General features: G+C 66.6%; 57 protein-coding genes and 1 tRNA gene (1 of these 58 only partly in view). 19 read left to right on the top strand and 39 right to left on the bottom strand.

Going from position 1 to position 54,280, the window contains the following annotated elements; all coding sequences use genetic code 11:
• The 4 genes in view from GUI70_RS05515 to ccsA are tightly spaced (at most 18 nt apart) and all read right to left on the bottom strand, a layout consistent with a single transcriptional unit that may run on beyond the window.
• Positions 1 to 468, bottom strand: the beginning of a protein-coding gene (locus GUI70_RS05515) for a heme lyase CcmF/NrfE family subunit (protein ID WP_161881290.1). It extends 1,506 nt beyond the left edge of the window; only the first 468 of its 1,974 coding nucleotides appear in the window; the start codon lies at positions 466 to 468; its stop codon lies beyond the left edge, outside the window.
• A gap of 18 nt (positions 469 to 486) precedes the next feature.
• The gene (gene ccmE, locus GUI70_RS05520; RefSeq protein WP_161881291.1) at positions 487 to 972 is read right to left on the bottom strand and encodes a cytochrome c maturation protein CcmE; all 486 of its coding nucleotides are present in this window, start codon (positions 970 to 972) and stop codon (positions 487 to 489) included.
• Positions 969 to 1,082 carry a heme exporter protein CcmD gene (gene ccmD / locus GUI70_RS05525; protein ID WP_161881292.1) on the bottom strand — a complete coding sequence of 38 codons (114 nt, stop codon included), beginning with the start codon at positions 1,080 to 1,082 and terminating at the stop codon, positions 969 to 971. Before ccmD ends, ccmE begins: the two co-directional genes overlap by 4 nt.
• Positions 1,075 to 1,809 carry a cytochrome c biogenesis protein CcsA gene (gene ccsA / locus GUI70_RS05530; RefSeq protein ID WP_161881293.1) on the bottom strand — a complete coding sequence of 245 codons (735 nt, stop codon included), beginning with the start codon at positions 1,807 to 1,809 and terminating at the stop codon, positions 1,075 to 1,077. The genes ccmD and ccsA overlap by 8 nt, the downstream gene beginning before the upstream one ends.
• Before the next feature lie 436 nt (positions 1,810 to 2,245).
• On the opposite strand from ccsA, the gene GUI70_RS05535 reads away from it, so the two are divergent.
• Complete coding sequence (locus GUI70_RS05535) at positions 2,246 to 2,953, top strand: hypothetical protein (protein ID WP_161881294.1); 708 nt, start codon at positions 2,246 to 2,248, stop codon at positions 2,951 to 2,953.
• A 41-nt stretch (positions 2,954 to 2,994) separates the two neighbouring features.
• Here the strand turns inward: GUI70_RS05535 and GUI70_RS05540 are convergent, their stop codons facing one another.
• From GUI70_RS05540 to GUI70_RS05555, 4 genes are all read right to left on the bottom strand, one after another.
• On the bottom strand, positions 2,995 to 3,681 hold the full coding sequence (locus tag GUI70_RS05540; protein ID WP_161881295.1) for a heme exporter protein CcmB: 687 nt from the start codon (positions 3,679 to 3,681) through the stop codon (positions 2,995 to 2,997).
• A complete protein-coding gene (locus GUI70_RS05545) occupies positions 3,678 to 4,319 on the bottom strand; it encodes an ABC transporter ATP-binding protein (protein ID WP_161881296.1) in 642 nt (213 codons plus the stop codon). Before GUI70_RS05545 ends, GUI70_RS05540 begins: the two co-directional genes overlap by 4 nt.
• 2 nt (positions 4,320 to 4,321) lie before the next feature.
• Complete coding sequence (locus GUI70_RS05550; RefSeq protein WP_161881297.1) at positions 4,322 to 4,996, bottom strand: cytochrome c biogenesis CcdA family protein; 675 nt, start codon at positions 4,994 to 4,996, stop codon at positions 4,322 to 4,324.
• A 65-nt stretch (positions 4,997 to 5,061) separates the two neighbouring features.
• Complete coding sequence (locus tag GUI70_RS05555) at positions 5,062 to 5,871, bottom strand: HpcH/HpaI aldolase/citrate lyase family protein (RefSeq protein WP_161881298.1); 810 nt, start codon at positions 5,869 to 5,871, stop codon at positions 5,062 to 5,064.
• Between the two features lie 267 nt (positions 5,872 to 6,138).
• Here GUI70_RS05555 and GUI70_RS05560 point away from each other — a divergent pair, with 267 nt between their 5' ends.
• The gene (locus tag GUI70_RS05560) at positions 6,139 to 7,026 is read left to right on the top strand and encodes an aldo/keto reductase (protein ID WP_161881299.1); all 888 of its coding nucleotides are present in this window, start codon (positions 6,139 to 6,141) and stop codon (positions 7,024 to 7,026) included.
• Positions 7,027 to 7,108: 82 nt separating this feature from the next.
• On the opposite strand, the gene GUI70_RS05565 is transcribed toward GUI70_RS05560, so the two are convergent.
• Entirely contained in the window at positions 7,109 to 7,474 is a 366-nt protein-coding gene (locus GUI70_RS05565) for a DoxX family protein (RefSeq protein ID WP_161881300.1), read from the bottom strand.
• Positions 7,475 to 7,604: 130 nt separating this feature from the next.
• Here GUI70_RS05565 and GUI70_RS05570 point away from each other — a divergent pair, with 130 nt between their 5' ends.
• The 3 genes from GUI70_RS05570 to GUI70_RS05580 all read left to right on the top strand — a co-directional run bounded on the left by GUI70_RS05570 (position 7,605) and on the right by GUI70_RS05580 (position 10,076).
• A complete protein-coding gene (locus tag GUI70_RS05570; RefSeq protein WP_161881301.1) occupies positions 7,605 to 8,594 on the top strand; it encodes an ABC transporter substrate-binding protein in 990 nt (329 codons plus the stop codon).
• A 261-nt stretch (positions 8,595 to 8,855) separates the two neighbouring features.
• Positions 8,856 to 9,749 (top strand): RIO1 family regulatory kinase/ATPase domain-containing protein, encoded by an 894-nt coding sequence (locus GUI70_RS05575; RefSeq protein ID WP_237724716.1) that lies wholly within the window; start codon positions 8,856 to 8,858, stop codon positions 9,747 to 9,749.
• Positions 9,750 to 9,824: 75 nt separating this feature from the next.
• A complete protein-coding gene (locus GUI70_RS05580; RefSeq protein ID WP_161881302.1) occupies positions 9,825 to 10,076 on the top strand; it encodes a hypothetical protein in 252 nt (83 codons plus the stop codon).
• A 301-nt stretch (positions 10,077 to 10,377) separates the two neighbouring features.
• Here GUI70_RS05580 and GUI70_RS05585 read toward each other — a convergent pair whose 3' ends face one another.
• The 12 genes from GUI70_RS05585 to GUI70_RS05640 all read right to left on the bottom strand — a co-directional run bounded on the left by GUI70_RS05585 (position 10,378) and on the right by GUI70_RS05640 (position 25,715).
• Positions 10,378 to 11,622, bottom strand: coding sequence for an MFS transporter (locus GUI70_RS05585; protein ID WP_237724717.1), 1,245 nt, complete (start codon positions 11,620 to 11,622; stop codon positions 10,378 to 10,380).
• Positions 11,623 to 11,666: 44 nt separating this feature from the next.
• Positions 11,667 to 12,683 carry a glycoside hydrolase family 5 protein gene (locus GUI70_RS05590; RefSeq protein WP_161881303.1) on the bottom strand — a complete coding sequence of 339 codons (1,017 nt, stop codon included), beginning with the start codon at positions 12,681 to 12,683 and terminating at the stop codon, positions 11,667 to 11,669.
• Between the two features lie 10 nt (positions 12,684 to 12,693).
• Positions 12,694 to 13,563, bottom strand: coding sequence for a glycoside hydrolase family 43 protein (locus GUI70_RS05595; RefSeq protein ID WP_161881304.1), 870 nt, complete (start codon positions 13,561 to 13,563; stop codon positions 12,694 to 12,696).
• The gene (locus GUI70_RS05600) at positions 13,560 to 16,241 is read right to left on the bottom strand and encodes a glycoside hydrolase family 38 N-terminal domain-containing protein (protein ID WP_161881305.1); all 2,682 of its coding nucleotides are present in this window, start codon (positions 16,239 to 16,241) and stop codon (positions 13,560 to 13,562) included. The genes GUI70_RS05595 and GUI70_RS05600 overlap by 4 nt, the downstream gene beginning before the upstream one ends.
• Entirely contained in the window at positions 16,234 to 17,583 is a 1,350-nt protein-coding gene (locus tag GUI70_RS05605) for a glycoside hydrolase family 28 protein (protein ID WP_161881306.1), read from the bottom strand. Before GUI70_RS05605 ends, GUI70_RS05600 begins: the two co-directional genes overlap by 8 nt.
• Positions 17,584 to 17,678: 95 nt before the next feature.
• A complete protein-coding gene (locus GUI70_RS05610; RefSeq protein ID WP_161881307.1) occupies positions 17,679 to 19,460 on the bottom strand; it encodes a DUF5060 domain-containing protein in 1,782 nt (593 codons plus the stop codon).
• The gene (locus GUI70_RS24935) at positions 19,457 to 19,894 is read right to left on the bottom strand and encodes a family 4 glycosyl hydrolase (RefSeq protein ID WP_161881308.1); all 438 of its coding nucleotides are present in this window, start codon (positions 19,892 to 19,894) and stop codon (positions 19,457 to 19,459) included. The genes GUI70_RS05610 and GUI70_RS24935 overlap by 4 nt, the downstream gene beginning before the upstream one ends.
• Positions 19,852 to 20,748: a family 4 glycosyl hydrolase gene (locus GUI70_RS05620; protein WP_161881309.1), complete on the bottom strand. Its 897-nt coding sequence runs from the start codon at positions 20,746 to 20,748 to the stop codon at positions 19,852 to 19,854. The genes GUI70_RS24935 and GUI70_RS05620 overlap by 43 nt, the downstream gene beginning before the upstream one ends.
• Positions 20,748 to 22,385, bottom strand: a complete 1,638-nt coding sequence (locus tag GUI70_RS05625; protein ID WP_161881310.1) for a glycoside hydrolase 5 family protein — start codon at positions 22,383 to 22,385, stop codon at positions 20,748 to 20,750. Before GUI70_RS05625 ends, GUI70_RS05620 begins: the two co-directional genes overlap by 1 nt.
• A 5-nt stretch (positions 22,386 to 22,390) precedes the next feature.
• On the bottom strand, positions 22,391 to 23,281 hold the full coding sequence (locus tag GUI70_RS05630; protein ID WP_161881311.1) for a carbohydrate ABC transporter permease: 891 nt from the start codon (positions 23,279 to 23,281) through the stop codon (positions 22,391 to 22,393).
• A gap of 54 nt (positions 23,282 to 23,335) precedes the next feature.
• Positions 23,336 to 24,310, bottom strand: coding sequence for a carbohydrate ABC transporter permease (locus tag GUI70_RS05635; RefSeq protein WP_161881312.1), 975 nt, complete (start codon positions 24,308 to 24,310; stop codon positions 23,336 to 23,338).
• A 145-nt stretch (positions 24,311 to 24,455) separates the two neighbouring features.
• A complete protein-coding gene (locus tag GUI70_RS05640) occupies positions 24,456 to 25,715 on the bottom strand; it encodes an extracellular solute-binding protein (protein WP_161881313.1) in 1,260 nt (419 codons plus the stop codon).
• Between the two features lie 284 nt (positions 25,716 to 25,999).
• Between GUI70_RS05640 and GUI70_RS05645 the strand changes: the two genes are divergently transcribed.
• The gene (locus tag GUI70_RS05645; protein WP_161881314.1) at positions 26,000 to 27,247 is read left to right on the top strand and encodes a substrate-binding domain-containing protein; all 1,248 of its coding nucleotides are present in this window, start codon (positions 26,000 to 26,002) and stop codon (positions 27,245 to 27,247) included.
• A 150-nt stretch (positions 27,248 to 27,397) separates the two neighbouring features.
• Here GUI70_RS05645 and GUI70_RS05650 read toward each other — a convergent pair whose 3' ends face one another.
• The gene (locus GUI70_RS05650; protein ID WP_161881315.1) at positions 27,398 to 28,402 is read right to left on the bottom strand and encodes a LacI family DNA-binding transcriptional regulator; all 1,005 of its coding nucleotides are present in this window, start codon (positions 28,400 to 28,402) and stop codon (positions 27,398 to 27,400) included.
• 172 nt (positions 28,403 to 28,574) lie between these two features.
• Between GUI70_RS05650 and GUI70_RS05655 the strand changes: the two genes are divergently transcribed.
• The 3 genes from GUI70_RS05655 (at position 28,575) to GUI70_RS05665 (ending at position 33,050) form a co-directional block, all read left to right on the top strand.
• Positions 28,575 to 29,486, top strand: a complete 912-nt coding sequence (locus tag GUI70_RS05655) for a sugar phosphate isomerase/epimerase family protein (protein WP_161881316.1) — start codon at positions 28,575 to 28,577, stop codon at positions 29,484 to 29,486.
• Positions 29,483 to 30,520, top strand: coding sequence for a Gfo/Idh/MocA family protein (locus GUI70_RS05660; protein WP_161881317.1), 1,038 nt, complete (start codon positions 29,483 to 29,485; stop codon positions 30,518 to 30,520). The genes GUI70_RS05655 and GUI70_RS05660 overlap by 4 nt, the downstream gene beginning before the upstream one ends.
• Positions 30,521 to 30,581: 61 nt before the next feature.
• Positions 30,582 to 33,050, top strand: a complete 2,469-nt coding sequence (locus GUI70_RS05665; RefSeq protein WP_161881318.1) for a beta-mannosidase — start codon at positions 30,582 to 30,584, stop codon at positions 33,048 to 33,050.
• Between the two features lie 92 nt (positions 33,051 to 33,142).
• On the opposite strand, the gene GUI70_RS24940 is transcribed toward GUI70_RS05665, so the two are convergent.
• The 8 genes from GUI70_RS24940 to GUI70_RS05705 all read right to left on the bottom strand — a co-directional run bounded on the left by GUI70_RS24940 (position 33,143) and on the right by GUI70_RS05705 (position 39,415).
• On the bottom strand, positions 33,143 to 33,766 hold the full coding sequence (locus tag GUI70_RS24940; protein WP_161881319.1) for a YbfB/YjiJ family MFS transporter: 624 nt from the start codon (positions 33,764 to 33,766) through the stop codon (positions 33,143 to 33,145).
• Positions 33,682 to 34,350, bottom strand: a complete 669-nt coding sequence (locus tag GUI70_RS24945) for a YbfB/YjiJ family MFS transporter (protein WP_161881320.1) — start codon at positions 34,348 to 34,350, stop codon at positions 33,682 to 33,684. Before GUI70_RS24945 ends, GUI70_RS24940 begins: the two co-directional genes overlap by 85 nt.
• Positions 34,351 to 34,482: 132 nt before the next feature.
• A tRNA-Ile gene (locus tag GUI70_RS05680) sits at positions 34,483 to 34,559 on the bottom strand.
• Between the two features lie 92 nt (positions 34,560 to 34,651).
• The gene (gene argJ / locus GUI70_RS05685) at positions 34,652 to 35,806 is read right to left on the bottom strand and encodes a bifunctional glutamate N-acetyltransferase/amino-acid acetyltransferase ArgJ (protein ID WP_161881321.1); all 1,155 of its coding nucleotides are present in this window, start codon (positions 35,804 to 35,806) and stop codon (positions 34,652 to 34,654) included.
• 38 nt (positions 35,807 to 35,844) lie between these two features.
• Positions 35,845 to 36,327: a hypothetical protein gene (locus GUI70_RS05690; RefSeq protein ID WP_161881322.1), complete on the bottom strand. Its 483-nt coding sequence runs from the start codon at positions 36,325 to 36,327 to the stop codon at positions 35,845 to 35,847.
• Positions 36,328 to 36,479: 152 nt separating this feature from the next.
• Positions 36,480 to 37,259, bottom strand: a complete 780-nt coding sequence (gene surE, locus GUI70_RS05695; RefSeq protein ID WP_161881323.1) for a 5'/3'-nucleotidase SurE — start codon at positions 37,257 to 37,259, stop codon at positions 36,480 to 36,482.
• 10 nt (positions 37,260 to 37,269) lie between these two features.
• A complete protein-coding gene (locus GUI70_RS05700; protein WP_161881324.1) occupies positions 37,270 to 38,436 on the bottom strand; it encodes an acyltransferase family protein in 1,167 nt (388 codons plus the stop codon).
• Between the two features lie 43 nt (positions 38,437 to 38,479).
• Positions 38,480 to 39,415: an ROK family protein gene (locus GUI70_RS05705; RefSeq protein ID WP_161881325.1), complete on the bottom strand. Its 936-nt coding sequence runs from the start codon at positions 39,413 to 39,415 to the stop codon at positions 38,480 to 38,482.
• 108 nt (positions 39,416 to 39,523) lie between these two features.
• On the opposite strand from GUI70_RS05705, the gene GUI70_RS05710 reads away from it, so the two are divergent.
• The 5 genes from GUI70_RS05710 to GUI70_RS05730 all read left to right on the top strand — a co-directional run bounded on the left by GUI70_RS05710 (position 39,524) and on the right by GUI70_RS05730 (position 42,726).
• On the top strand, positions 39,524 to 40,219 hold the full coding sequence (locus GUI70_RS05710; protein ID WP_161881326.1) for an amino acid ABC transporter permease: 696 nt from the start codon (positions 39,524 to 39,526) through the stop codon (positions 40,217 to 40,219).
• 121 nt (positions 40,220 to 40,340) lie between these two features.
• Positions 40,341 to 40,817: a DinB family protein gene (locus GUI70_RS05715; protein ID WP_161881327.1), complete on the top strand. Its 477-nt coding sequence runs from the start codon at positions 40,341 to 40,343 to the stop codon at positions 40,815 to 40,817.
• 55 nt (positions 40,818 to 40,872) lie between these two features.
• Positions 40,873 to 41,733, top strand: a complete 861-nt coding sequence (locus GUI70_RS05720; protein ID WP_161881328.1) for a helix-turn-helix domain-containing protein — start codon at positions 40,873 to 40,875, stop codon at positions 41,731 to 41,733.
• 4 nt (positions 41,734 to 41,737) lie between these two features.
• The gene (locus GUI70_RS05725) at positions 41,738 to 42,424 is read left to right on the top strand and encodes an AzlC family ABC transporter permease (RefSeq protein ID WP_237724718.1); all 687 of its coding nucleotides are present in this window, start codon (positions 41,738 to 41,740) and stop codon (positions 42,422 to 42,424) included.
• Positions 42,421 to 42,726 (top strand): AzlD domain-containing protein, encoded by a 306-nt coding sequence (locus GUI70_RS05730; protein ID WP_272952833.1) that lies wholly within the window; start codon positions 42,421 to 42,423, stop codon positions 42,724 to 42,726. Before GUI70_RS05725 ends, GUI70_RS05730 begins: the two co-directional genes overlap by 4 nt.
• A 1-nt stretch (position 42,727) precedes the next feature.
• Here GUI70_RS05730 and GUI70_RS05735 read toward each other — a convergent pair whose 3' ends face one another.
• From GUI70_RS05735 to GUI70_RS05750, 4 genes are all read right to left on the bottom strand, one after another.
• Positions 42,728 to 43,195, bottom strand: a complete 468-nt coding sequence (locus GUI70_RS05735) for a DinB family protein (RefSeq protein WP_161881329.1) — start codon at positions 43,193 to 43,195, stop codon at positions 42,728 to 42,730.
• A gap of 34 nt (positions 43,196 to 43,229) precedes the next feature.
• Positions 43,230 to 43,643 carry a large conductance mechanosensitive channel protein MscL gene (gene mscL, locus GUI70_RS05740; RefSeq protein ID WP_161881330.1) on the bottom strand — a complete coding sequence of 138 codons (414 nt, stop codon included), beginning with the start codon at positions 43,641 to 43,643 and terminating at the stop codon, positions 43,230 to 43,232.
• Between the two features lie 94 nt (positions 43,644 to 43,737).
• Positions 43,738 to 45,210 carry a DUF512 domain-containing protein gene (locus GUI70_RS05745; RefSeq protein WP_237724719.1) on the bottom strand — a complete coding sequence of 491 codons (1,473 nt, stop codon included), beginning with the start codon at positions 45,208 to 45,210 and terminating at the stop codon, positions 43,738 to 43,740.
• Positions 45,211 to 45,351: 141 nt separating this feature from the next.
• On the bottom strand, positions 45,352 to 45,879 hold the full coding sequence (locus GUI70_RS05750; RefSeq protein WP_161881331.1) for a DinB family protein: 528 nt from the start codon (positions 45,877 to 45,879) through the stop codon (positions 45,352 to 45,354).
• Between the two features lie 207 nt (positions 45,880 to 46,086).
• On the opposite strand from GUI70_RS05750, the gene der reads away from it, so the two are divergent.
• Both der and GUI70_RS05760 read left to right on the top strand, forming a co-directional pair.
• Complete coding sequence (der, locus tag GUI70_RS05755; protein WP_161881332.1) at positions 46,087 to 47,451, top strand: ribosome biogenesis GTPase Der; 1,365 nt, start codon at positions 46,087 to 46,089, stop codon at positions 47,449 to 47,451.
• A gap of 52 nt (positions 47,452 to 47,503) precedes the next feature.
• Positions 47,504 to 47,995: a hypothetical protein gene (locus tag GUI70_RS05760; RefSeq protein ID WP_161881333.1), complete on the top strand. Its 492-nt coding sequence runs from the start codon at positions 47,504 to 47,506 to the stop codon at positions 47,993 to 47,995.
• 107 nt (positions 47,996 to 48,102) lie between these two features.
• On the opposite strand, the gene GUI70_RS05765 is transcribed toward GUI70_RS05760, so the two are convergent.
• From GUI70_RS05765 to fabZ, 4 genes are read right to left on the bottom strand one after another with little or no spacing between them, the layout of a single operon-like run.
• A complete protein-coding gene (locus tag GUI70_RS05765) occupies positions 48,103 to 49,422 on the bottom strand; it encodes a polysaccharide deacetylase family protein (RefSeq protein ID WP_237724720.1) in 1,320 nt (439 codons plus the stop codon).
• Entirely contained in the window at positions 49,419 to 50,564 is a 1,146-nt protein-coding gene (locus GUI70_RS05770; RefSeq protein WP_237724721.1) for an MGDG synthase family glycosyltransferase, read from the bottom strand. Before GUI70_RS05770 ends, GUI70_RS05765 begins: the two co-directional genes overlap by 4 nt.
• Positions 50,543 to 51,685, bottom strand: a complete 1,143-nt coding sequence (locus GUI70_RS05775; protein WP_161881334.1) for an LptF/LptG family permease — start codon at positions 51,683 to 51,685, stop codon at positions 50,543 to 50,545. The genes GUI70_RS05770 and GUI70_RS05775 overlap by 22 nt, the downstream gene beginning before the upstream one ends.
• 5 nt (positions 51,686 to 51,690) lie before the next feature.
• Complete coding sequence (gene fabZ, locus GUI70_RS05780; RefSeq protein WP_161881335.1) at positions 51,691 to 52,212, bottom strand: 3-hydroxyacyl-ACP dehydratase FabZ; 522 nt, start codon at positions 52,210 to 52,212, stop codon at positions 51,691 to 51,693.
• A gap of 83 nt (positions 52,213 to 52,295) precedes the next feature.
• Here fabZ and GUI70_RS05785 point away from each other — a divergent pair, with 83 nt between their 5' ends.
• Both GUI70_RS05785 and GUI70_RS05790 read left to right on the top strand, forming a co-directional pair.
• A complete protein-coding gene (locus GUI70_RS05785) occupies positions 52,296 to 52,436 on the top strand; it encodes a hypothetical protein (protein ID WP_161881336.1) in 141 nt (46 codons plus the stop codon).
• An 11-nt stretch (positions 52,437 to 52,447) separates the two neighbouring features.
• Positions 52,448 to 52,933 (top strand): FKBP-type peptidyl-prolyl cis-trans isomerase, encoded by a 486-nt coding sequence (locus GUI70_RS05790; RefSeq protein WP_161881337.1) that lies wholly within the window; start codon positions 52,448 to 52,450, stop codon positions 52,931 to 52,933.
• 61 nt (positions 52,934 to 52,994) lie between these two features.
• On the opposite strand, the gene GUI70_RS05795 is transcribed toward GUI70_RS05790, so the two are convergent.
• Entirely contained in the window at positions 52,995 to 53,390 is a 396-nt protein-coding gene (locus GUI70_RS05795) for an FUN14 domain-containing protein (protein WP_161881338.1), read from the bottom strand.
• An 87-nt stretch (positions 53,391 to 53,477) separates the two neighbouring features.
• Between GUI70_RS05795 and GUI70_RS05800 the strand changes: the two genes are divergently transcribed.
• Positions 53,478 to 54,053: an RNA polymerase sigma factor gene (locus GUI70_RS05800; RefSeq protein ID WP_161881339.1), complete on the top strand. Its 576-nt coding sequence runs from the start codon at positions 53,478 to 53,480 to the stop codon at positions 54,051 to 54,053.
• Positions 54,054 to 54,280: the final 227 nt, after the last annotated feature.

The following is a 54,280-nucleotide window of genomic DNA, read 5'->3' on the forward strand; positions in this document are numbered from 1 at the left end:
CGTGAACGGCGAGGCCACCCCCGCCACCACGCCCACGAAAAACAGCAGCGAGACGAACATGGCCCCCAGCGCCCAGGGCCGCAGGGCGTCGCGCCGCAGCGTCAGGCTGAGAATGAAGGCGTAGGCCGAGAGCAGCCAGGTCCACAGCAGAATCGAGCCTTCCAACGCCCCCCACAGCGAGGTCACCTTGACCCAGGTGGGCGAGGTGGTCATCGAGTGCTCGGCCACGTAGCGCACCGAGAAGTCGTCGCGCAGCAGGGCCGAGAGCAGCGCCGCAGTCGCCAGGCTGACGAAGGCGAACACCGCCCAGACGCTGCGGCGGGCCGCCTCGGTGGGGCGTGGGTCGCCCCTCAGGCCGCCCAGCACCGCCAGCCACAGCCCGGCCAGCGTAAAGGCCAACGCCAGCAGCATCCCGATCTGCCCCAGCGCGGCCAGCGGACTGGAGGAAAAGGAAATCAGATTGAGCACTGTTCAGTCACCCGTCCTTTACTGCCCCTCGGCATTGGCGTCTTTGGCGTTCTTGAGCATGTCTTTCAGTTCGCCCTGGCTGCGTGGCACCCGGTACTCCTCACTGTGCTTGACGATCAGTTCGTTGGCCTGAAAGACGTTGCGGGCATTGAAGACGCCCCGCACCACCACGCCCTGATTTTCCTTGAACAGGTCCGACACCGCGCCCTGGTACACCACCGGAAAGGTCGCCCCACCGTCGGTGACGTTGAAGTGCAGGTCGAGCGTGGCGCGGTCGTAGCTCACGGCCTTGACCAGTCCGCCGATGCGCACGGTGCGGCCCTGCAAGCTGGCTTTCTCAGCCTGGTACTCGGTGGGCGTCACGAAATATTCGATGCTCTGGGCCAGATTGCCGAAGATGATGTAGGCCAGGAGTCCGGCCAGCACCGCGCCGGCCAGCAGGTACGGCAGCGGGTTCTTCTTGCGCCGCCGCGCCTGCGGAAGCTGGGAGGCGGGCGTGGTCATGACTCTTTGTCTTCCTGGCGCAGCCGCAGCCACACCCAGGCCAGGTAGCCGATCAGGATGACAAAGGTGACGGCGTAGGTGACGATAACGTAGCCGGAATACTTATCCACGGCGCACCCCGGCGCCGCTCAGGGGCGTGCCCTGCGGCTCGGGCAGCTCGAACTCGCGTTCCTCGCGCCGCTCCTGGCGGACAGCCAGAATGCCGCGCACCCGCAGCAGGTACAGATACAGCACGGTGAAGGCCACCGTCATGACGGTGAGCGCGATGCCGTAGACCGGGGCCGCGCCCCAGTTCATGCCGCCGAGCAGCTTGAGGGTCTGGGTCTGGTGCACGCCGCGCCACCACTCCACCGCCATGTAATTGACCGGAATGTAGAGGGTGCCAACGACGCCAATCACAGCAGACACGCGGGCGCGGCGCTCGGGGTCGTCGATCAGGCCGCGCACCAGCAGATACGCGCCGTAGACGACCAGCGACAGGGCGGTGGTCGTCAGCCGGGCGTCCCACACCCAGTAGGTGCCCCAGGTGGGCTTGGCCCACAGCATGCCGCCCACGATGGTCGCCACCGTGAACAGCACCCCGATCTCGCCGCTGCTCATGGCCAGCCGGTCGTACCGACGCTGGCGGGTGATCAGGTACAGCAGCCCGAAGAGGCCGGTGCCGCCGTAGGCCAGATAACTCAGCCAGGCGGTGGGCACGTGCACGAACATCAGTCGCACCAGTAGGCCCTGGTTGACGTCGGCGGGCGCGGTGAGGCTCAGCCACAGCCCGGCCAGCAGCAAAACCAGGGTGAGAGCGCCGAGGGCTGGGGTGAGGCGGTCTTTCAGGATGGGCATGGGGCCTCCAGAGTGCGGAAAGGCGGCGAGGGGTACGGCTGGGCAAAAGACGTTGGGCAGCGCTGGAAAGCGCGGAAAGGCACACATCGGGTCCAGCCGAGAACGTGCCCTCAGCATGGCGTTTTCCGCGCTCCCCGGCAAGTGCGAGTGTCCCCATTGCGGCATGGTGCAAAAGCGCCAGAGCGGACGCCCCGGCCGGATCTGAAAATCAATTCAGATTGGGCCAGGCGTTCGCTACCGGCTCTTTCACGTTTCGCCACCCCCCGGCATGGCAAGATGAGAGCCTCAGAAACGGCCTGCCGGTGTTTGCCCTGGCAAGCGTGCGGATGCCAGTCGCTCCTGGCCCGCTGCGGGAGAGTACGGACAAGCCCGAGCCAGTCCTGCCCGCCTCCCCTTCAGCACAATCCACCCGGAACAGCTCTCGTGGAGGTTTCATTTGATTCGTCGTTTATGGCCCGTCGTCTGCCTGGGCGCTGCGTTGCTCAGCACCTCAGCCCTGCCGCCCACCCGAGCGGCCAATCTCGCTCCGATCAGCGGCGAGGTGGTCACTGCCAGTACCGACGCGATGAACACCTCTTACGGCGCGATCGGCAAGTGGATGATCGACCCCGACGGTCAGCCCGCCCGCTGGCTGGGCTACCAGCTCGACGACCACGCCCTGCGCGAGCCGATCAACCTGATGCTGCTCGACCCGCTGGCCCGCACCCCCCAGGAAGCGGCCGCCCGGCTGAGCGCCGCCATGAGCGCAGCAGGCTACAAGGCCAGAAGCGGCCACAGCACCGGCTACAAAGGCTTGATCGGCACGCAGCTCTACGGCCAGCAACCGGCGGGCAGCGGCGAGGCGTTCAGCGACGGCGCGTGGTGGCGCTCCAACAACCACGGGCGCGTCTTCGGCCCGGCGGTGGTGGAGGGCGGCTACCTGTGGACCGGGGCCTTCAGCCGCGAGGACTTCGAGGTGATCTCGTCAATGCACCATCCCTACGACTCGTTCAAGGTGGCCCGCGACGATGTGAGCGCCAAACTGACGGCGGCAGGCACCTTCAAGCGCATCGGCACCCTGGACCTGGAAAACGCCCTGAGCACCCCGACCCTCACCACCGACGACCACGACGGGCGGGCCGTGGTGCTGGTGGCGCAGAAGTAGCAGTCAGGGCGCGGCGACAAGTCAGCGGCGGACGCGGGCGCTCACTCCACCGCGAACGGAAACAGCAGCGTGCAGACAATTAGGGTGCCCACGTCGAACACTGCCAGAAAACTCAACCAGGCGGCCACCTCGCTGCTCCAGCCGCCGCCGATCAGCAAGCTGGTGGCCTTGACGGTGGACAGCACCACCGGCACCAGCAGCGGAAAGGCCAAGGCGGGCAAGAGCGCCTCACGGGCACGCAAATTGACGGTGATGGCGGCGTAAAAGGTGCTGCTGGCCGACAACCCGGTGACGCCCAGCAGCGCCACCAGCCCCAGCGCGGGCCAGGGCAGGACCTGACCGCCGCCCGCCGCGCCGAACAGCAACAGTCCCAGCGGCAGCACCAGCAGCGCCAAAACAAGCAGTTGCAGCCAGCTGCCCAGCCATTTGCCCAGGTACAGCGCGCCGTGCGGCCCCGGATAGAGGGTGAGCTGCTCCAGCGCGCCCGCTTCCTGCTCCTGGGCGAAGGCGCGGCCCGAAGCGATGGCTGACGAGAGTGCCAGTGCGGCCCACACCGCTCCGGCGGCGGCGGGCTTCAGGCGGGCGTCGTCGGGCCCCAGCGCCAGCCCGAGCACGAGCAACACCAGCGCGGCGTAGAAAGCGGTGGCCAGCAGGGTGTCGCGGGTGCGGCCCGCCAGCCGAGCGTCCTTGCGGGCAATCGTCAGGATCTGCTGCCATCCCTGGTTCACCGCGGCTCCGTCAGGGTTCCGGCGCGCAGGTGCAGGGCGCGGCCCGTGACCTGCGCGGCCAGCTCGGGTTCGTGGGCCGCCAGGATCAGGGTGCGGCCCTGACCCGTCACTTCCGAGAGCAGTTCCAATGCCAGTTGCCGCCCCGCCGCGTCAAGGTTGGCGAACGGCTCGTCCACCAGCGTCAGCGGGCGGGCCAGCAGCGACAGCCGGGCCAGATTGAGGCGCTTGCGCATCCCCGCCGACAGAAAACGCACCCGGCGCTCGGCGACCCCTTCCAGCCCCACCCGCCGCAGGGCCGCCCCGGTGTCGCCCGTCAGGCGGTGCATCTGGAGGGCGAAATTCAGGTTCTCGGCAGCAGTCAAATCGGGGTACGCGCCGCCCTCCACCGGCATCAGGTGGACGTACTCGCGCACCGAGCGGCCATCTCGCACATCGAAGCCGTGAATGCGGCCCTCACCGCGTGTTAGGCGCAGGCTGGACGACAAGAGCCGCAGCAGGGTGGTCTTGCCCGCGCCGTTCTCGCCGAGCAGGGTCACGCCCGCGCCTGCCGCGATGTCCAGATCGACGCCGCGCAGAATAATCTCGCGGCCCAGCCGCAGCCAGGCGCGGCGCAGTTGCACGGCGTACTGTTCAGCCATCCTTACAGCCGCAGCCAGCTCGGCATCACCGAGAAGGCCCAGCTCGCCAGCAACGTAAAGCGCCCGGTGACCATCAAGAGGCCCAGCGCCACCAGAATCACCCCGCCGATCTTCTCGAACACCCCGGCGTATCTGTTGAGGCGGCGCAGGTTGAAACGCTCCCACAGCAGCGCCGAGAGCACGAACGGCAGCGCCAGGCCCAGCGTGTAGACCAGCAGCAATCCCACCCCCTGACCCAGACTGCGGGTGCTGGCGGCCAGGCCCAGAATGCTGCCCAGCACCGGCCCCAGGCAGGGACTCCAGCCGAAGGCGAAGGCCGCGCCCAGCGCCACCGGTCCGTACTGGTCCGCGGCCGACAGTTCGCGGGTGTCGCGCATCATGAACGGCAACCGGATGGCCCCCAGCATCACCAGCCCGAAAAAGATGATCAGCACTCCGGCCAGCCGAGACAGGGTGAAGCGGTAGGCGTCCAGCAGCGAGCCGAGGCCGCTGGCGGTGGCCCCCAGCGCCACGAACACCAGTCCGAAGCCCAGCACGAAACCCAGCGCCCGCGTGATGGGGGCCTTGCCACCGATGACGCCCAGGTAACTGGGAACGAGCGGCAGCACGCACGGCGACAGAAACGAGATCAGTCCGGCGAGAAAGGCGATGGTGAGGCTCGGAGCGCTGGAACCCATGCCGGAAGTCTAGCGCTGGGGGCCGGGGCGGGCGTCCTGACAGGACGGTTCCGGTGCGGCCCCCTTCAGGCTCCGGCTTCCAGCAGCACCGCCCGCGCCTCCTCGACGTGCATGGCCTCCACCATCTGTCCGTGCAGCGTGATCAGGCTCTTCCCCTCGGCGCGGCCCGCTTCCCAGGCGCTCAGCAGTTCGCGGGCCGCTTGCACCTGTGCCTCACTAACGCCGTAAGCGCGCTGGGCCACTGCCACCTGCGACGGGTGAATCACGGTCTTGCCGTCGAAGCCCAGATCGCGGCCCTGGAGGCACTCGCGCTCGAAGCCCTCGGCGTCATGGATGTCGTTGTAGACCGCATCAAGCACGAATTTGCCGTGGGCGCGGGCGGCCAGCACCACCGCGCTGAGGGCGTGCAGCAGCGGCGTGCGGTCTGCGCTGGGGCGGGCCCTAAGGGCGTGGGCCAGGTCGTTGGCTCCCACGATCAGGCCCGCCACCCCCTGCTCGGCGGCCAGATCAGGCGCGGCCAGCACCCCGCGCGGCGTCTCGATCATCAGCCACAGTGGCAGCCCCAGCGTCATGCTGCGCGGCACGCCTGCCTCCTCGACCTTGGGCAAGACCAGGCCGTCAGGCTTCTCGCACAGCACCGCTTCCTGATCGTCCTGCTCCCAGACAGTGCCGGAGCTGTTGAGCCGCACCAGCACTGGGCACTCAAACCCCTCCCGCAGCGCCGCGCAGATATTCTCGCGCGCCCGCGCCTTGTGCTCGGGAGCCACGCCGTCTTCAAGGTCGAGAATGAGCATATCCGCGCCCAGGGTACGCGCCTTGGCGATGGCACGCAGGTTGTCGCCCGGCACGTACAGGGCGCTGCGGGGGCGCTTCATGCCGCGGGCCGGACACGCGAGCGGGCCGCGCTGGAAGCGAGCAAAAACGGCAGCGACACCAGCAGGGAGCGCCAGAACCGCCGACGCACAGAATGTGGGAAGCGCATATCAGACAGCCTAGCGGCTGAAGCTGAGGAACGGTACACCCCGGCGGCAGGCCGACCTTCAGGATTGGGGACGGTTGAGCAGGACACCTCATTTGGCCGTCCCTTCATCCTGCAAGCACCGCACCATTGCCTTGTCGGCCCAGGCGTTACAACCCCGGGTATGACCAACACCACAGCGAATGCACAGGCCAGCGGACAGTTCAAGATCGGCGGCGACCTTCAGGTCAACCGCCTCGGCTTCGGGGCCATGCGAATTACCGGCAAGGGCATCTGGGGCGAGCCGGACGACCGGGACGAGGCCCTGCGGGTACTCCGGCGGCTGCCCGAACTCGGCATCGACTTCATTGACACCGCCGACAGCTACGGCCCCTTCGTTTCCGAAGACCTGATCGCCGAGGCGCTCTCGCCCTACGGCGACACCGTGATCGCCACCAAGGGCGGCCTGACCCGTCACGGCCCCGACGTCTGGCCGCCGGTGGGCCGCCCCGAGTACCTGCGCCAGTGCGTGCTGATGAGCCTGCGCCGCCTCAAACTCGATCAGATTCCGCTGTGGCAACTGCACCGCATCGACAAAAAGGTGCCGCGTGACGAGCAGTTCGGCGTGATGAAGCAGATGCAGGACGAGGGCCTGATTCGCCACCTGGGTCTGTCAGAAGTCAGTGTGGACGAGATCAAGGCCGCCCAGCAGGTGTTCGAGGTGACCACCGTGCAGAACATGTACAACCTGGTGACCCGCCAGAGCGAGGATGTGCTCGATTATTGCGAACAGGAAAATATCGGCTTCATTCCCTGGTTTCCGCTGGCGTCGGGCAGTCTCGCCAAGGAAGGCAGCCTGCTCGACAGCGTCGCCAAGCAGCAGGGCGTCAGCCCCAGCGGCGTGGCCCTGGCCTGGGTTCTCCAGCGCAGCCCGGTGATGCTGCCGATTCCCGGCACCAGCAAGGTCAAGCACCTGGAAGAAAACGTAGCGGCGGCGGGCCTGAAACTCAGCGACGAGGACTTCAAGGCCCTCGACGAGCAGGGCAAGGCCGAGGCCAGCAAGCAGAAGTAACCTTCAGCGTCAACCGAAACCAGCCGCGCCCGAAATTGACTGGGCGCGGCTGGTTTTGATCTGAACCTTGAACGGCTCTCCCCTACCGGCCCCGGTCGGCGACGACCAGCAGCAGACCACCCATCATGGCGACGTTCTTGGAAAAGTGCAGCATCTGGCCCTGGCGCTCGGCTCCCTCCAATTGCCAGAAGGGGTGGCCCACCACCGTCGTCGGCACCATTGAGGCCAGCAGTGTCAGCGCCGAGGTGCGCGGCATGATGCCCAGGGCCATCAACACGCCCGACGCGGCCATGATGCCGCCGTTGAGCTGGGTCAGGCGCTCCGGCTCGGGCAGGCCCGCGCGCTCGACCAGCTTGGCGCGCTGCTGAGGATGTTGCAGCGCGCTGAGGCCGCCCTGAATGAAAATGGACGCCAGTGCGGCCCGGCCCACAAAGTTGAGGATGCTCATGCCCGCATCCTGCCAGAAAAAGCGGGGGGCCTGCTACTCCCCGGCCACTTCCCTTTCTTTAGACCGCCCGCTGAGACAGCGCTCGGCGCTCCCACAATCAGGGCCTGAGCGCCAGGCTTACACTGACGGCATGTCAAGGTTTCTGTCCGCCGCCCTCACGCTCAGCCTGCTGGCCGCTTCAGCCGGAGCGACTGCTGCCGCACAGACGACGGCCGTGCCGCCGCTGACCACCGTTCGCATCGGGCTGGGGTACATCCCCAACGTGCAGTTCACGCCGTTTTATGTCGCCAACCGGCTGGGCTACTTCAAGGCTGAGGGGTTGAACGTCGAGTACCAGCACGGCTACGTGTCCGATCTGATGCCGCTGCTGCTCCAGGGCAAGCTCGACTTCGTGGTGGGCGACCCGGAAGACGCCGTCTTCACGCGGGTAGCGGGCCAGCCGGTCAAGTACATCATGGCGCTCTACCAGAAAGTCCCGGCGACGGTCTTCAGCCTGGCGTCCAAGAATATTCGCAGCGCCGCCGATCTCAAGGGCAAGACCATCGGCATTCCCGGTCCCTTCGGGCAGACGTATTTTGCGCTGGGGGCGCTGCTCGACGCGGCGAACCTCAAGGAAAGCGACGTGAAGCTCGCCTCCATCGGCTTTACCCAGCTCGAAGCCGTGCGCGGCGGGCGGGTGGACGCAGCAGTGGGGTTCGTCAACAACGAGGTCGTGAACCTCAAGGCGGCGGGCGTGCCGGTCAATACCCTCGACGTGACGGCGGCCTACCCGATGGTGGGCGTGGGCATCATGACCACCGAGAAGAACCTGGGTGGTGATCTGGCCAAGAAAGTCGTGCGCGCCTCGCAGCGGGCCATGCGGTTTACCATCGGCGACCCGGCCCGCGCCTACAAGATCGGCCTGAACGACTTCAAGAGCGGCGGCGGCAGCTTGGCGGTCTTGCAGGCCAGCGTCCCGCTGATGCAGAGCCCTTTGACCCGCGCCAATGGCCTGGGTTACAGCGATCCCGCCGCCTGGACCAAGGCCATCGGCTACCTGCAAAAGCAGGGCAAGGTCCCTGCCAGCGCCAAAGCCAGCGACTTTTACAGCAACGCGGCCATCAGCAAGACCCTCAAGTGAAGCTGTGGCGGCGCGGCACTAGGCATCCTGGCCTAGTCGCCGTGCCGCGTGCGCCTCATGGTCCGCTCACCTGCTAAGCTGGAGCCAACACCGATAAGGAGGTGCAGCAAAATGACCGACAACTTTGATTTTGTTTCCGAGGCCGAGCAGGGTCCCGCCCCCGTCTTCCCCGCCATCATTGATCCACGGAGCATGCATGCTGCACTTCCCAGCGACTTCCTTACGAACCCTTTCCCGAGTAGTTAACGTTCAGAGGCCCACTTGAAGGGCCAGATCGCCGACCGGTACGAACGCGGCGAGGACGCCGATCAGGGCCTGAAGATCAGCCGCAAGCGCCGCAAGCCCCAGGGCAAACGCAAGCTGGCCGCGCTGAGTGTGGGTACCGACGCCAAAGACCCGGTGCTGACGCAGCTCGAAGACCTGGGCCTCATCGGCGACGTGCTTTCCGAGATCAAGAGCGGCAAGGAAGCCACCGTTTACCTGGCCGAGGGCGACCCCGATCAGGGCGTAGCGGGGTTGATCGCCCTCAAAATCTACCGCGACGTGGCGGCCCGCAGTTTCAAGAATACCGGCGAGTACGGCACAGGGCTGGCCCGCAGCAGCGACGCGGTGGCCAAGGCGATTGCCAAGCGCGGCTCGAAAGGCGCGGCGGCGCTGCAAGACCTGTGGGTCGCCAGCGAATACCTGGTGCTGTGGCAGCTCTGGCAAGCCGGGCTGAACGTGCCCGAGCCGCTGGTCGGCCCCGATCCCTACGATTATGTGCAGACCAGTCCCGCCGTGCTGATGCGCTTTGTCGGTGACGAGGACGCCCCCGCGCCGAGGCTGAGTGACATTCGCCTGTCGCCGGAAGATGCCCGGACGGCCTGGCAGCAGGCCCTGGAAGGCATGGCGCGGCTCCTCAAACTGGACCTGGTTCACGGCGACTACAGCACCTATAACCTCCTGTGGTGGGAGGGGAGCGTGATGATGATTGATTTTCCGCAGGTCAGTGACCGGACCAATCCCAATTTTCAGTCGCTGCTCAAACGCGACGCCGAGAGCCTGGCGCAGAGTTTCCGGCGGCTGGGCATCCGCGAGGACGCCGAGAGCACCCTGCGCGAGGTGCAGCGCCTCGCCCGCACCCTCGCCGACAAACCCCGCCTGACCCTGCCGTGAGCCAGGCAGGGAAAAGCCGCCCCCATCCTCGGGGGCGGCTTTTTTTGATGGCGTGATTTTTGAAAAGGAGGGAAAGTGGAAGCGTTCGAACAGTGGATAGAGGAACTTGAACAAGCGATAGACGACGATCTGGTCCAGGCCACGCTGGACTCGGCACGGCGTCTTGAACATAGCCTCGCGCTTGAGTTCGCCTTCGTCGGTGTGGATGAGCGAGATCAGCCGGGCAACGAGCGCTGGCAAGTGACGCTCACGGGCGTCGCCGGGCATCGCCTGGCATTTGAATGGGTGCTGCCCCGCCTCAGCACCCGCCGACGCCGGGCCGGTTGAGCACGATCTGCGCGCGGCGCACTACGACTGGGCTTAAGGCCCCTTCGACGCCACCTACCACCTTCGGCGTCGGTCAGCTCGCGCACGGCCCGCTGAGTCTGCTGGAGCGGTAGGCCCTCGTGCTGGAGGTTCACGGGATGCGCCCCAGTCTGCTTGCGTCGGGGCGGCGCACTCCTCAGCTTCCAGCGCCCACTCGTATCTTGCGACTGGTCGGAAGGCAGGGTCGCCAGAAACTTCGTCAGCGCCCACAATTTCCGCGCCCAACGTCTGCTTGAGACTTCATCAAGCGGCCGACCAACCTTCACGGCAGCGCCGGGTCCATCCGGGTGCGCCGTGCCCGGTGCAGGTTCACGGCCAGCAGCAGCAGGACCACGTTCAGTCCGGCGATGACCATAAAGAGGGTGCGCGGGTGGGCGCTGAAGATGGCCCCGGCCAGCCCCGCCGCCGGAACCGACACCAGCAGCGTCAGGGTCTGCACCGCCGAGTAGAGGTCCGCCGTGCCCTGCTGGGGCAGGTGGCTGAACAGCACCGCGTCCCGGTAGGTCTGGGTGAGGAAGGTGGCCCCGGCCAGCAAACTGACCACCAACAGCAGCGCGCCCAGGTTTCCGGCGGGAATCAGCAGCAGGGCCGCTGCTCCGAGCAGGCCCAGCGCCCGCGTGAACACCAGCGTCAACTCGGCGCTCACTGCCGACAGCCGCCGCAGTACCAGGCTGTACATCAGAATGGTCGTGATGGCCGTCGCCACCGGCACCAGCGACACCGCCTGCGCCCCGAAGCCCAGCGTGGCGCTGAAAAACAGAATCTGAAAGAGATTCATCTGCTCGGCGAACACTGTCAGCACGTAAAAGGCCACCACGCCCTTGAGCCCCGGCCTGCGTCCCAGGGTCCGCACCAGTTGCGGGGTGCGGGCCAGGCTCTGCCAGGGATTGAGGTCGCGGTGCTCCTGCATGGCCGCCTCACCGCGCTGGGTTTCCTGGGTCAGGGCGTTGCGCCACACGAACATCACCGTCATGCCCACCGCGCCGAGCAGATAGTAGACCCGCAAGGTCGCCACCACCCCCCGGCTGGCAATTACCAAGCCGATCAGCGGCGTCAGCAGCCCGGCGAAGGCGTTGATCAGATTGATGATCCCGAACACCCTGGCCTGCTGGCGCTCCTCCACGTCCTCGATGAGGAGCAGGCTCCACGACACCGCCACGATTCGCCCGCTGGCGCTCAGGAAGGCGGCCAGCGCGAAGGACGCGAAGCTGTGCGCGAAGGCCCAGACGATCATCGGCAGACTCCACGAAATCAAATCCCAGATCAGGGTGGTGCGGCGGCGGCCCAGCCGGTTGGTGATCGGCGCGGCCAGCAGCTGAAAACCGAACGAGCAGGCCAGCGTGAACGATCCCAGCAACCCGATTTGGGTGCTGCTCAGGCCCACGCCGCTCATGTACAGCGGCGCGTAATACATCACGACCACGCCGAACACCCCCCACAGCGGCTCCATCCGGATGGCGTTGCGGGCGTTGCGCGGCAGGTCGGTGAGCGAGGGCAGCAGTCTCAAGAGGAAGAACCGGTCAGCACGGGGCGGGCGAAAGGCATAGGGGCTTAGCCTACTCCGGTCTCCTCCCCGGTGCGGCTTTCCAGCATCAGGTCCAGCAACGCCCGGTCCACCAGATAGCCGTCAATTTCCTCGTAGACCACGCCGGGCCGCCCGTGACTGACGATGCCGAACACGCCCTCGAACTCCCACAGCGCGTAGCCCCAGCCGTACTCCTTGAACAGACTGAAGAGATCCTTGAACCAGCGCAGGGCCACATGTTGAGGCGTGTAGACGTAGCAGCCAAACTCTCCGATATGGACGGGTGCGCCCGCTGCCTGCACCTCGCGCCAGGGCTGGTAGAAGTCGTGCAGCGCCTCACGGTTCCAGACGCGTCCCTCGTAGACGGTGCCGGGGTATTCGGGGGCCGCGCCGGGCGTGTTCCAGCCGTTCCACCACGGCGCGCCCCAGTGGCTGACCGGGTAGGGCTGATAGGCCCGCCCGCTGTGGGTCACATTCAGGTGGGCCAGTTCCGGCATGGCGATGTTGCCGCCGCCGAGACCGTCGATGACGACGGGGCGGGTGGGATCAACCGCGCGGATGGCAGCCACCGTTCGGGTGATCAGCGCGGCGTGAATGTCACGCGTCAGGCCCCGCGTGCCGATGTCCGGCGGCTCGTTGACCAGATCGAAACTGAGGTCAGCCGCGCTGACGCCCTCGTAGCGCCGCGTGAAGGTTTCCCACAAAAAGACGAAGCCGTCCTGAGCCACAACGTCGGTCCAGAGGTTGTCGCGCTCCAGGTCCTGACCGTTGATACAGTAGCCGGGAGCGCGGTGCAGGTTGAGGCTGAGGTGAATGCCGCGCGACTGGCAGGCCGCGAGATAACGGTCGAGGTATTCGAACACCGCCTCGTCAGGGTGCAGGTAATCGAAATCCCGGGTCCAGAACTGGTAATTGGTGGGAATCCGCACGAAGTTGAAGCCGTAGCGGGCCATGAAATCCAGCGCCTGCCCGTCGGGTTCCTGGGGTTGTGTTCCCGCTTGCCAGTGATACATCCACTGAAAATTGAAGCCGTAGTAGGTCATGTGTCTCCCTTCAGGTCATCACGACAGGGTTGATGGTGTCTTGCTCAAACTCAAGGTTGTCGATACACAGCATCCGCGCTCCCGGATCGGTGTTGCCGATGACGCGGCGGTGGTAGACGATGAGCCATTCGTCGGTTTCGGGCAAATGCAGATACCCGTGGTGGCCGGGGCCCTCCGCGACTGGGGGCCGACTTTTCAGCACGACGCCGCGAGGCCCGAAGGGGCCGAAGGGGTTGTCGCTGACGCCGTAGGCCACGCTGTAGGTCCCGTCCACCCAGTCACCCTGTGACCACATCAGGAAATACTGGCCGTTGCGCTTGATCATGCAGGGCGCTTCAACGTAGCCGTCCGGCGTAACACCGCGCAGACTGCCGGGCACGATCCCGGTCATCTCGTCGTTCATCACCGCGACGTTGCAGTGCTTCCAGCCACCGTAATACAGATACACCGTGCCGTCGTCGTCCTTGAAGAGGTGGGCGTCGATCGGTTGCGCTCCGCCGATGAAGCGGTCGAGCATGGGCTTTCCCAGCAGGCCGCGAAACGGTCCGGCGGGCGAGTCGGAGACGGCGATTTCCAGCCCGCCGACCTGTCCGTCGTTCAGGATGTCGTTGCTGGCGAACATCAGGAAGTAGCGCCCGCCTTTTTCAAGGATGGTCGGTGCCCAGACGGCCCGCCAGATCCAGGGAAAGTCGGCCATTTCAATGACGCCCGCGTGCTTGTCCCAGTGAATCAGGTCGGCGGAGCTGAAGGCGTCGATGTTGAGCTGCTGAGTGTAGTCGGTGGCCGAACGGGTGGCGTAGATCCAGGATCTGCCCGCATAGAATCGGGCCTCGGGATCGGCGTAGAAGCCGGGAACGATGGGATTGGCGGGGAGGTTCAAGATTGGTTCTCCTGAGCTGAGGGGGTAAGTTCCAGATGCAAGGTGACGCTGCGGCGCGGGAGCAACTCCAGGGTGACGCCCCCATCCGGTACGGCCAGTGCTTTCTCTTTGATGCCGAACAGATCGCAATGCCACGCCCGCCCAATCTTCAACAACGCCGAAGCGACACGCACGGTCTGTATATCTTCGCTGGCATTCAGCAGTGAGAGCAGAGCGCCGCCGTCCGCCGCTTTGAAGTGCGTCACCAGAACCGGCGCGTCCGGCAGATTGAGCAGCGTTCCGCTGGCGGGCAAGCGCGGCGGCGTCACGCCCGGCTCCCCGAAGTGCTGGGTCAGCGGCGCGGCGTGCTCGGTCTCCAGCCCGAAGCGCTGGGCGCGCGCCTCGTCGAACGGCCCGGCATACGGCAGCAGGCGGTAGCGGGCCGTGACCAGCCCCGGTTGCACCGGCTGGAAATTGGTTTCCCAGTAGTTGTTGGTGATCCAACCCAGCAGCATGGACCGCTCCAGCACAAATGCCGATTGGGCCTGCCCGAAGTGAAAGTCACCCAGTTGCACCATCGGATTTTCCGGCAGGGCGACGGTCACACCAAAGTCGCCGTTGTTGAAATCGGCCCAGCCCTGCACCGTGAAATAGTCGCGGCAGACGCCCGGCAACTGGTCTCGCCCCGGTATCACCGGCTGCCCGGCCATGTTCAGCCGGACTGCCGCGCCGGGCAGACTGAAGGGAAACAGCAGGTAGGTGGCCTGCGGATGCGGGTCCTGGTTCATCTCCCACTCGGCCTCGCACTCGATCCAGTCGGCATGTAAGGGTAAAAAGACGCGCTGGGCCAGCTGGCCCACTTGGGGGTGCTCCAGCAGTTGCTCCACGGCCACGCCCAGCGGCGTGCGGTAGACATGGTACGCGGTGACACGGCTGGGGCCGGTGCGGTTGGCAATCCAGCCGGGTTGCCAGCCGCTCACATCGGCGGCGGTGGGTGTCCAGTCCAACTTGTTGAGCAGGCGGCGCGGCCAGTCGTGGGTGCGGCTCGCCACCTCCTCGTGGACGAAGCCGTGCAGCGGATGTCCGGCGTCAGCGTCCACCCACTCGCGCCTGAGCTGCTTGTCGTAGAGGGAAACGACGCCGCCAAGTTCGGTGTCAAAGATGAGGCGGTAACGCGCCGTCTCCACCTCCGCTTCCTGGCTCACCGCCGCCGTGTTCACGTTCAGCACGCTTGCCTTGGGAACGGTTGCGTAGCCGAACGCCGGAACCTCGGTGGGCGGCAGCACCCAGCCCAGATTGCCGCCGTGATGGACCGCGTTGCGCCCCGTCCAGATGGATGTGGGCGGCGTGTCATGGCCCTGAAAATGGCGGCTGGCAGTGGTGTCGGCGGGGTCGCCGCGCGGCGTCAGGGTGTTGGCCGGAACCTGCCCGCTGACGGTACGCGGCCAGGGCAGCGGATTGAAGACCAGCAGTTCATCCGCGCCGCCATCCACGAACTGCGCGAAGTCGGCCAGGGCGTCACGCGCCAGCAGCAGGCTGAGGCTGCGGGCGGTGTAGGCCAGATTCAGCTTGTGGCTCTTTTGTGAAAGCGAATCGTCGGTGCCCGGCGTGCCCACTGCGCTGTCGGCCCCCCAGGTGTGTTCGCTCCACAGGTTCAGGGCGCGCCACGCCTCGTCGCGGTAGAGCCGGAAGGAACGCCCGGCCCACTGCGTTCTCAGTCCGGGTTGAGGCGCTGCGGCCAGACCCTGCAAGGCGGCGTGAATGGCGTCGGCGTCAGTCAGGCGCACCCGGTTGGCCCAATCAATCGCCGTCTCACGGGCGGTGCTGATACAGCCGAAATTCCAGAAATCGGTCCAGTCGCCGCGCCAGACCTCAAGCGGCTGCGCATGTTCTCTGAGCGCCGCCCAGAACATCCTCGGCGTCGCCATCACGATTCTCGGCCCGCGCCCGGAGGCGTTCCACTGGCGGGCGAACGTCGCATACTGCGGATAGACGCTGCCGTTGTCGCCGTAGGGGTGATCGCCCTGAAGCATCACGAAGGGCAGCGGGAACTCCACGTGTTTCAGATGGGCTTCAAGGCGCGGCACCCAGGCCGCGAACGCCGCGTCACTCGTCTCCCCGATGCCGAATTCGCGGGCGCGGGGATAGGCCCAGCCGTTGAAGGTGGGCAGGGTGCGTCCGCTGGGAGCCTGCCACCCGAACACGGCAGGCCGGGGCGGAGCACCGCCGAAGTGAATATTGATCGCCATCGAGAAGCCCTCGATTCCCGCGTCCAGCAGCACGTCGGCCAGCGGCCAGTTCTGCCCGTTCACGTCACTCTGCATGGCGTAACGGATATCCAGCCCCAGGTCGCGCAGCCGCGCCACCGCCCGCAGCGCCTCGGCAGACTGGGCGCGGTTGTGCAGCGGGGTCATGTTGGCGAACATGGCGGCGACTTCCAGGTGGCCGCTTCTGTCGGCGGCGACGAAGCGGTCGATGTCGCGCGCAGAGGCTGTTTCCAGCCACTTCAGGACGGGCGCGGTGGTTTCGCAGGTCCAGCGGAACTGGCTCTCGAAGGGGCCGTCTTGCAGCCGCTCGATGGTATTCAGGACGTCGTCGATGAAGCGGGCCTGCAACTCCCAGAAGACCGGCTGATCGGCGGTGAATCCCACGTCGGTGTGGCTGTGGTGGACCAGGTAGATGGTGTTCAGTTCAGGCACGGGCGTCTTCACCGCTGAAGTCGTCCACGCTCAGCCCGGCAGCCCGCTGCGTGAACAGGGCCTGCCCGAAGGCCGCGTGAGCGTGCGGCCCCCACTTCACCTGAACATGCCGCAGCGTCACCTCCGAAGCCCCGTTCACCGTGACGCCGTGGGTGGGCGCGTCCACCAGACTGTGGGGCGGCCGGAAATCCTGCTGACCGATGGGAGACTCGCCCTTCCAGGCGTCCACTTCAATTCGCACATTGTCCAGCAGCACATCCTGAACGTCGCCCACCTCCCCGGCATGAATGACGACGCCGTTCTCGCTGCGGGCCAGAATGTCCCGGAAGCGCAGGTGGCGAATCTGGCCCACGCCCACCGCCTTATCCTGCGCCGTGCCGTCCACGTAGATCGGCTCACCGCGTCCCCACCAGCGCTCGTCGTACATCCGCGTCTCGATGGTGATGTTGGAGAACAAGACGTTCTCGACACCGCCCGGATCGACGCACTGCACGCTCAGCCCCCGGTGCGAGTCGCGGATCACGCTGCTGCTGAAGATGACGTTGCGCACCGGACTCCAGCACTCGCTGCCGATCTTGAAGGCGCTGCTGACGCTTTGCAGGATGCAGTTGGTGACGGTGATGTCCTCGCAGTTTCCGTAGACGGCGGTGGAGCGGCAGGTTTTCAGGCAGATGGCGTCGTCGCCCGCCATAATGTCGCAGTCGCTGATGCGGACCCGCTGGCAGCGGTCCAGATCAATGCCGTCATTGTTGGGCAGACGAAGGTCGTTGTGCAGCCGCAGATGGGCGATGGTCACGTCCTGACAGCCGGTCAGCCGCAGCGTCCAGTACGCGCCGTCGCGCAGGGTCAGGCCGACCACATCCAGCCGCTGGCAGCCGATCAGGTTCAGGGTGTAGGGCCGCGCCTGATACTGCTCCTCGCCCGGCGGGCCGCGCATCTCATAGATGCCGCCCAGATCGGCCTGAACGAAGGCGCGTCCGTGGCCGTCGATTACGCCGCCGCCGGTGATGCTCAGGTCATGGGCCTCGAAGGCGGTCAGCCAGGCGCGGCGCGACAGTTCGGAGTCGGTGTCGATCAGGCCGCCGCTGATGGCGTCGCTGAAGTGCTCGGGCCGGTAATCGGCGTAGTCCGGACTGGCGAGCAGCGTCGCGCCGCGCTCCACCCGGAATTCGGTCTGGCCGCGCAACTCCAGCGAGCCGCTGAGGTAGATGCGTCCGGCGGGCAGTAGCACCGTGCCGCCGCCCGCCGCGTGGCAGGCGTCGATGGCGGCCTGAATGGCGGGCGCGTCATTGGTCTGGCCGTCGCCGACTGCCCCGTAGGTTGAAACATCGTGGGTAGACATCGGGCCTCCGGAGGGAAGGGAAGATGAGTTCTGGGCAGAGAAAAGGGCAGGGTCGGTCGTTACTCCTGCCCCGAGGGTCTCCAGGGTGTCTATGTCTACGGTGTGCGCGGCTCCCCGGCAGGCACCAGCTTGACCGCCAGATCCCTGTCGAAGGTCGGCGCCTTCAGCGTGACGCTGCCGCCCTTGACGGTCACGGGAACCACGCTCAGCCAGACATTTTTCTGCGGCGCATACCAGTAGGCGGTGTACGCGCCGTCGCTGAGCCCGTCCACCTCAAGCGTCACGCCGTAGCGGATGGGCGGGAGGTACGTCCAGTTCGTTCCAGCTTTCTTCTGAATCAGCGCTTTGGTGTAGGCGGCGCTGGCCTCGCCCGCGTCGTAGGCACTGGAACGCAGCCAGATCAGGGCGCGGGCCTTGCTTTGCAGCGTCAGGGCAGCGGCACTCAGGGTGTTGACGGCGGCGTTGTGGCCGGTCGTCAGGGTCGCCAGATTCTCCCCCTTCAGGAAATCGGCCAGGCCTTTGTACTGCGGCCACTGGTTTTGCGGATCAACGAAGGTGTCCCACCACCAGTACATCCCGCTGCCCGCGTAGCCGACGAACGGCGCGGCCCAGACGGAATTGTGAAAATGAATTCTGTCACGGATCAGTGGGACCTCGTTGCCGCTGCCCGAGTAGCCGATCTCGGCCAGCAGCACCGGCTTGCTGGGCGCGGTGTCGGTGAAGGCCGAGACGTTGCTGCGGCCCCAGGTCATCAGGTCGCGCCCGCTGTAGTCGTGCTGCTGCGAGAAACTGATTTCCGGCATCTTCCACAGATCGGCGGTGCCGCCGGTGGCGTAGCTGCTGCTGATCAGGTGATCATACGGGTCATTCTTCTTCAGCACCCCGGTCATCTCGCGGATCCAGGCTTTCAGGTCGGTGTCCCCGATCGGCGTCCAGTTGACCTCGTTCCACCACTCCCAGGCAAACAGGTTGGGCTGGGCGGCGTAGCGGGCGGCGACGTAGCGCAGTCGGCGCTTGAACAGCTCGCGTGCCTGCGGATCGGTCACGAAGGCTTCCGGCGACTTCAGCGGCCCACCGTTGGCCGCGTTGTACGGATTGTCGGCCCACTCCGGGTTGACGGTGGTGCTGAATTGTCCGTGATTGATCAGCATCAGCTTGATATTGACCCCTTTCTGGCGGGCCATTTCAAACACCTGATCGAGCAGCCAGGCCTGCGCCTGCCGCTTCCCGTAATCGCCCAGGCCGGTGTCCTTCCACTCCACCCCGAACGACCACGCCGCCATCCAGACCCGCGCCAGATTGCCGCCGTTTTGCGAGAGCTGACTCAGCCAGCGGTCGTAGTCGGCCAGCACCGCCGCGCCCTTGCTGTTCGACCAGCCGAGGTTGAGGCCGGTGGGGAAGTAGAAGGTGTTTTTTCCGTTGTCATGAGCGAAGTAGCGCGGATTCTGCTTGTCGATGCGCACGAAGCCCGGCGCGTCCGAGGCGACCACCTTGAAGCCCAGCGGCACACTCCTGGGGCCGGGGTTGGCGAACGAGGCGCTGGCCGTCCACAGCCCCGCCGAGGTCGGCGTGAAGCGCACCCGCCAGCCCGCCGACCCTTTCGGCTCCAACGTGGCACGGTCGAAGTCCTGATACCAGAAGGCCGGGACGGTGACGGTTTTTCCGGCGGGCGAGGTGAACCTCACGTTCAGCTCAGCCTGCGCCGGATTGTAGGGGTTGGCGAAGGTACCGTCGGTCGTCAGGCTCAGCTCAAGCGGCTGGAAGGTGCGGGCGGCCGCGGTGGGCGCGCTGAGGCTGAGCCGGGTGGGTGCGGCGTTGGTCTGGGCAGCGGCGAACAGGGAGAGCGAGAGACCTAGGGCCAGCAGCTTGCGGCTCATCCACCCACCCCGAATTGCGGCAACACATCGGCATGAACTTGCAGCAACTCATGGATGGCGGCCAGCCCCGCCCGCTTGTCGGGAATGGCGGGGTCGGCCAGCACCGCCTCGTCGATCAGCCGCACATCGCCCGTCGCGGCGGCCCCGGCGGCGAGGTCGTGGACGTGAGAGACCTGCTTGACGTAAGCCAGCAGATCGTCCGGCAGGGCGGGCACGTCCAGCGGCGTCACCTGACCGCCCGAAACCTGCGCGGGCAGTTCCACCACCGCGTTTTCGGGCAGTCCCAGCAGATGCCCGCCGTTGACCAGATTGACCATGTCCAGAAGCATCGTCTTTCCTGCGGCCAGCGCCGCGACCGCGTCACCGGGGCGCTCCCACGAGCGACCTTCCATCAGCGTCTGCCAGGGCTGGCGGCCCTGCGCGACCTGCCGCACGGCATCGAGCCGCCCGGCGCGTTGCCGTGGTAGGCGGTGTGTTCGTGCATGAGTGCGGGATCGAACGGCAGATATTCTCCGATGTGCGAGTCGCCGGAGAGCGGCAACACCCCGTACTTCTGCCAGAGGAAGACGCTGAGGGGCTGGTTTGACCAAGCCCCAGCCTTCAGGGCTTCGTTAACGTCGGGCAGCAAATCCTCGCCCGTCTGTCTGTCCCTCATGGCCAGTAGCCAGGCGAAGTGATTGAGGCCTGCGCTCACGACGTCCAATTCACTGGCTGGGCGGTTGAGCAGTGCGGCGACGTTGCCATACCCATCCTCACCCCCGTGCGCGACGTTGCAAAAGCCCAGATTCCTGATGGTGCTGTGCCGACTCAGCGCCGTGATGACCCTCGGCAGCGGATTGCTGACGTTGAGCAGCCAGGCGTCGGGACAGTGCGTTTCCATGTCGCGGGCGATGCCGAGGGCCAGCGGAACCGTTCGCAGGGCGTAGGCCAGCCCGCCGACGCCGCCACACTCGCTGGCGATCTCGCGCAGGCCGTGTCTGGCGATCACGGCGCGGTCCTGCGCGTAGCGCGACTGCAGCTGCACCGCCGCCGAGTTGGTGACGAAATGCGCCCCCTTGAGCGCGGACACCCGGTCAGCCGCCGCGTCCACCCGCACGTCCGCGCCCGCGCTCTCAGCCATCCGCCGCGCCACGCCCGCCATGTGCTCGGCCACTTCAGTATTCGGGTCCACCAGACCCAGGTCGAGCGGCAGACCCGAGTCGAAGATCAGATCGTGCAGCAGGCCGATGCTGAAAACGTAGCTGCCCGCACCGATCACGGCCACCTTAACCCGCTCTGGTAGGCCCATCAGTCGTCTCCCGCCACGGGTTCGCGGCTCTGGGTGCGCTGGGCCGGTACGCCCACACCCGCCAGCAGCACTCGGTAGATCGGCTCCACCATGTCCGGACTCTGCGCCAGCGCTTCCAGCGGATACAGCAGCAGATCGCGGTTGCCGGTTCTGACCCACAGCGGGCGGCCCAGCTCGTCGGTGCCCAGCAACTCGGCGTCACCCAGATTCCGGGCGTCGAGCAGCAGCGGCGTGGTCGCCAGCGCGTTGGCGTGGGCGGGCAGCGGCCAGGAGTGGTCCCCGACCAGCAGTTGCGTGGGGGCCGTCTCGGACAAACCGTAGCGGTTGTGCGGTAGCGCCCCGAAAAAGGCCCCAGCGTCCGGCACCCAGGCCCCGGTGTGAATGTCCAGCGGGCCGTGAAAGTAGCTGTAGACGACGCGCCCGGCGTGCTCCGCCAGCGCGCCCCAGGTGGGGGCCAGCAGTTTCTGGGTGGACGGCACCAGCAAGATGTCCGGTACCTGGGCCGTTCCTGCCAGAAATTCCCGTTCCGGCACGATGCGCGGCAGATACCCGAGGTTGCGCAGCGCCGCGTAGCTGTTGCGCAGCGCCCGTTTGACGAAATCGCGGTCGTCCCAGGAAAAGGGATAGCGCTCCGGCAAAAAGGAGCTGACCAGCAAGCCCACCTCCGGCAACTCGGGCAGTGGGGCGGTGAGGGCCTCACGCAGCGCCGCCGCCGACAACTTGGGGGTGCGGTCTGCGTTGAGCAGGCCGAATCTCAGCTCGAAGGCGTGGTGAACGTACGGCAAATCCCCGGTCAGCTCGAAGTCGAAGCCGCACCACCAGCACACGTGGCTGGCTCCCTGCAAGCGGGCCTCGGTGGCCACCTGGCCCGCGAATTCGGCGATCTGGGCTTCTCCGAAAGTGTTTTGCGAGGCCCCGAATTCTTCGAGCCACACCTCGCGCCCGTTCGCGAGCGCCGACGCCGTGCCCACCGCCAGCCCGTACGCCGCCCGTTGCCGCCCGGCGTCGGTCTCGGCGATGTAGAGGTGCGGCCCCAGGATGTCCTGGACATGTTCGGGCGAGAAGCCGGTCTCGTCGCCCAGGCAGTACCACGCGCCGTCGCCCAGGCTGACGGGCAGACGCGGCTCGACCTCGGCCAGCACGCCGCACAACCGCTCGGTCCAGCCGCCCACCGTCGTCTTGGTGCCCACGCCCGCGTAGATGGGCATCTCGTTACTCAGCACGTAGGCCGAGAGCGCCGGATGCTTTCCGACCCGCGCCGTCACCTCACGCAGATAGCGCGCCTGGATGTCGAGCAGTTCGGGATCGGCGTAGAGCCTGGTGGGGTCGGGGAGCCACGCCGGACTCCAGTTCTCGCCGCTCATGTGCCCTACCAGGAAGCTCAGATGCACCTTCAGGTCCGCCGCCGAGCAGAGGTCCAGAAACTGCGCCAGCCTGCCGAGCATCTCCGGCTCCACCCGGTCCGGCGTGGGCATGAAGTCGGGCCAGAACAGAAAGGCCCGCAGATAATCCACGCCCACCACTTTCAGGGCGGCGAGGTCCAGCTCGATCTCGTGGGGGCGAAAGTCGCGCCACATCTTGGGGCCAGCGTAAGCGGGCCAGTAATTCACGCCGAACTTGGCAGGCTGCTTGGTCATCACGTTTATCCCTTGAGGCTGCCCACGGTGATTCCGCTGACAAACTGGCGCTGGAACACCAGAAAGAAGATGAGGGTGGGAACCGAGGCCAGCAGGGTGGCGGCCATGATCGGCCCGGCGGCGCGCGGATCGGCCGTCAGCGACCCGGCCAGCCGCCCCAGGGCCAGCGGCAGGGTGACGTGGGCGTCGTCATTGACCACCAACAGCGGCCAGAGGAAGTTGTTCCACTCGCCCAGCGACACGAAGATTGCCATGGCGGCCAGCGCCGGGCGCACCAGCGGCAGCACGATCTGCCACCAGATGCGGACTTCCCCCGCGCCGTCAATGCGGGCGGCGTCGATCAGTTCATCCGGCACGCCCCGAATCGACTGGATCAGAAAAAACACCGCGAACGCCTTGGCCAGCCCCGGAATCAGGAGCGCCCAGTAGGTGTTGATCCAGCCGAAATCGCGCATGGTCAGGAAATTGGGAATGATGGTGACCTGCCAGGGAATCATCATTGAGCCGATGATCAGGAGAAACACGATGCGGCTGCCGGGAAACTTGTGCTTGGCCAGCACGTAGCCCGCCGCCGAGGCAATGATCAGCGACGCGACCGTCACGAACACCGTGATAGCGAAGCTGTTGGCGAAAAAGCCCAGGAAGCCGGTGCCGGTGAAGCGCTGAAACAGTCCCTGAATTTGATCGGAGACGCCGGGAGCGTACTTGGCGTTGTAGAAATTTTTCAGGGTCGGGTCCTGCACGATCAGGGTGGGGGGCGCTTTGGTGATCTCGCCGAGCGGTTTGAAGGCGCTGGTCACCATCCAGTAGTAGGGAAACAGCACCGTCAGGGCCAGCAGGTAAAAGGGCAGGCGCATCAGGGAATGCAGTCCGGGGGATCTCGTTTCACCGACCATGGTGGTCTCCTGGGGTTGTGGCGTGCGGGTTGGTGGAGCGCCGGAGGCACCAGCTCATTCGCTGGTCCGGTCTTCCGGCTCGCCGAGACGCAAATTGATCAGCGTCAGAGCGAACACGATGATGAACAGCACCCAGGCCACTGCCGAGGCGTAGCCGAGCTGGAAGCGTCCGAAGCCCCGGTCATACAGGTAGGTCACCAGCGTCAGCGCCGAATCGAGCAGGCCGCCCACGCTGCTCACGCCGCCGAACAGCAGGTACGGCTCGTTGAACACCTGAAACGCGCCGATGGTGCCAGTGATGATGATGTAGAGCATGGTGGGGCGCAGCAGCGGCAGGGTGATCTTCCAGAAGCGCTGCGAGGGGGTCGCGCCGTCGATGGCTGCCGCCTCGTAGAGTTCGCTGGGAATTGCCCTGAGCCCCGCCACGAACAAAATCATGGTGCCGCCCATCCCGCCCCAGACCGCCACCATCACCAGCATGGCGATCGCCAGCGAGGGCGTGCCCAGCCAGGTGATCGGGGCCAGCCCGAACAACCCTCTGGCCGCATTGAGGATGCCGTAGCCCTCGGAATTGAGAATCCATTTCCAGACCGCCAGAATGGCGATGCCGCCCGCCACCGAGGGCAGAAAGAACACCGCCCGCATCACCTGATCCCAGACGCCCTCGCCGCCGAAGACGACGGCCAGGGTCAGGCCCAGCACCGTGTTGATGACCACCACCGACACCACGAACAGCGCGGTGTTGCCCAGCGCCTTGTAAAAACGCGGGTCCTGAAGCAGATCGGTGTAGTTGGCGATGCCGATCAATTTCGGCGCACTGATGGCGTTGTAATTGGTAAAGCTCAGGTACAGCGAATTGATGACCGGGTACAGCACGAAGGCCGCGAACAACACCATAAAGGGCAGCAGCAGCAGCAGGGGAATTGTGAAGCTGCGCCGGACGCGGCGTGAGGGCTGAGCCGAACCCAGCGTCACCTTGACGCCGCCCCCCACCGTACTGGCCGCCAGTCCCATCTTGTCGTTTCTCATGGCACCGCCTTTTTCGTGTGCGCTGTAATGGACTGCGCCGCGCCGCGCTGGCTGCGCCCGACTGCCTCCAGCACGGCGGCAAAAAGTGGGAAGTCCCGGTGTTGCCCAGGCACTTCCCACCCACTCGCCCGTGCCAGGCCAGCGCTTATTTCTTGAGGTTGGCGTTCATGGTGGCGGCGGCCATATCCAGCGCCGCTTTGGGATCAGCGTTGTTCAAGATGACCGACTGCACGGCCTTGGACAGATCGGGGTTGCTGGCCTCGAAGCCGGGGCAGTTGGGCGGCCCGGCGCTGTCTTTGAGCTGCTTGAGCAGCGCCGCTTTCTGATCGGCAGGCAGCGAGAGGTTCGCAGCGAAATCGCTACGCGGCGGAATGAAGTACAGCCCGGCCTTGAAGGCGTTGTCGATCAGCGCCTTGGACACCTTGGCGTCGTTGAGCGACTTGAGGAAATCGGCGGCGGCATCCTTGTTCTTGGAGTAGGCCATGATGCCGATGACGGTGCCGCCCAAAAAGCCGGTGTACTTGCCGCTCGGGCCTGCAGGCAGCGCGGAGACGGCCCACTTGCCCTTCATCTTGGGGTAGGTGATGTCGAAATTGAAGGTGCTGTAGGAGGTGCCCAGCGGGTAGTTGCCATTGTCCAGGCCGCCGCCGAGATCAGGCGAGGCATCGGTGGGCACCTTGAATTTCTTGTAGAGCCCCGCGAAGTAAGTAAGCGCCTTGACGCCCGCCGGGCTGTTGACGGTGGCCTTGGTGCAGCCCTTGTCGTAGTAGCTGCCGCCTGCCTGGTACAGGTAAGGAAACAAACCCAGCCAGTCGAGGTTGCCCCACTGCACCATGTAGCCTTTCTTGCCGCTGGCCTGAATCTTGGCGATGGTGCCAGTGAGCTGATCCCAGGTCTTGGGCGCGCCGCTGACGCCCGCCGCCTTGAGCAGATCGGGGCGGTAGAACTGCAGCTGCACCGTCAGGTTGTACGGCATGGCGTAGAGCTGGCCGTCGGTGGTGACGACCGATTGCAAGATGCCCGGCAGGTTCTCGGTCTTGACCTGCTTGTCGAGGACCGGGTACGCCTTGGTCAGGTTGACCATGCCACCGAGGTTACCGAGTTCAATGCCCCACGACAGCCCGCCGGTGATGATGTCGGGGCCTTGCTGCGCCGCCGCCGCCGACAGGATCTTGGCGTGGGCGTCACTCCAGGGCAGCGCCTGAAGCGCAAAGGTCACGTTGGGGTGGGCCTTGGTGTAGAGGTCGGTGGCAGTCTGGATCACCTTGGTTTCGGTGGGATCGCCGGTCAGCCAGATGGTCAGTTTGGTGGGAGCCTGCGCGAAGGCGGCGCTCGAAAGCAGCAGCGTGCCGGTCAGGGCCGAAACCAGCGTGCGGGAAACGGTGCGGGAGAGCGGTGCGTTCATATGAACTCCTTTTTGAGATCAACCGCTTTGAGCAGCGGCACCCAGCAGCGTGGTCTGTCGAACCTGAACGTTCATGACGGTGTCGAGATGCCGTGCTTCCCGAGATTTTTGCCTGGTCCTCCTCAACGAAATCCGGCGCGGAGGCCAGATGGACGCCGCAGAACTTCGGTTTGATGTTCGTGTTTTTTAGTAAAGACATCTTAGGACCGCTGACCGGGAATGTCAAGTTGCCCACGTTGGGCCGGTGTGCTGCGCTGGCGCTGGGCGCAGCTATACTCGGACGCATGGCCCGCCCCAGCAAGCCCGGCTCCCCCACTGCACCCCCGGCTCAGGGCGCGGCGGTGCGTGACGTGACGGTGCGCGACGTGGCGGCACGGGCGGGCGTCTCGGCAGGCAGCGTCTCGCGGGCGCTCAACGGCGTGGGCGGCGTTTCTCCCGGCGTTCAGGCGCGCGTGCGGCAGGCCGCCGAGGACCTCGGCTACGACCGGGCGGGCCTGCGCTCTGCCGGGGTGCCCGCCCGCATGAGTGACATCGCTGCCCACGCAGGCGTCTCGGTGGGCAGCGTTTCGCGGGCGCTCAAGAGCCTGGGCGGCGTCTCGGCGGCCACCCGGCAGCGGGTCTTGCAGGCCGCCGGGGAACTGGGCTACGACCTGGGCAAGCTGCGCGCCGCGCCGATCACCCGCCTGGGCGTGCTGGTTCACCGGGGCGACAACGCGCTCTCGAGCAACCTGTTTTATGCCCCGGTGCTGCACGGCGCAGAGCAGGCCTGCCGCAGCCGCAAGCTGGCGATGGTCTACAGCACCGCCGGGTCCGGCGAGAGCCTGAACACGCTGGTGGTCGATCAGCAGCTCGACGGCCTGCTGTGCGTGGGGTACTTCGAGGACGAGCTGCTGGGCGCACTGCGCGCCGCCGGAAAGCCGCTGGTGCTGGTGGATCACTTCGCGGGAGAGCTGCCGAGCGTGAACAGCGACAATTTCGGCGGGGCCTACGCGGCCACCACCCACCTGTTGCAGCAGGGCCGCCAACGGGTGGCGTTCATCGGCGGGCAGCGCGAGCACTTCAGCATCGCCGAGCGGCGGCGCGGCTACCTTCAGGCCCTGGCCGATGCCGGGCGGCCCCACGTTCCGGCCCTCGACGTGCGCCGCGACCCACCCGAGCAGGAGGAGGGCGCGCGCACGGCGATGCTGAACCTGCTGGCGCTGGTCGAGCCGCCCGACGCGGTGTTCGCCTTCAACGATTCGACGGCCATCGTCGCCCTGCGCACCTGTCAGCAGGCCGGGCTGCGTGTGCCGCAGGACATCGCGCTGGTGGGCTTTGACGACATCGACCCGGCGGCCTCGCTGCACCCAGCGCTCTCCACGGTACGGGTGCCCAAGGAAGCGCTGGGCGCGCGCGGCGTCGAGCTGCTGCTCGAATTGCCGGACGCGCCCGCCGCCACGCACATCGTGGTGCCCAGCGAACTAATCGTCCGGGCGAGTTCGGCGGGCCACACCGGACCCACGCGGCGGCGGGTGGGAGCGCTCAGGCCATAGGGCGAGCGCAGGGTCCGGTTACCCCAATGTCCATTCACCTCAGCGGCCCGCGCCGCCCCGGTCCTTTCGAAACAAAGCCGGAGCGTGGAGTGGCCTGCCGCTGGCCTCAGCCAAACGCGGTCCCAGGGCACTTCTTGTGTGGCCCCTGCGCTAGCCTGCGCTGCTGGCGCGCACGATCAGCTCGGTGGGCAGGATTTCCTGATGGCCCTCGGCGCGGCGGCGCGCATCGAGCAGCAGGGCCACGCCCTGGCGGCCCAGCGTTTCCTTGTCGACCCGCACGGTGGAGAGCGGAGGGTGTGACAGCGCCGCCGCGCCGATGTCGTCAAAGCCGACCAGCGCGATGTCCTGCGGCACGCGCAGCTCCGCTTCCTGACAGACCCGCAGCGCTGTCAGCGCCGAGGTGTCGTTGAAGGCGAACACCGCGTCGGGCGGCTCGGCCAGCGCCAGTAAGCCCAGCATCGCCACTCTGGCTCCGTCTTCCTCGTCGAGCGGATCGCGGCGCACGTCGAGGGCCGGGTCCGCCGGAAGGCCCGCGTCGTAGAGCGCCTGACGGTAGCCCAGCCAGCGCTGGCGGATGCTGTGGTGGTCCGGGCCGCCGAGGTAGGCCACCCGCCGCCGACCCACCGCGAGCAGATGCCGGGTCGCCCGATACGCGCCGCCGAAATTGTCGCTGTTCACGCTCGGCAGCGCTCCCGCGAAGTGATCCACCAGCACCAGCGGTAACTCTAGGGCGCGCAGTTGCGCCATCAGCGTGCCCTCGAAGAACCCCACGCCCAACAAACCGTCGGCCTGGTGGTGCTGCACGATCTCGGCCACCTGGTCTTCGCCGCTCAGCGAGCTGTAATGCAGGGTGAGGCCGCGCGCTCGGCATTCGTCTTCCACGCCGTGCAGCACATGCGAGTAAAAGGGATTGCCGTCCGGGGCGGTGTGCTGGCGGTGCAGCAGAAACGTCACGTGGCGCAGCCGGGCCGCCCTCAGCCGGGCCGTGTCGTAGCCGAGCTCACGCGCCACCTGCAACACCTGCTGGCGGGTCTGCTCGGTCAGTCCGCCCTGCTGCCGGAAGGCCCGCGACACCGTGCCCAGCGAGACGCCTGCCGCACGGGCCACGTCCTGCAGGGTGACGGACGGCGAGGAATCGGAACCGGGCGCGCGCATGCCCGACCACTATAGTCGCCTGCGCCGGATTCGGTTTCTTCACGCAGGCACGGCAGACTTGACGGCGGGCGGTCAAAAGGACTACGGTGCTCCTTGATCCTACTCTTTAGTAAAAAACATTTCGAGCGCTGAGCAGGTGCAGGACGCTACCGCACAGGGAGAGAGCAAAGACATGCACGACATCCGCATCGGAACATTGGTGGAAGGAAGATACGCCGCACAGGTCCTGCCTCAGATCGTGCCGCACGGCTTCGAGAGCTTCAGCCTCACCTTCTGGCAGACGACCGGCACCACCGACCTGGCCGAAACGGCGCGGCGGGTGCGCGACATCACCGAATCGAGCGGCACCAGCATCTCCTGCCTGGAAATCTTCGGCAATCCACTGACCGCCCAGGGCGACGACGCCGACACCCTGGCGAGCTGGGAGCGACTGATCGACCACGCCCAGCTGTTCGGCACCGATCTGGTCGGCGGCTTCACCGGAAGGCTGCCGGGAACGCTCGACGCCTCGCTGCCGCGCTATGCCGAGGTGTTCGGCGAACTCTCGCGCCGCGCGGCCGATCAGGGCGTGCGGCTGTGCTTCGAGAATTGCGCCATGGACGGCAACTGGCAGGCCGGAGGCTGGAACATCGCCCACGGCCCTGCCGCCTGGGACGCCATGTGGAACGCGTTGCCCGCCGAGAACATCGGGCTGGAGTGGGAGCCGTGCCATCAGCTGGTGGGCCTGATCGACCCGCTGCCGCAGCTACGCAAGTGGGCCAGTCGGGTCTTTCATGTTCATGGCAAGGACGCCACCATCGCCTGGGACGTGATCCGCGAGTCGGGGATTCACGGCCAGCGGCCCTATGTGTGGCACCGCACCCCTGGTTTCGGCGACACCAACTGGACTGACGTGATCAGCATCCTGCGCCAGAGCGGCTACGCGGGCGACATCAACATCGAGGGCTTTCACGATCCGGTCTACCGGGGCGAACTGGAAATGACCGGCCAGGTTCACGCGCTGAACCACCTCAAGGACTGCCGGGGCGGCGGGTTCGTGCCGAATCCGGTGATCAGCGGACCTGAAGTGGCCGGGCCGGTATGATCCGGGCCGCTGATCCGAAGTTCCGCATCGCGCTGGTGGGCTGCGGCAGCATGGCCAACACCTGGGTGGGCTACGCCCTTCAGCGGGAGGACGCTGCACTGGTCGCACTGGTCGATCTCAACGAGGCCACCGCGCAAGCATTGGCGGCTCAGCATCAACTGGGCGGCGTTCCCATCTTTGGTGACGTCTCGGACGCCATTCGGTCCAGCGGGGCCAATCTGGTGTTCGACGTGACCGTTCCCGAGGCGCACGAGTCGGTGACCCTGGCGGCCCTAAAGGCAGGCTGCGACGTGTTCGGCGAGAAACCGCTGGCCGCCGGGATGGCGCAGGCCCGCCGGATGGTCGCCGCCGCTGAGCAGACCGGACGCACCTACGCCGTGATGCAGAATCGGCGCTACCTGCCGCAGATGCACGCCCTGCGCGAACTGGTGCGCGGCAGCATCGGCACGCCGGGCTTGACCACCGCCAACTTTTTTATCGGGGCACATTTCGGCGGCTTCCGGGACGCGATGGCCAGCCCACTGCTGCTCGATATGGCGATTCACACCTTCGACCAGGCCCGCTTCATCCTGGGACGTGACCCGGTATCCGTGTATTGCCAGGAATTCAACCCGCCAGGATCATGGTACGCGGGCGCGGCGGCGGCGGTGTGCGTCTTCGAATTTGAGGGCGGACAGGTCTTCAGCTACAACGGCTCGTGGTGCGCCGAGGGGGCACCGACCTCCTGGGAAGCCGAGTGGCGGGTGATGGGCAGCGCCGGAACGGCCCTCTGGGACGGTACCCACGCGCCCCACGCCGAGGTGGTAACCGGTGCCGGGCAAGCAGGCCTCCTGCGCGACTTCCGGCGGGTGGAGGCCAGCACGCCGCGCAACGCTCCCGGCCCCGAGGGGCATTTCGGTTGCCTGAACGAGATGTTCGCCGCCCTGAGCGAGAAGCGCCTTCCCGAAACCGATTGCCGCGACAACATCAAGAGCCTGGGGATGGTCTTCGGGGCGGTGGAGAGTGCCCAGCACGGCAAGAAAGTGATGCTCTGAAGACCGGTCTGCTCCGCTCAAGCCGCCGCTACCCGTTCTCTCCCCCATTTCAGGAGTCGCCATGACCCATACGCTTTCCCTGCACACCGGCTGGCAGTTCAAGGCCCGAGACTCCCACAGCTCTCTGGGTGACGATTTTGCCGCCGACACCGGTTGGGCCGCCGCCAGCGTGCCCGGCACGGTGCATCAGGACCTGCTCTCGGCGGGCCGCATTCCCGATCCCAACTTCGGCCTCAACGAGTTGGACGTGCAGTGGGTGGGCGAAACCGACTGGCTCTACCGGCTGGACTTCGACGCGCCCGCGCTGAAATCCGGTGAGCAGGCCGACCTGTACTTTGGTGGGCTGGACACCTTCGCGCAGGTGTGGCTCAACGGCGTGCTGCTTCTGGAGAGCGAGAACATGTTCGTGCCGAGCCGGGTGGCGGCGGCGGGCCAGCTTCGCGAGGGGGCCAACGAACTGCGGGTCTGCTTCGCCTCGGCCCTGCGGCGGGGGCAGGAAATCGAAGCCGAACTCGGCAAACGCTGGCTCTGGAACGGCGATTCCAGCCGCCTGTATGTCCGCAAGGCGCAGTACCACTACGGCTGGGACTGGGGACCGGTGCTGATGACGGCGGGACTGTGGCGCAGCGTGCGGCTGGAAATCTACGCCGCCCGGCTCGACGACCTGGCCTGCGCCGTATCGGTGTCGGAAGAATTGAAACGCGCCGAATTTCCGGTCAGCGTGGGAGTGAAAGGCAAGCTCGAAGGCAACGTGATGCTGGAATTGCTGGGACCGGACGGAGCGGCGGTGGCCTCGCAGACCTTGCCCGCCGCCGAAACCATCGCCCACACCTTCCGCGTGGACAGTCCCGCCATATGGTGGCCCGCCGGACACGGTGAGCAGCCGCTCTACACCGTCCGGGCCAGTTTGGACGGCGCGGGCAGCTCGGCGCTTCGGGTCGGCGTGCGGACCCTCAAGCTGGTGCAGGAACCGGTCGCAGGCGAGGAGGGCACCTCCTTTTTCTTCGAGGTCAACGGCACGCCCATCTTCTGCGGCGGGGCCAACTGGATTCCCGACGACAACTTTCTGCCGCGCATCACCCCGGAGCGCTACCGCACCCGATTGACGCAGGCCAGGGACGCGCACATGGTCATGATCCGGGTGTGGGGCGGCGGCATCTACGAGGACGACACCTTCTACGACGCTTGCGACGAGCTGGGGCTGCTGATCTGGCAGGACTTCATGTTCGCCTGCGGCATGTATCCGGCCCACGCCGAATTCCAGGCCAGCGTGAAGGAGGAGGCCGAGGTCGCCGTCAAGCGCCTGCGCCACCACGCTTGCCTGGCCCTCTGGTGCGGCAACAACGAGGATTACCAGATCGCCAGTTCGGTGGGGGCCTACGGGCCGGGCGGTGACGAGCGCAGGTTCGACGCCCTGTCGACCTACGAGGTGCTGCTGCCGGAAGTCTGCGCCCGGCTGGATCCAGCCACCCCATACTGGCCCGGCAGCGCTTACGGCGGCCCCGATTCCACTGCGCAGACGGTGGGCGACCGCCACACCTGGGACGTGTGGCACAGCGCAATGGCCCCCTACCAGGACTATCCGAAATACGAGGGCCGATTTATCAGCGAGTTCGGGATGCAGTCGCTGCCGTCGCTGGCCTTGCTCGAAAGCGTCGCCGCGCCGCAGGAGCGCTTCCCGGCCAGCCGCACGCTGGAGCACCACAACAAGGCCGGCGACGGGCCGCGCCGCCTGAACGTCTACCTCGGCGACACCGTGCCTCTCCCCGCCGATCTGCCGGGCTACGTCTACGCCTCGCACCTGGTGCAGGCCGAGGCGATGCTCAGCGCCTACCGGGGCTGGCGGCGGCGCTGGGGCCGGGCGGGCAAGCGGGCGGTGTCCGGCGCACTGGTGTGGCAGCTCAACGACTGCTGGCCGGTCACGAGCTGGGCCGTCATCGATTCGTCGGGCCAGGCCAAACCCGCCTACTACGCCATCAAGCGGGCGCTGACGCCGATCAGCATCGGGCTGGCGCTGACGGAGGGTGGGGCGCAGGTGTGGGCGGTCAACGGGACGGGTACGGTCGAGCACCTGACCCTGGACCTCCGCGCCCTGACGCTGGACGGTCAGACGCTGAGCGCCGATACCCGCGAAGTGAAGTTGGCGGCCAACGAAGTGACCGAGTTGGGGCAGTTTGCCGCCGAACACGGCGCGGCCTCCACCCTCTTCGCCGCCACCCTGTGCCGGGGCAGCCAGCTGATCAGCCGCGAGGTGCGCTGGCCCGAGCCGTTCAAGTACCTGACCTTCCCCGACCCTGGCCTGAAGGTAGAAACGGCTGGCCCGAACGCGCTGAGCCTGAGCGTGACCCGCCCTGCCAAGGGGGTCTGGCTGGAGTCGGCTCCGGACACCCTCTGGGACGACAATATGCTTGACCTGCTGCCCGGCGAGACGCGGGTGATCGGGGTTCAGAATCTGAATCCGGCCCGCCTGAGCGTCCGCTGGCTGGGCGCGGAAGAAACGGTGAAAGTGGGTGAATATGAGCGGGCTTGAAGTCACCTCACCGGAGAGGAGGACAGCCTGTGCTCAATCCTCTGCCCACAACCGGGTTGCCGGAAACCGCCCGACCTGGCCGCTTCAGCCGCTCAGGCCCGCGCTTCCACGGGCCGCTGACTGAAAGCCACGCCCGCGCCCAGCAGCAGCGCCGCCGAGAGGCCCAGCCCCAGCCGCAGACCGCCCGCGCCCTGGTCGGCCAACGCGCCGGTCAGCAGCGGTCCCAGGCTCTGAAACAGCGCGAAGGTCACAGTATAGGTGGCCACGCCCGCGCCCCACACCGCCGGGGGCAGGCTCTGGCGCACCAGGGTGGTCGTCGAGGCCACCACCGAGAGATTGGCCAGTCCGAATAGCGTCGCCGACAGGGCCGCGACCCAGGGCGTGGTGCTCAGGGCAGGCAGCGCCGCCCCGATGCCCATCAGCGCCATCAGCAGGCCCATGCTGCGCCCGCCCCAGCGCCGGGAGAGCAGGCGGCTCCACACCAGCGGGGCCACCACGCCGGCCAGACCCAGCAGGGTCCAGAACAGCGTGATCAGGCCCGCTCCGGCCCCCTGACCGCGCAGGTAGCTGACCGAGAAGGTGGTGTAGGCGACGTAGCCGAGTCCGGCGGCGGCATACGCCAGCAGCGACCTCAGCAGGGGACGGACCTGCGAGAAGTGAATGGAAGCGCTGCCCTGCACCTGCGCCGAGGTGTCCCGGGCGGCGGCCCAGGCCACACCCAGCCCCAGCAGCGACACGCCCCCAGGGCCAGCCAGCCGGATGACCAGTGGCCCAGGGTCAGCAGCGGCGGCAGGCCAAGCCCGGTCAGGAAGACGCCCAGGCCCGCTCCGGCATAAAACAGCCCCAGCACCGCTCCGGCCTGGCGCGCGGGAGCGTCGGACGCCACCTGGGCCACCAGCAGCCCCCCCGAGGTGAAGGTCACGGCCCCGCCCAGACCCGTCAGAAAGCGCATGACGATCAACCAGCGCAGATCGCCGCTGAGGGCGGTGAAGCCCAGCGTCAGGGCGGTGCCGAGCAGTGAGAACAGGAAGGCGGCGCGCGCCCCGCTGCGGCGCATGACTGCCGGGGCCAGCAGCGCGCCCAGCAGGTAACCCAGCCCGTTGGCGGTGTTCATGGCCCCGGCCTGGGTGTAGCTCCAGTGCAGTGATGAGCGCATGGGCGGCAGCAGCAGCGCGTAGGCAAAGCGCCCGAAGCCCAGCGCGACGGCGGGGCCGACAGCCAGGCCCGCCGCCGTCAGCAGCGGCGCGGCCCGGGGAGCCTGGCCAGAGGGCGTTCCCGGTGCGGGGTCAGGTGAAGTCACCCGGCCAGCATAGCCCTGCGGGCAGCGCGGCGGCCCATCGTCTTCGGCGTGTCCGAAGAGGCCGCTCCACAGGCTCCAGGCAGGAAAAAATTCAAAGAAAAAGCCCGCTTCCAGACGGAAAACGGACTTGGCTGGTGCGGATGCCCAGACTTGAACTGGGGACCTCACGCTTATCAGGCGTGCGCTCTAACCAACTGAGCTACACCCGCGCACCGGCTCAGGCGGCCAAAACACAGGCCCGCACAAGCGGTAGGTAGCTTATCAGCGGCCCTCCGAGCTGTCAAGGCACCGAACCCTGCGCTCAGGTCGTGTACTCGGCGTTGATCCGCACATACTCGGCGCTGAGATCACAACCCCAGGCTTCGCCCTTCGCGGAACCCACCGCCAGATCAATCTCGAACACGACCTCGTCGGTGTTCATGGCCCTGGAAACCGCCACAGCGTCGTACTTGAGCGGCTGGGCATGAAACACCGGCACGCCCTGCACACCCACCCGCAGGTTGTCGAGGTTGAGCCTGGCCCCGCTGCGGCCCAGCGCCATGATGACCCGGCCCCAGTTGGGATCGCGGCCATGCACCGCACTCTTGAGCAGCGGACTCGCGGCGCAGGTGCGGGCCGCCAGGAGCGCATCGGGCTCGCTGCCTGCACCCGTCACCTTGACGGTCAGCAGGGTAGTCGCCCCCTCGCCGTCGCGGGCAATTTCGCGAGCCAGGTCGCGCATGACCTCTTCGAGGGCTTGCAAAAACTCGGCGGTGTCGGCGGCCCCGCTCGCCGAGTTGCACAGCACCGCCGCCATGTCGTTGGTGGAGGTGTCACCGTCCACCGTCACGGCGTTGAAGGTGCGGGCCACGATGGCCGGGAACGCCGCCCGCAACGCCGACTGGTCGATGGCCGCGTCGCTGTAGACAAACGAGAACATGGTCGCCATGTCCGGGTGAATCATGCCGCTGCCTTTGGCCACGCCCACCAGCCGTTGCCCCCCGCGGAGGGTGCGCTCGGCGATTTTGGGGCGGGTGTCGGTGGTCATGATGGCCTGGGCGTGAAGGTCCACGTCGTTTTGCACACTGTCTGCCAGGCGCGGCACTCCGGCCCGGACCTTTTCCATCGGCAGGCGGTGGCCGATGATGCCGGTGGAGGCAGTCAGCACGCTCTCAGGACTCACACTCAGGGCAGCGGCGAGCAGCTGCCCCAGTTCGGCGTCGTCTGCCGCGCCGCCCGCCCCGGTGGCGGCGTTGGCGTTGCCCGCGTTGACCAGCACGGCCCGCAGCGGCAACCCCGCGTCGTAGAGCTGCCGGGCACGGCCCACACTGGCGGCGGCAGCGGCGCTGCGGGTCCCCGCAAAGGCCCACGCGCACGGCGAGGCCGAGACGACGGCTGTAAGGTCGGTCTTGCCGCTGGGTTTGATTCCGGCCGCCAGGGCCGCCGCCTGAAAGCCGGTGGGAAGGAGCGTGGTCATGGTTCCGAGTTTACCGCGCCCGGGTGGGCCGGGCCGGTCTACTGCTGCTGCTGCAAGGGGAACTGGAGTTCCACCGGCTTGCCCTTGCCATAGCGGCAGCCGAACGGTACCGTCTGCGCCGGATAGCCCTCGCGGCTGAGTTTGACCTGGCTGACCATCTCCCAGCCGGGCGTGCGGGGCGGCGGGGTGGTGGCGTTGGCCGCCGGAGCCTGCAAAATCCCCTCAGTGACGCTGCTCACGATGTCACGGGCGTTGTAAGACGCGCCAATGGCCGCACCGCCGGGCTGCTTGGCAAAGTCGTTGAGCTTATTGTTCAGCTCATCTTTGCAGAACTCGATGAACTTGTACTTGCTGATGCCGTTGGCCTCGGCGTTGCTGTAGAGCGGATTGCTGCGAACGGCCAGCAGCGTGACGAAGGCCAGCAGCGCCACGCTGAGAATGATCGCCAGCCACAGCAGCGTGCGGCCCACCGCGCCGTGCCCGTGCTTGTTGTGCTGGTTGGAAGAGGGATAGGGATTCATGCTGCTGCCCAGCATAGCGCGGCGGCTGAGGACAGATGTTGTCCAGCTTGCGGTTCAGGCGCGGCGGCCCGAGAGCAGCCTTCGGGAACCCTCAGCATTCTGAAACCCGTCCGCACCGCGTCGCCACAACCGTCCACCTACCAAAAGAATGCTCAAGCTTCCGGCAAATACCCCGCCACCTCGTCCATCAGATCGCGGGCGGTCAGTTCCAGGCGAATCGGCGTGACGCTGACATAGCCGTCCTCCACCGCGCCGAAGTCGGTGTCGTCGGCGTATTCGGCGCGCGGCTTGCCCGACACCCAGTGGTACTCGCGGCCCTCGGGGTCCAGCCGGGTCACCAGGGTGTCCTCATAGCGGTGATCGGAGAGCCGGGTCACGCGCGCACCCTTGATGATCGGCGGAATATTGACGTTCAGGAAGGTGCGCGGCGGCAGCCCGCGTTCAAGCACCTGCTCGACCAGTTTGGCGGCGTACTCGGCTCCAGGGCCGAAAGAGTACTCGCCCCCGTTGCTGATCTGGCTCAGCGAAATCGAGGGCACGCCCAGCGAGACGCCCTCGATGGCCGCTGCCACAGTGCCGGAGTGGGTCAGGTCGTCGCCCATGTTGGCCCCCAGGTTGATGCCGCTGACCACCATATCGGGGCGGCCCAGCAGATTGATGCCCAGCACCACGCAGTCGGCAGGCGTGCCGTCGACCCGGTAGGCCGGAATCTCGCCGAAGCCCGCCGCCGCCGTGTGCTTGAACCTCAACGGGCGGCGAAAGGTGATGCCGTGCCCGACGCCGCTCTGCTCCACATCGGGAGCGACGACCAACACGTCGGCGACACGGGCAATCGCCAGCGCCAGTGCCTTGATACCGGGCGAGAAAATCCCGTCGTCATTGGCGACCAGGACGCGCTTGCGGGCGGATTGGGAGGCGGTGGAAGAAGTCATGGCCGTCAGGTTAGCGCGGCTGGGTCAGGGAAACGCCCGCTTCGGCTGGCTGAGAAGGTAGGGCACTTGGGCTGCTTGTCAGTCGGCGGCCCATCTGCATGGCGGGGCGCTCCACCCAGCGGTGGTATAGCCCGGCGAGCAGTAGGGTCAGAGGCAGGGTGAGCATCATGACAACCCACACTGGGAACCATGCGAGCCGCACCATCACCGTCAGTACCAGAGTATGCAGCAGGTAGACGCTGAACGAGACCTGCCCCAGCCAGCGCAGCGGCGCGAGCAGCAGCATCTGGCGCAGGGTGGGCCAGCCCAGGGCCAGCACCACCAGCAGGGCTGCGCCGGCAATAATGGACAAATCGGTGGCCGAGCGCTGAACCTCGGTGTTCGCCGGATAAACCAGCCAGGAGAAGATCGCCAGCACCCCGGCTAGGGCCAGCAACAGGCCGTTGAATGCACTGGAATGTTGCGCCGCCCAGCTTCTCAGATGGGTGTGAAAGCGGGCCAGCAGCGCCCCGGTCACGAACATCGGCAAAAATTCGACGATGCGCGGCAGGGTGTCGCCCGTGAGGTGAAAAGCCAGCAGACTGCTCGCGCCGCTCATCAACACAGCCATCCACAGCTTCTGCCGGGCGATCAGCACCACCAGCGGCAGCAGAAGGCTCAGCCATAGCTCGTATTTCAGCGTCCAGACCACCGGGATGAAGGCGCTGCCGAACTGATCCATCTGACCGAGCATCAGTAGGTGCTCCAGAAAGGCCCTCGGCCCCGCCTCTACCCAGATGGAATTGAACCAAGTACTGACTTGCGGCAGCGGCGAATTGCCCAGCAGCGCACCCGCCAGATATGCCAGCGCCACCACCGGCACGAACGGCACCCAGATGCGCCAGATGCGCCGCACGATGAAGGCCTCCATCTTCAGCGACCTGCCTTCCCAGACGCCCAGGGTCAGCACAAAGCCTGACAGCACGAAAAAGAGTACCACCGCTTCATATCCGGCCCAGACAAGATGCAGCGGTGTGAACGTCAGCCCCCGGACCCACTCCACCGCCGTCGCCGGATTGTAGGGATAAATCAGCGGTGAGGTCAGCAGGCAGTGGTGAACGACCACCACGCAAGCCGCCAGACCACGCAGACTTTCCAGTTCGGGGTAACGCGGTTTGGCGGGTACGGAAGCGGTCATACCTCAGCTTAGCGGCCCTGGTCTTGCCGGCGTCCGAAGGCCCTCAGCCGCCGAACGCCGAGAGGGCTGCGCCGATCACGCCCGCGTCTCCGGCGAGCTGGGCGCGGCGGATCACCACCGGAGCAAAGGCCGCGCCGTATTCCTGGGCCGCTCTGTTGACGTTCTCGAAGAAGTAGTCGCCCACCGCCGCCACGCCGCCGCCGATCACGAAGACTTCCGGGTCGAGCAGTTTCTGGATGTCGGCAATCGCCACACCGATGTGCTTCATGGCCTGCTCGACGACGCGCCGGGCCTGCGGGTTGCCGGTTTGGGCCAGGGCGAAGGCCTCGGCGGTGCTTACCTCACGGTTGAGGGCGTAGCTGGCGTCACGGGCAATCGCCGTGCCGCTGGCGACCGCTTCGAGCGCACCGTCGAGGCCTGCACCGCTCACCGGGCCGCCCGGCAACACCGTGACGTGGCCGAATTCGCCCGCCACGCCGTTGAAGCCGCGCCAGATCTGGCCACCCAGGACAATACCGCTGCCGATACCCGTCGACACGGTGATATAGACGCTGCTCGACGTTCCCCGCGCCGCGCCCAGTACGGCCTCGGCCAACGCGGCGGCCTTGGCGTCGTTTTCCAGCACCACCGTCTGGTTCAGGCGCTCGCTCAGGCCCTCGACCAGCGGCACGTCGGTAAAGCCGTAGATGTTCGGCGCGAACTTGACGCCCGTGCGGTCCGCCGTCAGCGGCCCCGGCACGCCGATGCCCACCAGTACGGCGTCCGGGTGGGCGTTTTGCAACAAGCGAATCTGCGCGGCAACGGCGTCGAGAACGGCAGGCCAGCCGGTTTCAGGGGTGGGCTGCACGTGGCGGTCTAAGAGTTCTTCGCCGCGCAGCACGCCCACGGCAATCTTGGTGCCGCCCACGTCCACGCCGATGCTGACACGCTGCGCCTGGGCCGTCTGGGTCGAAAGAAATTGAACTTGTTGTGTGGTCATGGGTGCTCCAGTTTAACTTGGGGCAGTTTACCCCGTGGCGCTGGCCTGCCCCGTTGTCGTCTGGACCGCCGGGCACACGGCGCTGCCCAGTCGGTAGACTGCTGGGCGATGGCCGATCTCCTCGAAGGCTTCAGAACGATTTTCTCGGGCGACTACCCGAGTTTGCTGCTTCAGGGCCTGGAACTGACCCTGGCGGTCAGCCTCTCGGCGCTGCTGGTCAGCGTGGTGCTGGGCACACTGCTGGGTCTGCTGCGGTTTTTTCGGCTGCCGCTGCTGGGGGCGCTGGGCAACGCTTACGTGGACGTGGTGCGCGGCATTCCGCTGATCGTGCTGCTGAGCGTGGTGTATTACGGTCTGCCTACCCTGGGCCTGACATTGCCGAGCTTCCCGGCGGCGGTGACAGCGCTGGGCCTGTACTCGGCGGCCTACACCTCGGAAATCGTGCGCGGCGGCCTGAGCAGCGTGCCGGTGGGTCAGATTGAGGCGGGCCGCAGCCTGGGCCTGAGCCGCGCCCAGGCGGTGCGGCATGTGGTGCTGCCGCAGGCCTGGCGGGTGGCCTTGCCCGCGCTGGGCAACGAGTTCATCTCGCTGATTCTGGGCAGCAGTCTGGCGAGCGCCGTCACGCTGCAAGAGCTGTTCTCGCAGGGGCGCTACATCACCAACGCCACCTACCGCCAATTCGAGGTCTACGCCGTGCTGGCCGTGATGTATTTTGTGCTGACCTTTGCGCTCACGCGGGTGGTGCGCTGGCTGGAGCGGCGCTTCTCACGCGGCGAGGCGCTGCCTGAGCGGCGGGTGATCTGAGTGAAGTGTTCGGTCAGCGGTGCGCGGCACCCAGGGCAAACGACACGAGCAGGTCCAGAGAGCTGGCGTTCGCAAGAGATCCAGATGTACGGTTCTTTAACCCACAGTTCAAGGAGGCAGCATGGCCGATGTCTGGCGTTTTCTCTTTCTCGACGGCGAGTTCGCACCGCGTGCTTTTATCCTGGCAGGGCTGACGCTTGAGCAAGTCGGCAGCCGTCCCGGCGCAGCCACGCACAGCATCTACGAGGAGCTGTGGCACACCGTCGACTGGCAAAAGATCGTGCTGGAGCGCGACGAGCTCGCCCTCCAGCACTGGGAGGAGAACGTCAGCTTTCCCCCCGGCCCCGCTCCCGAAAACGAGGCGGCCTGGCAGGAATTGGTGGAGTCGTTTCTGGCGCTTTCGGAACGCGCTGTCGAACTCGCCCAGGATGAAGCCTGGCTCCAGAGCGAGGAAGGCGCGGACAATCCAGGCTTCACCTGGCGAAACGCGCTCGAACAGCTCGCCGTCCACAACGCCTATCACCTGGGCAAGATCGTCATGTTGCGGCAGTTTTTGGGCTGCTGGAAGCCGCGCCTCACCCACGACGGATCTCAGTAACACGAACACTTCGCGCGGCGTTTCCGGCCCTCCCCCGCAGCGGCGGGTGGGCTGAGTGGGGGAATGGGCCGAGTATCATCTGGCGCGGCCTTTCGGCATCGAGCTGCTCGACGCCCGCTACGTGACGCATTCGTTCATGCCGCACGCGCATCAGGGATTCGCGCTGGGCGTGATTCTGGACGGAGCCGAGCAATTCCGCTACCGGGGCCAGAGCGTGACCGCGCCGGGCGGCAGCGTGGTGGTCGTTGCCCCGGGCGAAACCCACACCGGGCACGCCGCGCACCCGTCGGGCTGGGTCTACCGCATGGCGTATCCGGCGGCCCACTGGCTCGAGGAAGCGCATGAAGCGCTGGGCGGGCGCGGTCTGCCGGAGTTCGGCGGCAGCGTGCTGGACGACGTGGCGCTAGCACACCGCCTGAGCGCGGCACTGGGCGCGCTGCACGACGACACCGACCCGCTGAGGGCCGAAACCCTGTGGCGCGGGACACTCGAAGCGCTGGTGCTCCGTCACGGCAGGGCACCTACACACCGGGCCGAGCGCCGTGAGCGCCGGGCCGTCGCCGAGGCGCGGGCCATGCTGGACGCCGACCCGGCGGGGGCGCTGAGTCTCAGCGGGCTGGCCGCCGCTGTGGGCCTGACACCGAGCGTGCTCTCGCGCAGCTTCCGGGCCGAGGTGGGCCTCGCGCCGCACGCCTACCGTTCGGGGTTGCGTGTGGCGCGGGCGCGCACGCTGCTGCTTGACGGTGAACGCCTGGCCGACATTGCGCTCCACACCGGGTTTGCCGACCAAGCGCACTTCTCGCGGGTGTTCAAGCGCGTCGTGGGCGTGTCGCCTGGCCATATTCAACAACGGGTCCATCAGCAGCGCCCCGGCAAAAACATACAAGACACCTCCGCTCTCCGTTCGTTACCCTGAGCAGGTGACCACCGCCGCCTCCAGCCCCTCTTTTTCCTCCGGCTTCCGGGCCATCGTGCCGCTGTGGCTGGGCGTGGCCCCCTTTGCCGTCGCCTACGCGGTCACGGCCAAGGCCAGCGGCCTAAGCCTCTTTGAGACGCAGTGGATGAGCCTGAGCGTGTTCGCGGGCGCGTCGCAGTTCGCCGCCGCTGGCCTGTTCGGGCAGGGGGCCGCGCCAATCAGCATCATCGCCACCACCGCCGTGCTGAACGTGCGCCATCTGCTCTACGGCCTAAGCCTGGCGCAGAAAGTGCCGCTGACGGTGGGCCAGCGCCTGCTCGCCGCCCAGTTTCTGACCGACGAGGCCTACGGCATCAGCATCAGCGCGCCGGGGCTGAACCTGGCGTATCTGCTCGGCGCGGAGCTGAGCCTCTACACCGTCTGGAACGTCTTTACCCTGCTCGGCAGCTTGATCGGCGCGCTGGTGCCCGACCCTGAGAAGCTGGGGGTGGGCATCGTGTTTCCGCTGGCGTTTCTGGGACTGCTGATTCCGCAGCTCGTCGGGCGCGTGCCACTGATCGTGGCCGCCCTCTCGGGCCTGCTGGCCTGGGGGCTGTCGAGAGTGCTGCCCGGCGGCGTGGTGGTGCTGGCCACCGGCATCCTCGGCGCGCTGGCCGGAGCTTGGCTCAGCACCCGCTCGGAGCGGGCGTGAGCACCGCGCTCCCGGTTCTGCTCACCTTGCTGGGCATGTGGGCGGTGACTTACGCCGCCCGGCTGTCGGGCCTGAGCCTGGGCCACCTGAGACTTTCTGCGTTCTGGCTGGCTTTTCTGCGCTTCGTGCCGATCAGCGTGTTCGCCGCCCTGATCGTGCCGGACGTGGTGAACAGCGCCGACTGGCCCCGGCAGCTGCTGGCCTGCGCGGTGGCCACCCTACTGCTGTGGCGCACCCGGTCGCTGGCCTGGGGGATCGTGGGGGGATTTACAGTGTACTGGCTGCTGCGCCAGGTCAGCTGATCTAACCCAGCTTGACGAAGAACGGCGGCTGAATCTCTAGCATCCGGGCCATCAGCCAGGCCTGACCCTTGTGGTGCGCCTCGTGATTGACGATGAAGTCCATCAGCGCGCCGATGGGCATCTCGCGGCCACCGAAGGCCGGAATGCGCCGGTCGAAGTCCTCGTCGCTCATCCCAGCGAGCAGCTGCGCCGTCTGCTCGGCGCTCTCACCCAGCCGCTGCCGGGCGGCCGCCAGATCGGCGCTTCCCGCAGCGGCGGGCGCGGGCTTCTCACCGCGCAGCATGGCGGGCAGGCGGCCCACCGACGCCGACAGATGATCGGCCAGCTCGACGAAGCTCATCCCGCCTTCCCAGGCTTTGAAATCGCCCCGGTCGTCCGGCACGGCGGCGTAGAGCTCCTGCAAAGCGGCGCGGTGCATCTGGAAAGCGGCGGCGTACTGCTGGCTGCGGGCAGACGGGTTGCTGGTCATGACCGCATGATAGCCGCCCGGCTAAGCACCCGGTTTAAAGGGGCCGCTGCCTGAGTGCGTCGCGAATCTCGGCCAGCAGCTTCTCCTCGTTGCTGACCTCGGCCACGGGGGTTTTTTCCTGACGTCTGAAGCGGTCGGCGAGGGTATTCATCGGCAACACCACCACGAAGTAGATGACGGCAGCCGTCAGCAGAAAGCCGATCACGGCAGTCAGGAACGAACCGTAATCGATCACCAGCGGCGGAATGTTCAGGCCGTCCACCACCGAGGGTGGCCTCAGCTCCCAAGTTCCGGCCACCTTGCCGCCACCCACCAACCGGATCAGCGGATCGAGAAACGATTTGGTGAAGGCCGTCACGACGCCGCCGAACGCCGCGCCCATCACCACGCCCACCGCCAGATCGACAACGTTGCCGCGCAACAAGAACCTCTGAAATCCGCTCAGCATGGTGCGATTTTTACACTCCCGGCAAATCTACTCAATCCAGGCCAGCTGCGCTTGTCTAGATCTGACGTGAAATTTTCGACCTCACAGTGTTCGCTCAGCTCTGGAACGGTTCGTTGGAGCGCGCATTCTCCTTGGCGGCGTGGGCGCTCATGCCGAACTGCGGCCCGCTGCTCTGGGCGTCGTCCAGAATCACGCGGGCCAGCTCGCCCAGGGTGCTGCCGCCGGGTTTGACCGCCATCTTCAGCACCCCGCTCAGCTCGGTCAGGCTGGTGTTGTCGATCATCAGTTCGGTGCCGTAGCGCAGCGTGGTGGGCGGCACGATCAGCAGATCGGCCTCGCCGCTCTGAATGGCCGAACGGAAGCAACGCCCGGTCAGCAATCCCGCCACCGTCGTCACCTTGCCGAAAGTCACGTTCTCGATGGCGCGCACCTCGATGTCCAGCCCTTCGATGGCCCGCAGCGGCTCCACCGCCAGATCGAGCGATTCGGCAAACAGCACACCCGTTCCCAGAATCACCTTGCGCGGGGTGGGCAGGCTTTTGGGCAGGGCAGGCAGCCCCTCATTGAGAAAATCGCGGATCATGCCGACGCCGTTTTCCAGCATCGGAAAGCCCTCGTACTCGTCCTCGCTGGGCAGGGCCTCACCCGCCAGCAGGTACAGCTCGTCGCTGGGGAAGATGAAACGGGTGCCGCGCTCGGCCAGCATCTTCTTGCGCCAGACGTTGGCCCGCTTGAGGATGTCGCGGGCCTCCTCTTTATTGAAGGTCCGCACATCCGGCAGGTTGGTGCGGTGGTCGGTCAGACCGATCGGCACCACCGCCGCCGAGATCACGTTGGGGCGCGAGGTCAGGTAGTCGAGTGTCTCGTCGAAGTGGTCGCCGTCGTTGCGGCCCGGCACCAGCACGATCTGGGTATAGAGGTCGATGCTGCTCAGACGCTCGATCATGCCCTGAATCTGTGTGGCCTGCTGGTCCTTGACCTTCAGTTTCCACCATTTCATCATGTCCTGACGCAGTTCCTGATTGGACGAATGCACCGAAACGTACAGCGGCGAGAGGTTCTCGTCGAGAATCCGGTTGATGTCGCCCTCGGTGAGGTTGGTCAGCGTAACGAACGAGCCGTACAGAAACGACAGGCGGTAATCGTCGTCCATGATGTAGAGGCTCTTGCGAAATCCGCGCGGCATCTGGTGGACGTAGCAGAAGTCGCATTTGTTGGCGCACTTCTTGATGCCGTCGAACAGCACTTCCTCGAATTCCAGGCCGGGGTCTTCCCACTCCACATCGAACAGGAAGGTCTGGGCCTGGGTGTCGGCCTTCACCTTGTGGTGGTCTTGCGGCGTGGCGAAGAACGGCAACACCACCGGGCGGGTGATTTCCAGCGTGGCCTTGCCCTGCGAGAGCAGGTGGCGGTAGGCCAGCACATCGGTCACGGCCTGCCCGTTGACGCGCAGCAGTTGGTCGCCGGGGCGCACGCCCGCCCGCTCGGCAGGACTGCCGACTTCCACCGACTTGATCGGCGCGGGAAACACTTCTTCTGCGGGAGGGGAAAACAATGTGGCCGTCAAGTGCAACTCCTTGTGGCGGGCCACCGCTGCCGCCACGCCCACTGCCGATCCTTGGGCTGGTGAGGGCGGGCTGACCCCAAACGCGCTAGTTTAACAGACGGGGCCGCAGACGTTGGGAAGGCGGGGCACGGTTGGCCCCATTCAGCGCTCCAATGTGCTCCGTTCCCGGTAAAACCTGATCAGATCGGTGTTCGGCGCAGCGTGCCCGAGCTGGCGCAACAGCGTCACGACCTGCCCCCGGTGGTAGGAAGCGTGGTTGATCATGTGACGCAGCGCCTCGTCCACCCGGCTGACCATCGCCTCGCCCTGCAAATTGGTGTAGTGCAGCTGTTGACCGGGCCGCAGGGCCGCCGCAAATGCGCGGCGCTCGTTCAGCTGAACCGACCAGAGGGGCCACAACTCAGGCCGGGTGGGCAACGCCGAGGGGGCGAGGAGTGCGGGCGGCCTCTCCCCTTTCAGCCGCGCCGTCCAGATCAGGTCGGTGCTGTAGAGGTGCGCGAGGGTGCCCAACACGCCGCCGTGGCTGCTGCCGAGGTCGCGCTCGTACTCCCCGGCGCTCAGCGCAGCCAGCGCTTCCAGAATATAGGCCGTGGCCCAGGCTGGTAATCGAGCAGCGTCAGCAGGTCGTCCATGATCATCAAGTCTGGGCTTTTCCCGCGTTCCGCGCACGGCGACCCCGTGCTCCGCGTCACCTCACAAACCGTTGCGTCTAGAACCGCTATCCTATTTTGCTCCGCGTTCCCTTTTGCCTCAAGGTGAAAGCAACGAACGCCCGAAAACGCGCACACTCAGCAACTGAGGGCACCAAGCGCATCATATCGGCGCATTTCCGGCACGACTCCGCCGGAAACGCGACACCGCAAAGGAGAGTCAGCTATGCATAAAGTCGCTATTGTGGGCCGCCCCAACGTGGGCAAGTCCAGTCTGTTCAACCGCCTGGTGGGCCGCCGTGAGGCCGTCGTCGCCGATTTTCCTGGGGTCACCCGCGACGCCAAGGAAGGGCTGATGATGTACCAGAACCACCGCATCATCCTGATCGACACCGGCGGGTTGTGGAGCGGAGACGAGTGGGAGCAGGCCATCCGCGAGAAGGCCGAGTGGGCCATGGAAGGCGCGCAGAGCGTCATCTTCGTGACCGACCCGCGAGAAGGTCTGACCACCGCCGACTACGAAGTGGCCGACTGGCTGCGCAAACTCGGCAAGCCGGTGATTATCGCCGCCAACAAGATCGACTCGCCCAAGCACGAGACCTACCTGGCCGAACTGTGGGGCCTGGGCTTCGGCGACCCGGTGGCGCTGAGCGCCGAGCACGCGCGCGGCCTGGACGACCTGCTCGACCGGGTGATGGAACACATGCCCGAGGACACCGAGGACGTGCCGGACATCGCGCCGATTCGCATTTCGTTTATCGGGCGGCCCAACGTGGGCAAGTCGAGCCTGCTCAACGCCCTGACCGGTTCGGAGCGCGTGATCGTGGCCGACCAGCCCGGCACCACCCGCGACTCGGTGGACGTGGAGTGGGACTACGCCGGGCAGCGCTTCGTGCTGGTCGACACGGCGGGCATTCGTAAGCGGCCCGACACCAGCATCGAAGAGTACGCCATCGAGCGCTCCAAAACTGCCATCGAACGCAGCGACGTGATCTGGCTGGTGGTCAACGCCGACGCCATCGGCGACCACGAACTCAAGCTCGCCAACCTGTCGTATGACAGCGGCAAACCGGTGATCGTGGTGGTCAACAAGTGGGATCTGATTCCCGACGAGGACCTCAAGCACACCGAGCGCGAGCTGAATGAAAAGCTGCACCACATCGCCTACGCGCCGCGCGTCTACACCTCGGCCACCAATGACTACGGGATTCACGACATGCTCGCCGAGGCCATGAAGCTGTATGAAAAGTGGCAAAGCCGCGTGCCGACCAGCGAACTCAACCGCTGGCTGGGCATCTGGACCATGAAGCAGCGCGTGCCGAACTTCCACGGCAAGCCGCTGCGGATGTACTTCATGACCCAGGTCGAAACCGCGCCGCCGACCTTCGCGATGTTTTGCAACCGCGCCGAGTTCGTGACCCGGGCCTACGAGGGCTACCTGATGAATCGCATCCGCGAGGACCTGGGCATGGCGGGCGTGCCGGTGCGTCTCAAGTGGAAGGAAAAGGGACCGTACAAGCGCGGCAAGGGCGGAGATGATGACACTGAGGAAACCCCCGCCCCCAAATCCGGCCGAGCGGCTAAAACGTAAGCTCAAGACCTGTTTCATCCTGGACTGGAGCAAGCGTGGGAAGGTAGCAACCATGCCAACCATTCGACTCAGCTCACGCAAGGCCTTGCTCGTCGCCAGCACGCTGCTGGTGGCCGGACCACTCCAGCAGGCCCAGGCTAGCGTCTACGAAAAGGCCACCTTCGCCCTCCACCTGGGTGCGGCGTATTACGCCTTCAACACCTGGGTCTGGAAGCCTTACCGTCAGTACAAGTTCAAAGTCGGTGCGCCGGGGCAGAAGGCCAACATCGCCAAAGCGGGATTGGCGCTGCTGTTCTCGGCTTATCAGGTCAATTCGGCCATCAAGATGACCCAGCACACCAACGACCCCTTCCTCAAGTCCATTGGCGGGCTGCTACCCAACTTCAGCAAATCGCTGACCTCAGTGGGCAACAGCCTCAAGAACGGAAACTTCGACGAGCAGGGCATTCAGGACCTCAACAAGGCGGCGACCACGCTCCTGAACACGGCCGAGAGCCAGGGGCACCCCATCCGCCCAATCGCGGTACCAATTCCCGGTTTGTAGTGGTCTTCAACCGTGTACAGAGCGCTCCTCAATAGGGAGCGCTTTTTTGGCGTACTGCTTATGTGTGCCAACACTTCAAGCAAAGCGCCCTCCAGACAGCCAGCCGATCAGCGAGATCGCCGCGCCGATTCCTGGGCTTGAGGCTTGCCGAGTTCAGCGGGTCCGGGTGCGGGGCCACCCTCGGCTTGATCTTTGCCTTTCCCGGCGAAGCGGGCCAGGAAATCGTCCAGCCCCATTATGCTCAGGCGGGCGCTGGGCGCGTGCCGGGCGGTGCCGTAGGCGCGGCGCAGCAGCGTGCCCCAGCGGGTCAGCCGCCGGGTCTCGGCAGGCGGCAACTCACGGGTTTCGAAGCCGAACATGGCCGCCAGCGAGGCCAGCGTGCCGAGCGTGTAAATGGCCTCGGCCGCCCGCCAGTCGGGGCGGCGCAGGATCTCGTCGGCCAGCCACGGCAAATCCCAGGCGATGGCCCGGCGCATGCCGCGCTTGACGCCGAAATCAACCATGTGGTCGCTGCGGACGTGCAGGTCAAGCACCTTCGCGCCCTTCTCCATGACCTGCCCGCTTTTGAGCACAATCGGTCCCGAGGGCAAGCTCAGCACGCCTACCCGGAAGGCATTGTCGGCCCGCCCCGCCACCGGCTCAATGTGGCCCAGTCGGTCGAACAGTTGATCAGTCAGGCGTGAGAGGCGGCGCGGCAGATCGGCGCGGCCCAGCGGTGCGAGGCCCGGCAGGGTACCGAGCGTGTGAAAGCTGTAGCCGCGCAAGCTGAGTTCGGCCAGTAGCCCCGGCAGGGCAGGCACGGTGTTGACCGCGCCGGGTCCAGCATCGTGCATCACGATCACCGCGCCGGGGGCGGCCAGCGCCAGCACCCGCGCCGTGACCGACTGGGGAGTGGACGCTGGGTGCCAGTCGCGGGCCTCCACACTCCAGTGTGCTCCCTCCAGTCCGGCCCAGCGCTGACCAATCAGCGTGGCGAGGCGGTACGCGCCGTGAGGCGGGCGGTGCAGGCGCGGCCGCACGCCGGTGACGTGGGCGAGCCGCGCCGCGCCGCGCGGCACATCCAGCAACGCCCCCCAGGGACTGCGCAGCCAGGGATGCACATGCTTGAGGGCATGCAGCTCGATCTGGTGGCCTTCCTCCTGCATCCGGGCGATCAGCCCCGGGTGGGCCTCGGCCTGCGTCACCAGCACGAAGAAAGTGGCCCGCGCGCCCGCCGCCGCCAGGGCGTCCAGTACGGCGGGGGTGGTCAGCGGGTCAGGGCCGTCGTCGAAGGTGAGGGCCAGGTCGTAATGGTGTCGTCGGCCCTCGCGGCGCAGCCCCAGCCCCAGCGTCTGCACCAGCAGGTACGGCAGCCCAATGGAAGCGGTAAGCGCGAGCGCGCCCAAGGCCAGTCCCCCGCGCCAGCCGGGGCGGGGTGCCCGCCTCAAGCTTGCCGCCGCTCGAAGGCGCTCAGGATGGCCCGCGCCGCCAAACTGGCCGCGTCCGGCACGCCCAGGTGGGCGGCTCCAGCACTCAGGCGGGCATGTTCTGCCGGTTCCAGCGCGCGCAGCACCGCCGGGCGCACCTCGGCCAGTTGCCGGGTCCAGATGGCCGCGTGGCCGCGCACCAGATAGTCGGCATTGTATTCCTCCTGACCGGGAATCGGGTCGTAGATGACCATCGGCACGCCCAGGGTGGTCGCCTCGGCCACCGTCAGGCCGCCCGCCTTGCCCACCACCAGATCGGAGGCGGCCAGCAGTTCGGGAAAGTCGTTGGTAAAGCCCAGCCGGTGAATGGTGGCCCCGCCCAGCTGCTGCACGCGGACCACCCCCGCTTGACCGCCGCCCAGGACCAGCACCTGCACAGGGCGGCCCAGCCCGCCAAGTTCATGCAGCACTTTTTCCAGACTGCGGTAAGTGCCCTGCCCGCCGCCCGACATCAGCAGCAGCGGCACGTCCGGCAGCAGGCCGCGTGCCCGGCGCAGCGCCGCCTTGTCCGCGCCGATCAGCTCACGGTAGCGCGGATGAATCGGGATGCCGGTGACGACGACCCGCGACTCGGGAATGCCGCGCTCCACCATCTGCCGTCCGGTCTCCGGGGTGGGCACCAGCACCAGATCGACCTCGGGACGCACCCAGTGCTGATGCACCCGGTAATCCGTGACGACCAGTACGTTCAGGAAATCGAGGTGCTCGCGCTCGCGCAGGTGGCCCGCCACCGCCGCCGGGGTGGGATACGAGCTGACCACCACCTGCGGCTGGTAACTCAGCAGTTCGCGCCTCAGGCCCCGGCGACCCATCCATTTGTAGGTGTCGCGGATGGTTTTCGGCTCGGTTTCGCGGTCGGTGAAGCGGTAGTACCAGCGGTAGGTTTCGGGACTGTGGCGCAGCCAGGCCAGGTAAGTGCCCAGCACGATGCTGCGCTCGTACGTGCGCAGGTGGCGCAGAAAGTCGGTCTGACGGGCCTCGGTGGCGGGTTGCAGATCATGTAGTGCCGCGCCCACCGCCTCGTTGGCTTGGTGGTGTCCGCTACCGAACGACGCCGAGAGAATCAGGGTTCGCACAGCGCTTAGGCCCGCCTCAGCAGCCACAGCCCCACCACGAAGAACACCAGATTGGCCAGCCACACGCCGACCTCACTGAGCGCCACGCTCTGACCCGCGACGGTGAGGCCCACGAAGAACAGCAGGTAGTAGACCAGCGAAATCAGTAAGGCGCTGCCCAGCGCCACGCCCAGGCTGCGCCCGAAACGCAGGGCGAACGGCAGCGCCATGAGCGCCAGCACCAGATTGCCGAACGGCAGCGAGAGCTTGCGGTTAAGGGTCAGCCGTGCCGCGTCGCGCTCGGCCTGCGGCACGTTGGGGGCCGTCAGCGAGGTGATGAGTTGCGGCCAGCCCTGGGCGTCCGCGCCGATGGCGTCGGCGTACTTGGCCAGCGTCTCGGCGCGCGACAGCCCGGTATCGAGTGTCAGCACGGCGGCAGGGTCACTCGAAGACTGCACCGCCGGAAACACCGCCTGCACCGCCGCGCGGAAGGCCGCCGGATTGCTGTCGGGCACCGCGCCCAACGCCTGCACCCCGGCGTAATTGACGGTGTAGATCTGGTAATTTTTCAGCTTGATCTGGTTGCCGGTAAAGGTGCCGCTCTGGGCGAAGATGATGGTGCCCTGCTGGGCGTTGCTAGGCGACCACTGCTCGATGCGCACCCCGTTCATCTGCTGGGTTTTGGTGTCGTAGCTGCCGGGACTGAGCAGCAGCCGGTTGCCCAGATCGAGCGTCTTGCCGCTGAGGGTGCTCAGGCCCGCGCCGGTCAGGGCGTCCCAATACAGGCTGCGGGTGGCGACATTGGCGACGGGCGCGGCCCACAGCGACAGCCACAGCGACAGCGCCGTGACCAGCAGCGCGATGACGGCTGCTGGGCGGGCCAGGCGCCCCAGCGAGACGCCGCCGGACTGCACCGCCACCAGTTCGCGCTCGGTGGCCATGCGCCCGAAGGCCACCACCACCATCAAGACGACGGCCATCGGGAAGATCTTGACCAGGGTATCGGGCACCTGGTAACCGATCCAGCGCACGATCAGGCCGATGGGCGCGCCGACGACGAACTGCGAGCTGATAAAGAAATACCCGAAACTCAGCACGGCAGTAAACATCACGATACCGGCCAGCAGCGGGGGAAGCAGTTCACGGGTGACGTAGCGGGTCAGACGCATCGGCGCTACTCGGTATCCCTCGGCTGGGAAGTGAGTGGCTGGGAGGAGGGCGGCGTGGCCGCAGCGCGGGCGGCGGGCGGCACGGCGAACAAAATCTCGGCCTCGGCCACCACCTGCCCGTCCACCTCGGCGCGGCAGATGGTCTTGCCCAGCCCCCGGCGGGCATACTCCAGCCGGGCGTGCAGGTGCAATTGGTCGCCCGGCACCACCTTGCGCTTGAACCGCGCGGCGTCCACCCCGGCCAGGTAGGCGACGGTGCCCGCTGCCAGCGGCAGACAGAACATGCTGGTCTGCGCCAGCGCCTCAATAATCAGCACGCCGGGCATCACTGGCTCACCGGGAAAATGCCCGGCGAAAAACGGCTCGCCGATGCTGACATTCTTGAGGGCGTGGGCCGCGCCGTCGCCGCGCGACAGCACCCGGTCGACCAGCACGAAGGGAAAGCGGTGCGGCAACGTGTTCAGAATGTCCTGAATCCCCAGGGCGGACGGCGGCTCGGTAGGGGGGGCAGGGTGGGCGTCGGTCATGCTCGTCTCGTCTCCTCATGGCGGGGGGGGCCAGCTCTAACCAGTCAAGCGGCCTACCCCACCTGGCCTGCGTATGCTAACACGTGGGGTTTGACGAAAGGACGGCCCGCCCCGGCAGCCGCGTCCCGGCCACCATCGTGCTGCCAAAGTCGCCGCTGCTGGAGTATTCTGGTGCCCGAATCATCAGCCGTGACCGGACGCCGCGCGCAGCCGCGCCGTCTTGAGAGGAGAGAACATGAACATCAGCGAAAACAAAGTCGTCGAAATCGAATACACCCTGACCGTCAACGGCGAGGTCGTGGACCAGAGCGAGAGCGGCGAGCCGCTGACCTACCTGCAGGGCCACGGCAACATCATCCCCGGGCTGGAGCAGGCCCTCGACGGCCACGCAGCGGGCGACCAGCTGCAAGTCACGGTGCAGCCGGAAGACGGCTACGGCGAGCGCGACGAGGAAGCCATTCAGATCATCGCCCGAGAGGACTTCGACGACGACATCGAGGTGGGGGCCACCTACTTCGCCCAGGCCGAAGACGGCAGCGTGACGCCCTTTACCGTGGTCTCACTGGAAGGCGACGACGTGACGGTGGACTTCAATCCGCCGCTGGCCGGTGAGGTGCTGAACTTCGACGTGACCGTCAAGAGCGTGCGCGACGCCACCCCCGACGAACTGGAGCACGGTCACGCCCACGGCGACGATGCCCACGAGGACGACGACTTCTAGCCCCACGCCCCAGCAAGAAAGCCGCTCCCCTGGCGTTCGGGAGCGGCTTTTCTCGCGGCGCTCAGCGCCGCCGCAGCCCAAGGAGCAGCCCGACCACGAACGCGCCGCCGAACGGCAGGTCGTGGGTCAGCACGCCCGACAGCCAGGTCCAGACGGTCTTGCCGCTGTCTTGCAGCCAGGGACCGCTGAGCGTCTCCAGCCGCAGCCAGTTGACGCTCACCAGCCCGAAATACGAGAGCAGTTGAATCGCCACGAACAGCAGACCGACGATCAGCAGGGCGATTTTGCCGACCACCCGCACGGCGTAGCCCGCCGCGAAGCCCAGCAATGCGCCCAGCGAGAGCGGCGGCAGCAGGGGCACAATGGCCTGCGAGAGGGTGTGGGCCAGCGAGGCGTCGGGCGCGGAAACCCCCGAAGTCGGCACATTGGGGAGGGCGGCAGGCGAACCGGAAGACATTCGCGCATGCTAGCGGCCAGGGCCAAGCAGTGCCGTCATTCAAAAGTGAGACGCCCCGGCAGCAAGCAGGCGGTATCCTGACCGGTGATGAGCCTGCCCGAAGACGTGATCGACGCTGCCCTGCTTCACCAGTTGGAGAGTGGTGACGAGGCGGCCTGGCACGCCCTGATCTCGCTCTACGAGCGCCGGATGTACGCCTACCTCTACCGTCTGGAAGGCCACGCCGAGGACGCCCTCGATCTGACCCAGGATGTGTTTTACCGGGCTTGGCGCTCGATTCACACTTTCCGGGCCGGTGAGCGGGCGCTGCCGTGGCTCTACCAGATCGCCCGCAACACCCAGATCGAAAAGCACCGCCGCAAGCAACTCGGGCGCTTCTCGCTGGAAGAAGCCCAGGACGAGGTGGGCTTCGAGGTGGTCAGCGCCTCGCGCAGCCCGGTGCAGCAAGCCGAGAGTGCCCAGAGCCAGGACCGGGTACAGCGCGCCCTGATGCAGCTCGCACCCGAATACCGCGAGGCGGTGGTGCTGCGGTTCGTCGAGGACCTGCCCTACGACGACATCGCCCGTATTCAGGGGGTAGCGCTCGGCACCGCCAAGAGCCGGGTCTTCAGGGCCAAGGAGCAGCTCGCCGGGCTGCTGGAGAGTGTCAGCGACCTGCACTGATCCAAACGCCGATCAAGCGGGCAGGCGTCCTCAAGGGCGTCCGCGAGGAAGAGCAGGACAGTCCTGCGGACGTGAAGGAGACAACCCGGTTCCTTTCCAATTCGGAGACGAAACAAACCGGATTCCCTCTAGTAGTCCGTCAAGAAGGATTTGATGGAATTTTCGGGTAGAGGCAGGGCAGCTTTCGGCGGGCATCGTCGGTGGTGAACCGCCACTTCACGCCCACC

Source organism: Deinococcus alpinitundrae, assembly GCF_009982895.1.
GTDB lineage: Bacteria > Deinococcota > Deinococci > Deinococcales > Deinococcaceae > Deinococcus > Deinococcus alpinitundrae.

Bases quoted from the DNA above. Each gene is read 5' to 3' on its own strand.
- ccmE (WP_161881291.1), bottom strand. From the start codon at position 972: ATGACCACGCCCGCCTCCCAGCTTCCGCAGGCGCGGCGGCGCAAGAAG.
- ccsA (WP_161881293.1), bottom strand. From the start codon at position 1,809: ATGCCCATCCTGAAAGACCGCCTCACCCCAGCCCTCGGCGCTCTCACC.
- GUI70_RS05545 (WP_161881296.1), bottom strand. From the start codon at position 4,319: ATGGCTGAACAGTACGCCGTGCAACTGCGCCGCGCCTGGCTGCGGCTG.
- GUI70_RS05550 (WP_161881297.1), bottom strand. From the start codon at position 4,996: ATGGGTTCCAGCGCTCCGAGCCTCACCATCGCCTTTCTCGCCGGACTG.
- GUI70_RS05555 (WP_161881298.1), bottom strand. From the start codon at position 5,871: ATGAAGCGCCCCCGCAGCGCCCTGTACGTGCCGGGCGACAACCTGCGT.
- GUI70_RS05560 (WP_161881299.1), top strand. From the start codon at position 6,139: ATGACCAACACCACAGCGAATGCACAGGCCAGCGGACAGTTCAAGATC.
- GUI70_RS05565 (WP_161881300.1), bottom strand. From the start codon at position 7,474: ATGAGCATCCTCAACTTTGTGGGCCGGGCCGCACTGGCGTCCATTTTC.
- GUI70_RS05570 (WP_161881301.1), top strand. From the start codon at position 7,605: ATGTCAAGGTTTCTGTCCGCCGCCCTCACGCTCAGCCTGCTGGCCGCT.
- GUI70_RS05590 (WP_161881303.1), bottom strand. From the start codon at position 12,683: ATGACCTACTACGGCTTCAATTTTCAGTGGATGTATCACTGGCAAGCG.
- GUI70_RS05605 (WP_161881306.1), bottom strand. From the start codon at position 17,583: ATGTCTACCCACGATGTTTCAACCTACGGGGCAGTCGGCGACGGCCAG.
- GUI70_RS05610 (WP_161881307.1), bottom strand. From the start codon at position 19,460: ATGAGCCGCAAGCTGCTGGCCCTAGGTCTCTCGCTCTCCCTGTTCGCC.
- GUI70_RS05620 (WP_161881309.1), bottom strand. From the start codon at position 20,748: ATGGGCCTACCAGAGCGGGTTAAGGTGGCCGTGATCGGTGCGGGCAGC.
- GUI70_RS05625 (WP_161881310.1), bottom strand. From the start codon at position 22,385: ATGACCAAGCAGCCTGCCAAGTTCGGCGTGAATTACTGGCCCGCTTAC.
- GUI70_RS05630 (WP_161881311.1), bottom strand. From the start codon at position 23,281: ATGGTCGGTGAAACGAGATCCCCCGGACTGCATTCCCTGATGCGCCTG.
- GUI70_RS05635 (WP_161881312.1), bottom strand. From the start codon at position 24,310: ATGAGAAACGACAAGATGGGACTGGCGGCCAGTACGGTGGGGGGCGGC.
- GUI70_RS05640 (WP_161881313.1), bottom strand. From the start codon at position 25,715: ATGAACGCACCGCTCTCCCGCACCGTTTCCCGCACGCTGGTTTCGGCC.
- GUI70_RS05645 (WP_161881314.1), top strand. From the start codon at position 26,000: ATGGCCCGCCCCAGCAAGCCCGGCTCCCCCACTGCACCCCCGGCTCAG.
- GUI70_RS05650 (WP_161881315.1), bottom strand. From the start codon at position 28,402: ATGCGCGCGCCCGGTTCCGATTCCTCGCCGTCCGTCACCCTGCAGGAC.
- GUI70_RS05655 (WP_161881316.1), top strand. From the start codon at position 28,575: ATGCACGACATCCGCATCGGAACATTGGTGGAAGGAAGATACGCCGCA.
- GUI70_RS05660 (WP_161881317.1), top strand. From the start codon at position 29,483: ATGATCCGGGCCGCTGATCCGAAGTTCCGCATCGCGCTGGTGGGCTGC.
- GUI70_RS05665 (WP_161881318.1), top strand. From the start codon at position 30,582: ATGACCCATACGCTTTCCCTGCACACCGGCTGGCAGTTCAAGGCCCGA.
- argJ (WP_161881321.1), bottom strand. From the start codon at position 35,806: ATGACCACGCTCCTTCCCACCGGCTTTCAGGCGGCGGCCCTGGCGGCC.
- GUI70_RS05690 (WP_161881322.1), bottom strand. From the start codon at position 36,327: ATGAATCCCTATCCCTCTTCCAACCAGCACAACAAGCACGGGCACGGC.
- surE (WP_161881323.1), bottom strand. From the start codon at position 37,259: ATGACTTCTTCCACCGCCTCCCAATCCGCCCGCAAGCGCGTCCTGGTC.
- GUI70_RS05700 (WP_161881324.1), bottom strand. From the start codon at position 38,436: ATGACCGCTTCCGTACCCGCCAAACCGCGTTACCCCGAACTGGAAAGT.
- GUI70_RS05705 (WP_161881325.1), bottom strand. From the start codon at position 39,415: ATGACCACACAACAAGTTCAATTTCTTTCGACCCAGACGGCCCAGGCG.
- GUI70_RS05710 (WP_161881326.1), top strand. From the start codon at position 39,524: ATGGCCGATCTCCTCGAAGGCTTCAGAACGATTTTCTCGGGCGACTAC.
- GUI70_RS05715 (WP_161881327.1), top strand. From the start codon at position 40,341: ATGGCCGATGTCTGGCGTTTTCTCTTTCTCGACGGCGAGTTCGCACCG.
- GUI70_RS05735 (WP_161881329.1), bottom strand. From the start codon at position 43,195: ATGACCAGCAACCCGTCTGCCCGCAGCCAGCAGTACGCCGCCGCTTTC.
- mscL (WP_161881330.1), bottom strand. From the start codon at position 43,643: ATGCTGAGCGGATTTCAGAGGTTCTTGTTGCGCGGCAACGTTGTCGAT.
- der (WP_161881332.1), top strand. From the start codon at position 46,087: ATGCATAAAGTCGCTATTGTGGGCCGCCCCAACGTGGGCAAGTCCAGT.
- GUI70_RS05760 (WP_161881333.1), top strand. From the start codon at position 47,504: ATGCCAACCATTCGACTCAGCTCACGCAAGGCCTTGCTCGTCGCCAGC.
- GUI70_RS05775 (WP_161881334.1), bottom strand. From the start codon at position 51,685: ATGCGTCTGACCCGCTACGTCACCCGTGAACTGCTTCCCCCGCTGCTG.
- fabZ (WP_161881335.1), bottom strand. From the start codon at position 52,212: ATGACCGACGCCCACCCTGCCCCCCCTACCGAGCCGCCGTCCGCCCTG.
- GUI70_RS05790 (WP_161881337.1), top strand. From the start codon at position 52,448: ATGAACATCAGCGAAAACAAAGTCGTCGAAATCGAATACACCCTGACC.
- GUI70_RS05795 (WP_161881338.1), bottom strand. From the start codon at position 53,390: ATGTCTTCCGGTTCGCCTGCCGCCCTCCCCAATGTGCCGACTTCGGGG.
- GUI70_RS05800 (WP_161881339.1), top strand. From the start codon at position 53,478: ATGAGCCTGCCCGAAGACGTGATCGACGCTGCCCTGCTTCACCAGTTG.